Source organism: Mesorhizobium sp. M6A.T.Ce.TU.016.01.1.1, from assembly GCF_003997065.1.
In the GTDB taxonomy this organism is placed as follows: Bacteria; Pseudomonadota; Alphaproteobacteria; order Rhizobiales; family Rhizobiaceae; genus Mesorhizobium; species Mesorhizobium mediterraneum.
Genome location: NZ_RZTJ01000029.1, coordinates 1 through 44,742, shown reverse-complemented (window position 1 = coordinate 44,742; position 44,742 = coordinate 1). Strand labels below are relative to the sequence as shown.

At 59.2% G+C, this 44,742-nt stretch carries 37 protein-coding genes and 1 pseudogene; 23 read left to right on the top strand and 15 right to left on the bottom strand.

Translation table 11 applies throughout. The features are described 5' to 3' along the window. Positions 1-384: 384 nt before the first annotated feature. From EOC94_RS30325 to EOC94_RS30315, 3 genes are all read right to left on the bottom strand, one after another. The gene (locus EOC94_RS30325) at positions 385-2,445 is read right to left on the bottom strand and encodes a mechanosensitive ion channel family protein (RefSeq protein WP_127295183.1); all 2,061 of its coding nucleotides are present in this window, start codon (positions 2,443-2,445) and stop codon (positions 385-387) included. Positions 2,446-2,699: 254 nt separating this feature from the next. After that, a complete protein-coding gene (locus EOC94_RS34880; protein WP_245465687.1) occupies positions 2,700-2,987 on the bottom strand; it encodes a hypothetical protein in 288 nt (95 codons plus the stop codon). A 44-nt stretch (positions 2,988-3,031) separates the two neighbouring features. Continuing rightward, a complete protein-coding gene (locus EOC94_RS30315) occupies positions 3,032-3,838 on the bottom strand; it encodes a DUF2092 domain-containing protein (RefSeq protein WP_127295179.1) in 807 nt (268 codons plus the stop codon). A 675-nt stretch (positions 3,839-4,513) separates the two neighbouring features. Between EOC94_RS30315 and EOC94_RS30310 the strand changes: the two genes are divergently transcribed. From EOC94_RS30310 to EOC94_RS30270, 9 genes are all read left to right on the top strand, one after another. After that, positions 4,514-5,521: an HAD family hydrolase gene (locus EOC94_RS30310; RefSeq protein WP_127295177.1), complete on the top strand. Its 1,008-nt coding sequence runs from the start codon at positions 4,514-4,516 to the stop codon at positions 5,519-5,521. A 212-nt stretch (positions 5,522-5,733) separates the two neighbouring features. Then, positions 5,734-7,071 (top strand): DUF3300 domain-containing protein, encoded by a 1,338-nt coding sequence (locus tag EOC94_RS30305; protein WP_127295175.1) that lies wholly within the window; start codon positions 5,734-5,736, stop codon positions 7,069-7,071. Positions 7,072-7,091: 20 nt separating this feature from the next. Further along, entirely contained in the window at positions 7,092-8,078 is a 987-nt protein-coding gene (locus EOC94_RS30300; protein ID WP_245329951.1) for a DUF2950 domain-containing protein, read from the top strand. 260 nt (positions 8,079-8,338) lie between these two features. Continuing rightward, positions 8,339-10,705 carry an arylsulfatase gene (locus tag EOC94_RS30295; protein WP_126106616.1) on the top strand — a complete coding sequence of 789 codons (2,367 nt, stop codon included), beginning with the start codon at positions 8,339-8,341 and terminating at the stop codon, positions 10,703-10,705. An 81-nt stretch (positions 10,706-10,786) separates the two neighbouring features. After that, a complete protein-coding gene (locus EOC94_RS30290; RefSeq protein WP_095486772.1) occupies positions 10,787-11,197 on the top strand; it encodes a hypothetical protein in 411 nt (136 codons plus the stop codon). A 72-nt stretch (positions 11,198-11,269) separates the two neighbouring features. Continuing rightward, the gene (locus tag EOC94_RS30285) at positions 11,270-11,713 is read left to right on the top strand and encodes a DUF202 domain-containing protein (protein ID WP_126106617.1); all 444 of its coding nucleotides are present in this window, start codon (positions 11,270-11,272) and stop codon (positions 11,711-11,713) included. 57 nt (positions 11,714-11,770) lie between these two features. Next, positions 11,771-13,252: an arylsulfatase gene (locus tag EOC94_RS30280; RefSeq protein WP_095486770.1), complete on the top strand. Its 1,482-nt coding sequence runs from the start codon at positions 11,771-11,773 to the stop codon at positions 13,250-13,252. Between the two features lie 240 nt (positions 13,253-13,492). After that, on the top strand, positions 13,493-14,410 hold the full coding sequence (locus tag EOC94_RS30275) for a formylglycine-generating enzyme family protein (RefSeq protein WP_127295189.1): 918 nt from the start codon (positions 13,493-13,495) through the stop codon (positions 14,408-14,410). Further along, the gene (locus tag EOC94_RS30270; protein WP_127295173.1) at positions 14,410-14,751 is read left to right on the top strand and encodes a DUF1622 domain-containing protein; all 342 of its coding nucleotides are present in this window, start codon (positions 14,410-14,412) and stop codon (positions 14,749-14,751) included. The genes EOC94_RS30275 and EOC94_RS30270 overlap by 1 nt, the downstream gene beginning before the upstream one ends. A gap of 83 nt (positions 14,752-14,834) precedes the next feature. Here the strand turns inward: EOC94_RS30270 and EOC94_RS30265 are convergent, their stop codons facing one another. Continuing rightward, positions 14,835-16,016 carry a hypothetical protein gene (locus tag EOC94_RS30265; protein ID WP_127295171.1) on the bottom strand — a complete coding sequence of 394 codons (1,182 nt, stop codon included), beginning with the start codon at positions 16,014-16,016 and terminating at the stop codon, positions 14,835-14,837. 234 nt (positions 16,017-16,250) lie between these two features. After that, positions 16,251-18,584: an arylsulfatase gene (locus EOC94_RS30260; RefSeq protein ID WP_127295169.1), complete on the bottom strand. Its 2,334-nt coding sequence runs from the start codon at positions 18,582-18,584 to the stop codon at positions 16,251-16,253. 253 nt (positions 18,585-18,837) lie between these two features. Here EOC94_RS30260 and EOC94_RS30255 point away from each other — a divergent pair, with 253 nt between their 5' ends. Then, positions 18,838-19,026 (top strand): hypothetical protein, encoded by a 189-nt coding sequence (locus EOC94_RS30255; RefSeq protein ID WP_095486766.1) that lies wholly within the window; start codon positions 18,838-18,840, stop codon positions 19,024-19,026. Positions 19,027-19,868: 842 nt separating this feature from the next. On the opposite strand, the gene EOC94_RS30250 is transcribed toward EOC94_RS30255, so the two are convergent. Further along, positions 19,869-20,291, bottom strand: a complete 423-nt coding sequence (locus EOC94_RS30250; RefSeq protein ID WP_127295167.1) for a YidB family protein — start codon at positions 20,289-20,291, stop codon at positions 19,869-19,871. 277 nt (positions 20,292-20,568) lie between these two features. Between EOC94_RS30250 and EOC94_RS30245 the strand changes: the two genes are divergently transcribed. Then, positions 20,569-20,787, top strand: a complete 219-nt coding sequence (locus tag EOC94_RS30245) for a KTSC domain-containing protein (RefSeq protein WP_095486909.1) — start codon at positions 20,569-20,571, stop codon at positions 20,785-20,787. Positions 20,788-20,828: 41 nt separating this feature from the next. On the opposite strand, the gene EOC94_RS30240 is transcribed toward EOC94_RS30245, so the two are convergent. From EOC94_RS30240 to EOC94_RS30220, 5 genes are all read right to left on the bottom strand, one after another. Then, entirely contained in the window at positions 20,829-21,707 is an 879-nt protein-coding gene (locus EOC94_RS30240; RefSeq protein ID WP_127295165.1) for a hypothetical protein, read from the bottom strand. Continuing rightward, entirely contained in the window at positions 21,704-22,099 is a 396-nt protein-coding gene (locus EOC94_RS30235) for a phage holin family protein (RefSeq protein ID WP_127295163.1), read from the bottom strand. Before EOC94_RS30235 ends, EOC94_RS30240 begins: the two co-directional genes overlap by 4 nt. Continuing rightward, positions 22,096-22,764 (bottom strand): hypothetical protein, encoded by a 669-nt coding sequence (locus EOC94_RS30230; protein WP_127295161.1) that lies wholly within the window; start codon positions 22,762-22,764, stop codon positions 22,096-22,098. Before EOC94_RS30230 ends, EOC94_RS30235 begins: the two co-directional genes overlap by 4 nt. 324 nt (positions 22,765-23,088) lie before the next feature. Next, positions 23,089-23,292 (bottom strand): hypothetical protein, encoded by a 204-nt coding sequence (locus tag EOC94_RS30225; RefSeq protein ID WP_127204572.1) that lies wholly within the window; start codon positions 23,290-23,292, stop codon positions 23,089-23,091. Between the two features lie 138 nt (positions 23,293-23,430). Further along, positions 23,431-24,153: a Crp/Fnr family transcriptional regulator gene (locus tag EOC94_RS30220; protein ID WP_126106625.1), complete on the bottom strand. Its 723-nt coding sequence runs from the start codon at positions 24,151-24,153 to the stop codon at positions 23,431-23,433. A 935-nt stretch (positions 24,154-25,088) separates the two neighbouring features. Between EOC94_RS30220 and EOC94_RS30205 the strand changes: the two genes are divergently transcribed. Beyond that, a complete protein-coding gene (locus EOC94_RS30205) occupies positions 25,089-26,360 on the top strand; it encodes a YihY/virulence factor BrkB family protein (protein ID WP_245458039.1) in 1,272 nt (423 codons plus the stop codon). A gap of 151 nt (positions 26,361-26,511) precedes the next feature. On the opposite strand, the gene EOC94_RS30200 is transcribed toward EOC94_RS30205, so the two are convergent. Next, positions 26,512-27,972 carry a hypothetical protein gene (locus tag EOC94_RS30200; protein WP_206437519.1) on the bottom strand — a complete coding sequence of 487 codons (1,461 nt, stop codon included), beginning with the start codon at positions 27,970-27,972 and terminating at the stop codon, positions 26,512-26,514. Between the two features lie 1,548 nt (positions 27,973-29,520). Here EOC94_RS30200 and EOC94_RS30195 point away from each other — a divergent pair. Beyond that, a complete protein-coding gene (locus tag EOC94_RS30195) occupies positions 29,521-30,669 on the top strand; it encodes a beta-glucosidase (RefSeq protein WP_126106627.1) in 1,149 nt (382 codons plus the stop codon). Positions 30,670-30,692: 23 nt separating this feature from the next. Here the strand turns inward: EOC94_RS30195 and glf are convergent, their stop codons facing one another. Continuing rightward, positions 30,693-31,859, bottom strand: a complete 1,167-nt coding sequence (gene glf, locus EOC94_RS30190) for a UDP-galactopyranose mutase (RefSeq protein WP_127295159.1) — start codon at positions 31,857-31,859, stop codon at positions 30,693-30,695. A 2-nt stretch (positions 31,860-31,861) separates the two neighbouring features. Then, on the bottom strand, positions 31,862-33,034 hold the full coding sequence (locus EOC94_RS30185; protein WP_126106629.1) for a glycosyltransferase: 1,173 nt from the start codon (positions 33,032-33,034) through the stop codon (positions 31,862-31,864). Between the two features lie 416 nt (positions 33,035-33,450). Between EOC94_RS30185 and EOC94_RS30180 the strand changes: the two genes are divergently transcribed. The 10 genes and pseudogenes from EOC94_RS30180 to EOC94_RS30135 all read left to right on the top strand — a co-directional run bounded on the left by EOC94_RS30180 (position 33,451) and on the right by EOC94_RS30135 (position 44,522). Continuing rightward, positions 33,451-34,374: a hypothetical protein gene (locus tag EOC94_RS30180; protein WP_126106630.1), complete on the top strand. Its 924-nt coding sequence runs from the start codon at positions 33,451-33,453 to the stop codon at positions 34,372-34,374. Positions 34,375-34,877: 503 nt separating this feature from the next. After that, a complete protein-coding gene (locus EOC94_RS34240) occupies positions 34,878-35,054 on the top strand; it encodes a hypothetical protein (RefSeq protein WP_023801603.1) in 177 nt (58 codons plus the stop codon). A 545-nt stretch (positions 35,055-35,599) separates the two neighbouring features. Then, positions 35,600-36,109: a ferritin-like domain-containing protein gene (locus EOC94_RS30170; RefSeq protein ID WP_095488657.1), complete on the top strand. Its 510-nt coding sequence runs from the start codon at positions 35,600-35,602 to the stop codon at positions 36,107-36,109. A 77-nt stretch (positions 36,110-36,186) separates the two neighbouring features. After that, a pseudogene (locus tag EOC94_RS34870) lies at positions 36,187-36,444 on the top strand (DUF2924 domain-containing protein); the annotation flags it as partial. 2 nt (positions 36,445-36,446) lie between these two features. Next, entirely contained in the window at positions 36,447-37,766 is a 1,320-nt protein-coding gene (locus EOC94_RS30160; RefSeq protein WP_127295187.1) for a recombinase family protein, read from the top strand. Beyond that, complete coding sequence (locus EOC94_RS30155; protein WP_095488655.1) at positions 37,763-38,167, top strand: hypothetical protein; 405 nt, start codon at positions 37,763-37,765, stop codon at positions 38,165-38,167. The genes EOC94_RS30160 and EOC94_RS30155 overlap by 4 nt, the downstream gene beginning before the upstream one ends. A gap of 294 nt (positions 38,168-38,461) precedes the next feature. Further along, a complete protein-coding gene (locus tag EOC94_RS30150) occupies positions 38,462-40,552 on the top strand; it encodes a caspase family protein (RefSeq protein WP_127295185.1) in 2,091 nt (696 codons plus the stop codon). Positions 40,553-41,208: 656 nt separating this feature from the next. Further along, positions 41,209-41,664 carry a hypothetical protein gene (locus EOC94_RS30145; protein ID WP_127295157.1) on the top strand — a complete coding sequence of 152 codons (456 nt, stop codon included), beginning with the start codon at positions 41,209-41,211 and terminating at the stop codon, positions 41,662-41,664. 158 nt (positions 41,665-41,822) lie between these two features. Beyond that, entirely contained in the window at positions 41,823-43,877 is a 2,055-nt protein-coding gene (locus EOC94_RS30140) for a glycosyltransferase (RefSeq protein ID WP_245465686.1), read from the top strand. A 357-nt stretch (positions 43,878-44,234) separates the two neighbouring features. After that, positions 44,235-44,522 carry a hypothetical protein gene (locus EOC94_RS30135; protein ID WP_127295153.1) on the top strand — a complete coding sequence of 96 codons (288 nt, stop codon included), beginning with the start codon at positions 44,235-44,237 and terminating at the stop codon, positions 44,520-44,522. A 7-nt stretch (positions 44,523-44,529) separates the two neighbouring features. Here EOC94_RS30135 and EOC94_RS34405 read toward each other — a convergent pair. After that, a partial coding sequence (locus tag EOC94_RS34405; protein WP_210212101.1) for a hypothetical protein occupies positions 44,530-44,742 on the bottom strand: 213 nt, incomplete at its 5' end.

Below are 44,742 nucleotides of genomic sequence, written 5' to 3'. Positions count from 1 at the left end.
CGCGATGCGTGTCATGTATTTTCGCATTGCTATTCCCCTTGTGTGCAGGCTGAATTGTTCTTTGGCTACGGGCACCATTTGCTCCAGAGGCTGCTGTCCTCTTGCGGGGCGATGGGATATGACGGCTATGAGTGACCTTGGCCGATCGGCTCACGTCAGGGAACGTAACTAACTGTAACCTACGGGCTAGTATTGGCCCAGCGCACTGCGGACCGTTCAGTCCGCGACGCCATCGACAAATGGCGGTTGGCACGCATACGAACGCCGCCTAACATCTTGCCGTCCGACCATGTTCGTCAGAACGTCCGCAACGACGGTATGATGTCCGGTTTGCCCCGAGTTCGGATGACGTGGACAGGACCGCGCAGCTCTATGGCGTGTACCTCACGCCTCCAAGGGGGCCTTGCTCTTTTTCAGGGTTTGGTTTGCCTGATGAGCAGCGGCCGCAGTTTCCCCGCCACTCTCGACGTGAACGGTGGGAACCGCAATCTTGATACCGTTTTCCGCGAATGCCGCCTTGATCATCATGTATGCGCGGCGCTTGATGCCGAATTGGGTCCCGGGCTTCGTCGTCAGCTTCATCCTGAGAACGATCGCATAGTCCCCGAAATTGTCGATGCCCTGCATCTTGAGCGGCTCGATCGTGTCAGCCGCAAATTCAGGATCGGCTGCCAGTTCCTGGCCGATCTTCTTGATGAGCTTGCGCGCCAGGTCCACGTCGGAATCATAGGTCACGCCAATCGTGATCTTGTCGATCACCCAATCCCTGCTCATGTTCTGGACCGCCCCGAGCTCACCGAACGGGACGGTATAGATGGGGCCGCGATGATGACGCAGACGCACCGACCGCAGGCTGAAGGATTCGACCGTGCCTTTGTAGCTGCCGCTCTGGATGTATTCACCGACCCGGAAGGCGTCGTCCATCATGTAGAACACGCCGCTCAGCACGTCCTTGACCAGGGTCTGCGAGCCGAAGCCGATGGCGATGCCGAAGATGCCGGCACCGGCAATCAGCGGGAGTATCTGCACGCCGAGCCCAGCGAGGATCGTTAGCACGGTGACCGCGGCTATGAACACGGCAAGGGTGTTGCGGAATATCGGCAACAGCGTGCGCAGCCGGCCGCTGCGGGCCAGCTGGTCGGCGCTACTCCCATCCGCCGACGCGAGGTTCATGTGATATTCGATCAAGGCCTTCGACAGTTGCCAGAGCAGGTCGGCGATCAGCAAAATGATGATGCCGTGCAGCAGCCCGGTTATCAGGAAGCCGTCGGTTTCGCTGAAGGTGAGGCTCGCGGCCCTGATCCGCCAGATATGGGCGAGCCATGCGACCGCCGCGGCAATGACCGCCGCCCTGGCGCCCCTGACAATGAGCACGTTGAGTACGACGCCCATCGCGCCGCTGCGCTTCGATCTGCCGGCGAAGGCCTGTGCGGCGGCGCCGACGCCGCGCAATGCTGTCGGCAGCACCAGGGCGAAAATCCCAAGCCACAGGACGCCGAGCAGGCCGGCGACCCAAGCCCCCCAGAGCGCGATCAGGAACAAGGTGAGAAACGACTGCTTGACCAGAGAGCCTCGGCCGTCAGGCCGTTGCCAAACGACCTCGATTGCGGTCACCAGAATGCCAAGCCCGAACAGGAAGGCGGCGAGCTCCGCGACCTCTTGAGAGAAGCCCAGGCCAGGCATGAGGCTGTCGATCGCCCAGCCGAACAACAGGAACCCGGCCACAAGGCTGACTCGCCACCGCCAGAAACGGGTCGAAGCTTCGTTTTCGAAAAGCGGACTCGGCTTGTCCGAGGGGTCGCTCGTCGCACCGCCGAACGCAAACAGCAATCGGGCTGCCGTGCGAACGATACGGAACGCGATGAACGCAAGAAGCAGGGTCAGAATGATCCTGCGGAGTAAAGGTGGCCATCCGAGTGCCAAGAACGAACCGGCGCTGGCGAGCGCAAAAGTCAGCAGGGCGACAGTCTCGAAGAGGATCGCTTGTCCGGCGTCTTCCTGAACAACCGCGCTCCTCGTCCTGGCGAGCGCTCGTCGGACCGCCCACTCGGCTCCGAAACCGACCGCGATCAAGACCGCCAGGATGCCCATAACCAGCCCTGGCCTGCCGGTGTTCACGTCACGCGAGACGACGTCGGCGGCGCGCGACAGTTCTTCCGGCAGGCGCGGGATCGCGGCGCCGAGCGCGCCGATACGGGCACGAACACCCGCCTCCATCCTCAAGATGTCCTCGGAAATGGACAGGCCGGGCTCGTGCGTGGCCGCTGGACTCTTTCCCTCGAGCCATGCCTTTAGTTGCGGATCGGACAAAAGCTCGAGGAACTGCTTTGCCTTTTCGGGCGGAAGGTCGGGGGAAGGCTGTTGAGCTAGCGAAGTTCCCTGCAAGAGCGCTAGCAAAAGCGCGACGACAACTGGCAAGAACCCGAGCCGTAGCTTGTTCTTCATGAGTGCCTCGAGTTTTGAATGCCGCAGCTGCACATGTTGGCTCCTCGCCCTTTTATGGGCAACTGTTCTGGGTGCATGCTACGTCTCCGGGGAGAGTGGCTGCAAGCTAAGGGCGCAGTCAATTATGGTGTTCGCCGCTTACGGTCACAAGCAGAGATCGGTTGGCGTCGCAGCCCTTGCCAAAGGCCGACCGGTCGTTTCTGCCCCAGTCGTTGTACTGTCATTGGAGGCCCTCTCGCTTTGGGCGGCTACGATCAATTCACGTAGACGACGACGTAACGGCCGCCATAGGGCTGGTAGTATGTCCCGCCGCACTGCCAAACCGTAGCGCCGTTGATGCTAATCTGAGAGCAGGCGGGGGGGAGCGCCGCCACGTATATCGTCGAGCGGCGGACGACCCGGCGCGTTGTACGCCGCGCAACGCCGGCGACGCTGCCGGGCGTAAGCGGCCTGCCGACGCGCGCTTCCGCGCTGGAGACTATCGACCCTGCCGGGATGAAGTTCCCCCCCATTAGGCCATCGGTTACAAGAAATGCCGTCATAACAACGGCGACCGAGAGTTGATTACGGAGCATACGCCGCGCGTTCATTTGCTGCCCTCCAGTACAAGTTCGCCGACCTCGTCGGAGTCTATCCGCTCCAGCTTTTTCGCGTTGGCCGGAGGCTTGAACGAAAACAACTTGGCGTCGACCTCACCGGCTTTCCAGTTGCTGAACCGCAACGAATATTGCGGCGCGCCCGTCACCCATTTGGTGGTGACCACATATTTGACAGGCAGTTTCTGGTCGCCTTTGCTGATCCAGATCTGCCAGTCCACGGCGTCATTGCGAAAAGCCAGTTGATCGCATTCGACGCCGCCGACAAAGGCATCGCCGACCAGTCTCCCCGACGTAACGCCTTCGGTCAAAACGGCATAAGGATCGGTGACTAGAAAATCGGCGCCCGCGACGTCGAGCCCGGTCGACACCCTGAATTCCTCGACCGCCTCATCAATCGACGCGCCAGGACTGTCCAACTGCGCATAGACGTTCATGCCCTTGCCGTGGACAGAGATTACCTTGCCGTCAAAGGTGAGTTCCACGTCGGCAAAAGGGCCTTTGCGGGTCATGTGGAAGCCGTCGCCGCGGGACGCCTGGACGGAGCCGGAAGCGCTGTACTGCAACTTCTGGCCGGCCAGATCGACGATCTCATGATCGGTGTCATAGTCGACCGTGAACGCCTGCAAGCTTTTGAGATGGTTTGTCATGGCTACAAGGATACCGTCAGCATCGGCGTCGATGACGTTCTGACCCCACGACGGCGAAACGGAAAGTGCCAGCCCGATTGAGATTGCCGCTATTCCGATAGATCGCGGCCGCGATCTAAGGTGCGACTTCAAGATTGCCTGGTTCATGTTTCATCTCCAATCCAGTGCTCGGCGATTCTTGTTCGGGAGCGTGATCCGGGTTCGCTTCGGCCCAACAGCGTAGGCCCGCCGTCAAACTGATCGGTTGGCTACAATCATCGACGCCGAAAAGTTTGAGGCGATCGGATTCGACAGTTCTTGGCCAGTTCTCTACTGCTTATCAATTTTCGGATCGCAAAATTCGGCATGCGGAAGGCGTCGCTGAATATGCCTGCTCCCTGCCAGGAGGTTTGCCGTTTGCTGCCATAGTGCCATCACCTATGCGCTAGAATGCGCATAGTCTTTTTGATGGTGCCAGTATCACTATGTAAGTTACGTAGGCTGACTGTTGCTGGCGAAGCTGTATCCGCCCATGGCCGAGGATTGACACGCTTGTGGCAGGCGGTCCCCAACAACCCGCAACGCCTTCCCGAACCAACCAAGCTATTGCGCGATATCGCCACCGGGGCTGGACCTACCCTGCGGCTCATTGTCGTGTCGAGCTAGACCGTATCCTTGACAGCCCCGCCTTCGACGCAACCGAGCGGATTCTGCCCGTAGGTTACCGTTAATTACCTTCCGCCCCGAGCGGCAATAGGCAAACCTCACGAAAGACGATTTTGTCGAAGGCATGTTTGATGATGGCGCCCCCGAGGGGCGCTGACCTGGAGGAGACATCAAACTATGACCAATCTTGCCTACGCCGCTAAGCGCTACCTGTTGTCCATCCTCCTGTTACTGGGGGTCGCTGCCTCTGCCACCGCGCAGAACGCCGATCAGCTTCCATCTTGGAATGACCGAAAGGCCAAGCAGTCCATCGTCGCCTTCGTCGAACGCGTGACTGCGGAAGGCGCGGCAGACTTCGTGCCCGAAGCAGAGCGCGTCGCCGTCTTCGACAATGACGGCACGCTGTGGGGCGAGCAACCGCTGTACTTCCAGCTCCTGTTCGCACTCGATCGGGTCAAGGCAATGGCGCCGCAGCATCCGGAATGGAAGGACAAGGAGCCCTTTGCCTCGTTGCTGAAGGGGGACATCAAGACTGCGCTTGCCGGTGGCGAGCCGGCTATCGTGGACATCGTCATGACCACGCATTCCGGCATGACCACCGACGAATTCGACCAGATCGTCCGCGACTGGGTTGCCAGCGCCAGGCACCCGAAGACCGGCCGGCTTTATACGGAAATGGTCTACCAGCCGATGCTGGAGCTGTTGACCTATCTTCGCGCCAACGGTTTCAAGACTTTCATCGTCTCCGGCGGCGGCATCGATTTCATGCGCCCATGGACGGAGAAGGTCTATGGCATACCGCCCGAGCAGGTCGTCGGCAGCAGCGGCAAGACCAAGTTCGAGATGCGCGACGGAACGCCGGTGCTCATGCGACTGCCGGAAATCAACTTCATCGACGACAAGGCCGGCAAGCCCGTCGGGATCCACCACCACATCGGTCGGCGGCCGATCGCCGCCTTCGGCAATTCCGACGGCGATCTGCAGATGCTGCAATGGACCTGTTCCGGTCCGGGACCGCACTTCTGTCTCTACGTGCACCACACCGACGCGGATCGCGAATGGGCCTACGACAGGGATTCCTCCATCGGTCGCCTGGACAAGGGTCTCGACGAAGCCGGAATCATGAGCTGGACAATTGTCGATATGAAAGCCGACTGGAACAAGGTGTTCGCGTCCGAGCCTTGATCCTTATCGCGGCCTGAAGCGCGCTGCATTCGAAGAGGAAGCGACACGAAGCCATGACAAGCCTTGCCGAATGGCCAACACGTGGCAGGGCGAAATCCCGTGGCGGAATGTCTGCGAGGAACCGCCGCGTTGCACGCAGAACGTGACAAATATTGCCAAAAAGGCCCGGCGCAAAGCCTGCCCGGACAAAGACAGACAGGGAGGATCGAAGCATGACGGGCAATGACTTGTTGAAGGTCGGTGCGGCGGCGCTGACGCTGCTGCTTGCCGGGTTTGGTTCGGCGCACCCTGTCCTTGCACAAGAACAGGTCGCGGCGGCTGACGCTTCGGGCGATGCGACGACTTCGCCGGAGCCGCTGAGCGCCGACGAGATGGAGGTGCTGGTCGCGCGGATTGCGCTCTACCCGGACGAGCTGATCGCCGTGATCACCGCGGCTGCGCTCTATCCGCTGCAGATCATCGAGGCGGCGCGCTTCCTCGACCGTTACGAGAAGGACAAGAGCCTGAAACCCAAGGAGAGCTGGGACGGTTCCGTGGTGTCGCTGCTCAACTATCCCGACATTGTGAAGATGATGAGCGACGACCTCGAATGGACGCAGACGCTCGGCGATGCCATCGCCTACCAGCAGAAGGACGTGCTGGTTGCCATCCAGCAGCTGCGCGACGAGGCGGTCGCCAAGGGCGTCATCAAGACCGACGACAAGATCCAGGTGGTCAAGGCGAACGACAACATCGTCATCAAGTCGGCGAGCCCCGAAGTGATCTACGTCCCGCAATATCCGCCGCAGATGTTTTATGAGCCGGATTACGTGTGGGAACCGATCCGCTATTATCCCGATCCTTACCCATACTATGTGTACCCGGGGGCGACATTCTTCGCCGGGGCGGTGACCGGCGCCATCTGGGCCGCCGCCGTCGACTGGGATGATTGGGGCGTGTGGGGTGGCCGCTGGAACGGCAACGACATCAACATCGATTGCAACAACTGCTTCAACAACCGCGACTTCAACGGCAATATCAACATCAACGACGTCGACTGGAAGAATGTCGATCGCAGCAAGATCAAGATCGACCGCGATCAGTTGAACAAGTTCGACCAGAACAACATCAAGAACAGGATCGAGAAGAATGGCGACACCGCCATCCGCGACCGCGCCCGCGACATCAAGAAGAACGACAGCCTTGCCAACAGGGTGCCGGGCAAGACGGCTGCAACGAGAGACATCCGCAAGAGCACGCTCGACGGGCTGAAGGCCAAGCCCGCCCAAGTGACCCGCCCCGCCAAGCCCGCCAACATCCAGAAACCTGCGGCCAGGCCTACCGCCAATCGCCCGGCGGCGAAGCCGGCCAAGGTGAACCGCCCAGCCGGCAAGCCGAAACCCACGGCAAGGGTCGACAACCGGCCGAAGAAGCCGCCGGGGCTTGGCAACGTCGATCGCGGCAAGGCGACCAAGGTCAGCTCCAACCGCGGCCACCAATCGATGGGCGGCGGCAGCCGTGGCGGCGGCCACAAGCAAATCAAGCGCCCCAGTGGCGGACGCCGGCGTTAACGGAACGGGAGGACAAGATCATGATACAGATGTTCAGCACCACCCGTCACGCGGGACTTTTGCATACCATCCTTCTCCGCTCAGTCTGTGCCGTGGTGCTTGCAGCCGGCATCGCTGTCTCGCAGCCGGCATCCGCGCAGGAGGCGCCGCAAGCGCCGGAGATCACTGCGTTTGCGGCCGCCGCCGAGCCGCCCGTCTTCGACACGCCGGAAGCGGCGGTCGAGGCGTTCAAGAAGGCGCTGGACGACGCCGGCAACGGTGCGGTTGCGGCCCTTCTCGGCCTCGATGCGGAAAAGCTGAAGGCCGACGAGAATTCGGACGAGACGCTGGCGGCGATCAAGGAGGGTGTGGCCAAGCAGCTTGTCCTCGATGGCGAGGGCGACCGCCGCACGCTGCAGATCGGCGACAAGCTGTGGCCGCTGCCTTTTCCGATCGTCAAGGGCGAGGACGGCAAGTGGGCTTTCGACACCTATGCCGGGCTCGAAGAGATCGTGAACCGGTATGTTGGCGAGAACGAGCTCACCGCGATCGAGACGATGCGCGCCTATGTCGACGGGCAGGAGGACTATGCATCGCAGGACCGCGACGGGGACGGCGTGGAAGAGTTCGCGCAGAAACTGATAAGCTCTGAAGGCGCGACCGACGGGCTCTACTGGCCGAGCGACGGCATCAACGGCGAGAGTCCGGCCGGTGGCAATATCGATCAGGCCGAGCTCGAGGACGCGGCCAAGGGCGAAGGCTATTTCGGCTACAAGTACAAGATCCTGACCGGCCAGGGCGACCATATCGCCGGCGGCGCCTACGACTACGTCATAAACGGCAACATGATCGCCGGCTTCGGCCTCATCGCCTGGCCTGCCAAATACGGCGAAACCGGCGTGAAAACCTTCGCCGTCAACCAGCACGGCGTCGTCTACGAGACCGACCTCGGCCCAACCACCGAGCAGATCGTCAAATACATCGACCGCTTCAACCCGGACGATACCTGGCAGGTCGTGGCCGACTGAAAGAAAAGCGTTCTAGGCAAGAACACGCAGCAAGAGGTCTCGTTGCGGTTTGTCCGTTCGCAGGGTGGAGTTCTTCCTTGGCTCTTGAGGAAGGCCGGACTCACCTCAACGACCGACTGTTGCGCTGGCCGAGCAGATTCTTCCCGTAGGTTACCGTTAATTACCTTCCGCCATGAGCGGCAATAGGCAAACCTCACGAAGGAGCAACCTACCTGCACTCCGAAGATATGTGGCAAGCGCGCCGCCAAAGGGAGATCACGATGAGCGACGGCAACCGAAGCGTTCTTCCGATTCCGACACGTCCGCGAACCGGTCTCATCACCTACGACGCCAAGGATCCGGAATCGAAGTATCCGGTCATCGAGCAGCTGCGTCCGCCAAAGGGCGCCCCGAACGTCTTGGTGATCCTGCTCGACGATGTGGGCTTCGGCGCCTCAAGCGCCTTCGGCGGTCCGTGCCAGACGCCCAACGCCGAACGACTGGCTGCCGGCGGTCTCAAGTACAATCGCTTCCATACGACAGCTCTTTGCTCGCCGACGCGCCAGGCGCTGCTCACGGGTCGCAACCACCACTCGGTCGGCATGGGCGGCATTACCGAGATCGCCAGTGGCTCGCCCGGCTATTGCTCGGTCCTGCCGAACACGGCTTCTCCACTGGCAAAGACACTGAAGTTGAATGGCTATGCGACCGCACAGTTCGGCAAATGCCACGAGGTCCCGGTGTGGGAAACGAGCCCGGCAGGCCCGTTTGACGCGTGGCCCACCGGTGGCGGTGGCTTCGAATATTTCTACGGCTTCATCGGCGGCGAAGCGCATCAATGGTATCCGTCACTGTATGAGGGCACCACGCCGATTGAAGTGCATAAGACGCCGGAAGAGGGCTACCATTTCATGGCGGACATGACCGACAAGGCGATTGCCTGGGTCGGCCAGCAGAAGGCGCTTATACCAGACAAGCCCTTCTTCATGTATTTCGCGCCCGGCGCAACCCACGCTCCCCACCATGTTCCGAAAGAGTGGGCGGACAAGTATAAGGGCAAGTTCGATCAGGGCTGGGACAAGCTGCGCGAGGAGACCTTCGCCCGCCAGCTCAAGCTCGGCGTCATTCCTTCCGACTGCCAGCTGACGCCGCGTCACGAGCAGATTCCTGCCTGGGATCAAATGCCCGAGGAGATGAAGCCTGTTCTGAGGCGTCAGATGGAGGTCTACGCCGGATTCCTGGAATACGCCGACCACCACGTCGGGCGGCTCCTCGACAGCCTCGACCAGATGAAACTGACCGATGACACGCTCATCTACTACATCATCGGCGACAACGGCGCTTCGGCCGAGGGAACGCTGATCGGCTGCTATAACGAAATGGCCAATTTCAATGGCCTGGCCGCTCTTGAGACACCACAATTCCTCATGGAGCGGCTGGACAAGCTCGGCGGACCGGACTCCTACAACCACTTTGCTGTCGGCTGGGCGCACGCCATGAACACGCCTTACCAGTGGACAAAACAGGTCGCTTCGCACTGGGGCGGGACCCGAAACGGCACGATCGTGCACTGGCCAAACGGCATCGCAGGGAAGGGTGAGGTCCGCTCCCAGTTTCATCATGTCATCGACGTCGCACCGACCATACTGGAAGCAGCCGGGCTCCCCCAACCACAGGCGGTAGACGGTGTTGCTCAGATGGCGATCGAAGGCGTCAGCATGCTCTATTCGTTCAACGAAGCGAAGGCAGCGGAGCGGCACGAGACCCAATACTTCGAGATGTTTGGCAACCGTGGCATCTACCACAAGGGTTGGACCGCGGTGACGCGGCACAAGACGCCGTGGCTGCTGCACGGAGAGACGGTCCCCGCCTTCGACGACGACGTCTGGGAGCTTTACGACACCAGCAAGGACTGGAGCCAGGCCAACGATCTGGCAAAGCAGATGCCGGACAAACTGCATCAGCTTCAGCGCCTGTGGCTGATCGAGGCCGCCCGTTACAATGTGCTGCCGCTGGACGACAATGTCGCCGCTCGCTTTGACTCTGATCTGGCGGGACGGCCGGTTCTGATCAAGGGGAAATCCCAGATCCTGTTCGGAGGCATGGGTCGCCTTTCGGAGAACTCCGTCCTCAATCTCAAGAACAAGTCGCATTCGGTGACAGCCGAGATCGTGGTGCCGGAGGGAGGCGCTGAAGGCGTGATCATCTCGCAGGGCGCCAATATCGGCGGCTGGAGCCTCTACGCCAAGGGCGGCAAGCTCAAATACTGCTACAACCTGATCGGCGTACAGCATTTCTTCGCCGAATCCGCCGATGCAATCCCGCCCGGATCGCATCAGGTCCGCATGGAATTCGCATATGCGGGGGGCGGTCCCGGCAAGGGCGGCACAGTGTCCTTGTTCATCAACAGCAAGAAGGTCGGAGAAGGCGCTGTGGGCGCAACTGCGCCATCGGTCTTCTCGGCGGACGATGGCTGCGATGTCGGTTGCGACACCGGAGCGCCCGTTTCGCCGGACTACGGCCCGCGTGGAAACGCGTTCAATGGAGTCATAAAGGGCGTGCAACTCGCCATTGGCGAAGACGCCGAGCATGCCGACCACCACGTCTCGCCGGAAGAGGCGCTTCGCGTCGCACTGGCGCGGCAGTAAGGACGTCGTGTTACGGAAGGGCGGCGCCGGCAACGGCGTCGCCGTTCCAGGCAACCGTCTTCGCAAGAGGGATGAGCACGAATGGCAATCGAAGACATTCTGCAACGTTTTTGGGAAGACCTCGTCGCAAGGCCGAGTGGGCCCCTGGCGCTCAGATTCCTTCTTCAGCCGGTGATGGCGACTTTGTTCGGGATACGTGACGGCATCAAGGACGCGCGCGACGGGCGCTCGCCTTATTTCTGGACCGTCCTGTCAAAGCCTGACGAGCGCCGCGCGCGCCTTGTCGAAGGGGTCAGATCGACGGGCAAGGTTATGGTGCTCGCCGTGATCCTGGATGCCGTCTATCAAATCATGCAACTGGGCACCTTCTATCCGTTTGAAGCTGTGGTCGTGGCGATTGTTCTCGCCTTCGTTCCCTATCTCCTGATCCGGGGCCCGGCGGCGCGCATCGCGCGCTGGTGGAGCAGCGCTCGTCTCGGACCAAAATCGTGAATGATCAAAAGCCTTGGGGCCAATTTCGTACGCTGAAACAATGTCGATGAATAGGGATTCAAGGGGATCAGAATGGTGAGCCAGCCCGCGGATGAGAACCCGCCAAGATTTGAAGTCCATGTGACATCGGACAGTCATTTCTCTTGGCTGCGTACGCGTCTCAGCGTCGAGCGCACGCTGATGTCTTGGGTGCGAACGTCCGTCTCGCTTATCGGCTTCGGCTTCACGATCGTCCAGTTCTTCGAGCGTTTTCAGGACATGCAAGGCGTCGCCCCGGCGCTGCGCCCGCAGTCGCCGCGCGTTCTCGGCCTTGCGCTCATCCTCGCCGGCGTGGGTGCGCTTGCTGTCTCGCTGTGGCAATACCGATCGCTACTTCGTTATCTGTGGAGCAAACAGTTCGCTCAGCTCGCCGGAGTGGACGAGGACCCGCACAAGACGCCGCTCTTTGCCGTCACGATCGTTCTGTTGCTCATCGGCATTTTCACTTTCATCGCCGTGCTGTTCCGGTTGGTCTGAAGCCAAGGATGGCGCAGCATCCGAGCGGCAATACGAAAACATAGGGAGGAGACGAAAATGGCAGACAAGAAACCGAACGTTCTCATCATCTGGGGCGACGACATCGGCCAGTTCAATGTCAGCGCCTACAACCAGGGCATGATGGGCTACAAGACGCCCAACATCGACAGCATCGCCAAGGAGGGAGCGCTGTTCACCGACTGGTATGGGCAGCAGAGCTGCACCGCAGGTCGTGCGGCATTTATCACCGGGCAGTCGCCCATCCGCTCCGGCCTCACCAAGGTCGGCCTGCCGGGAGCGCCCGAGGGCATGAAGAAGGAAGATCCGACGATCGCCGGCCTGCTCAAGAACCACGGCTACATGACCGGGCAGTTCGGCAAGAACCACCTCGGCGACCGTGACGAGATGTTGCCTTCGAACCACGGTTTCGACGAGTTCTTCGGCAACCTCTACCACCTGAATGCAGAGGAAGAGCCGGAAAACCCCGACTATCCGAAGGAATCGGAGTTTCCGAATTTCAAGAAGAACTTTGGTCCGCGCGGCGTCATTCACAGCTTCGCCGACGGCCGCCTCACAGACACGGGTCCGCTGACCAAGAAACGCATGGAGACCTTCGACGAAGAGGTATCCGCCAAGGCGATCGACTTTATGGAGCGCGCCAAAAAAGCGGACAAGCCGTTCTTCCTCTGGTGGAATTCCACCAAGATGCATATCTTCACGCACCTCAAGAAGGAGGTGCAGGGAAGGACGGGGCTCGGCATCTATGCCGATGGCATGGTCGAGCACGACCGTCAGGTCGGCGAGATGCTGGCCAAGCTCAAGGAACTGGGTCTCGATGAGAACACCATTGTAATGTACTCCACCGACAACGGCTCGGAGTCCTTCTCCTGGCCCGACGGTGGCACGACGATGTTCCGGGGTGAAAAGAACACCAATTGGGAAGGCGGCTATCGGGTGCCGTGCGCCATTCGCTGGCCCGGCGTGATCGAACCCGGCACGGTCATCAACGATGTCGGTTCGCATGAGGACATGCTCACGACCATCCTGGCCGCGGCTGGCGAGCCTGACGTCAAGGAGAAACTCCTGAAAGGTCACAAGGCCATGGACCGGGACTACAAGGTCCACCTCGACGGCTACAACCTCATGCCCGCATTGAAGGGCGAGGCCAAATGGCCGCGCAAGGAGTTCATCTATTGGACCGATGACGGCAGCGTCGCCGCCCTGCGTTACGGCAACTGGAAGGCTACCTTCCTGCGGCAAGACGCGCACGGCCTGCACGTTTGGCAGGAACCCTTCGTGGCGCTGCGTGCACCGATGTTGACCAATCTACGGATGGACCCCTTTGAACTCGCGCATCAGATCGGCATGGACTATGGCCGCTGGTTCGCCGAGCACATGTTTATGATCGCACCCGCGGGCGCCTTCGTGGGACAATGGCTGCAGAGTTTCCGCGAGTTCCCGCCGCGCCAGAAGCCAGGAAGCTTCAATCTCGACCATGTGATGGAAGCGGTGACCGCCACAGGCGGAGGCGGACACTAGCGCCGTTGGCCGGGCGGCGGGCATCCCGCCACCCGGCATTGACTGCCGAGCGATTAGGACTGACAAAAATATACTTGCGAGAACGCGATGAAGGAGTGGCTAACCGCCATGACAGAGCGCCATGGCGCTGCCTATGATCGCCTTCGGTAGCTGGGACGACACAAAAGGTGCTATGTTGTGAATGACTCTGTTGATCTGACCACGCGTGACCGACACATCGGCGTGCCGCCTTTCGAAGGCATGCTGTGGATCCCCGGTGGCACTTTTTTGATGGGCTCGGACGAGCATTACCCGGAAGAGGCGCCGGCGCACCGCGTCAAGGTGGGTGGCTTCTGGATGGATCGCCATACCGTAACCAACCGCGAGTTCGAGCGTTTCGTAGCAGAGACCAGCTATGTGACGCTGGCTGAACGTCCGGCAGATCCCGCAGACTACCCCGGAGCGATACCGGAACTCCTGGTGCCGTCGTCCTCCATGTTCAAGAAGCCGGCTCAGAAGGTCGACATACGGAACTCCTACAACTGGTGGGTATATGTAGGCGGCGCCAATTGGCGCCATCCGCGCGGCCCAGCGAGCTCCATCAAGAAGCTGGGCGACCACCCAGTGGTCCATGTTGCGTTCGAGGATGCCGAAGCCTATGCGAAATGGGCGGGCAAGGAGCTGCCGACCGAAGCCGAATGGGAGTTCGCAGCCCGCGGTGGACTCGACGGCGCCGAATATGTCTGGGGTGACGAACTGACGCCAGGTGGCAAGCACCTGGCCAACACCTGGCAAGGCGAGTTTCCCTACGAAAATCGCAACGAGGATGGCTACGAGTGGACGGCTCCGGTCGGTTCGTTCCCGGCCAACGGTTACGGGCTCCACGATATGGCGGGAAATGTCTGGCAGTGGACTACGGACTGGTATCAGGAGCACTCGCGGATCGACAGCCCGTGCTGTACGATCGACAATCCGCGGGGTGGCCAGCGCGAAGCCAGCTTTGACCCCCACACCCCTGAGATCACGATCCCACGCAAGGTAACCAAGGGCGGCTCTTTTCTATGTGCACCCAATTACTGTCGGCGGTATCGGCCTGCAGCGCGCATGTCGCAGCCGGTTGATACTTCGACCTGCCATCTCGGCTTGCGCTGCATTGTTCGTTCACGCTCGGGGGAGTGATGGAACAGGCATTTGCCGTCGTTACCGGGTATGCCGTCCTGCTTATCGATGCAATCGCCCTCATTGCAATCGTATACGGAACAATCGAGGCATTCCTCGGCGCGCTTCGAACGATGTTAGTCCCTTCGGGAGCAACCGAGGGACGCGTTGTCTGGCTGCGCTATGCTCGCTGGCTGGTTGCCGGCCTGACCTTCCAGCTTGCGGCCGATATTATTGAAACTTCGATTGCACCGGGCTGGGATGACATTGGACGACTGGCGGCAATTGCCGTGATCCGAACGTTCCTTAACTACTTCCTCGAGCGGGATTTGGTCGAGGTGCGGACATCTCAGCCAACCTGACAGGAGCTATCGCAAGGCAAGGAGAATCTGGATGCTGAGATGCGGAATCCGTATCCACCCTGGTCGCGATTGTCATTCTAGCTCTAGAAAAGCAGTCCCTTCAGTCCTGCCAAGATTTCCGCCATGGGTAGCGCCAGGAATACGACCGGAACGAACGGGAGCAGCAATGCGATGGCGAGCATGGCGATGCTTTTGAGGTCGATCGGGACCAAGCGCAGCGCGTAGACATTTGCGACGATCGCGTACAAATCGGTAGTCGCCGAGAAGTCTGGCTTCTCGAGCGCGGACTTATCGACAGGTCTGTCGCGCCCAAGCCATTTCTCTTCGAATGCCGCCCCGACCTGGGTGGCAAGAGCGCCGTATTCGAATGAGCCGCGCTGCAACGCCCTCATCAGCATCGGCGTAAAAAAGAATAATGGCGCGGCGAACAAGCTGCCAACCGCCACCAGGAGACCGGCACTGAAGATCGTGTGGTCTCTCGGCAGCGCCCCGTCGACAAAGACAATATTCGCCGAACGGCCCGCAACGATCGCGGCAAGCGCCATCGCTAAGAGGGAAAATGCCCGCAGAGAATATCCCAGCACGGCAAGGCCCGCTGCGCCATCCGGATGGGATGCCAAGAGGCGGAGGTCGAGCCGGGCGATCCGCCACAGAAGATGCGCCCACAGAGCAAGCCTCCACGTCCAGCCAAGGAGCAAGGTCAGGAGCAAAGGGAGGCTCACCAGCACGTGCCACCAGCCGGCTGGCGAGAAGGCAGGCGCGGAGCCGCCGGTCTTGTGCCAAATCGGAATCTGATCGAACGGCAGCGAAAAAACCGCCGCAGACATGAGGAGATAGGCCAGAGCGATTGCGATAATTTCTGCGGCGCGCGAATTGAGCTGCGCTCGGGTCGATGCGACGGCAGCGTCATATGTCCCACGGTCCCGATTGGTTACAAGCCCGGCGTCAGCAAAGTGCCGTACGATCGCATTGAGCCTTGGTGCGCACAGCGCTTCGGCCAAGACGAGTAGTGGTGCGGCGATCAGGTACCGCGCGTGCATACCCGCATCCCAAAGGAGCGGCGTAATTCCGCCTGTGTGCATAGTCACATTTTGAATGCCGGCTAAAACGAGAAGGGGCGCCCAGCCTACCGCACCGACGATCATCGCCCGGCGGCCAACATTCAGTTGACTACCCCTGACGAGGCCCAGACGTCGCTGGAGCCCGACAGGCGGACCATTCTCAAACAGTACTTCGTTTGCGTGCAGAGCTTCGTTCATTTGCATGCGCACATCTGCTCCCGATCCCGACAGCTCGGCTCATCAGCATCGAGATGTTCCCGGTTGGCTTTACGGCTCCAGGAGAATTAGTTCATCGATCCCAGCGAGAGTTTAAGCTGATCTGATTTCCGTTCGTCCAATTCCTGGTCCGATCGACCTTCTCCCGCGATCTCATCGGCTCGGAAGGCGCAGGGAGAGGCCGCCGGACGGTTCCTTCGGCCTCCCTTCCCGCGGTCAACGTCAGTCAACGGCGAAGGCCGCTGCCGCCAGCTTCTCCAGATCGAGGTACTGGCCCTTTTCGACAGTGACGCCGACGAACAGGATATTGCCTCCCTTGAATTCCCCCGGGGTCTTGTAGTCTTCGCTGACCGCATCGCCGCTGTCCCGTCCGACGCAAAGCCCATCGCCGGACAGGGTGAACTTGCCGGGTTGGGTACGCATATCACCCTGCGCCTCGATCTTCTCATTGACGTAGAGCGTCGTCTTGCCGAGCGACTCCCCGTGCTTGCCGGCTTTGTCGCGGATGAACTCCATTCCGAGCGTGTACTTGCCCGGCTTGAGCTCGCTCTCCGACACGAACGCTTGCTCCGGCTTGATGCCGAGGAAATTGTAGACGTAGTGGAGCTTGCTGTCCTTGACGAAGAGTGCATGACCGCCGAAGCGCGAGCCGTGGGCGAAGATGACGCCAGAACAATCCTTGTCGACGATCTCGACGTCGGCGACGATCTTGTAGGATCGGCCACGGACGTTGGCGGCGACACCCTCCGGCACCGGCGACGTCCCGGTATAGTAGATGTAGCGCTCGCGCGGAGGTTCCTCCGTCGGCCGCTCGACGTTGAGCAACTCAGTGGCGCTGCGGTCGTCGAGCGGAAGCACCTTGTTCTTCTCGGCCTCGTCGAACCAGGTTTCAATGAGCGCCTTGAGTTTCTCGGGATGCTTCTTTGCAAGGTTGGTCGATTCGGAGCGGTCCGCGTCGACGTGGTAGAGTTCCCATTCGTCCTTGTCGAAATGACCCTTGCCGGTCAGTGGCACGTGAAGGGCAGCGGCCTTCCAGCCGTCCTCCCACATGCCGCGGGTCCCGAGCATGGCGTAGTACTGGCGTTTTTTCGTCGTCTTGCCGTCGGGCTCGGCGCTGAAGCTGTAGCGCATCGAGACGCCGGAGAGCGGGTACTGCTCGACTCCCCGGTAGGTCTTGGGCATCTCCAGTCCGCAAACGTCCAGGATCGTCGGCACGATGTCGGTCGAGTGGTGATACTGGTTGCGCACCTCTCCCTTGGCTTTGATACCCTTCGGCCAGGAGATCACCATCGGGCAGCAGGTGCCGCCGGCATATTCCGAGTAGCGCTTGAACATCTGGAATGGAGTTGACGTTGCTGCTGCCCAACCTGTCGGATAATGGCCATATGTGTCGGTGCTGCCCAGCACCTTGAGATACTTGAGGTTCTCCGACAACTCGTCTGGATAGCCGTTGAAGAACTTGTTTTCATTGACCGAGCCACTTGGGCTGCCTTCGCCCGAGGCGCCATTGTCGGAGCAGTAGAAGACGATCGTGTTCTCCAGCTGGCCGCTCTGCTCGAGATAGTCGATCAGCCTGCCGACCTGCGCGTCCGTGTATTCCGAGAAACCGGCATAGACTTCCATCATGCGGGCGAACAGCTTCTTCTCCTCGGCATTGAGCGAGTCCCACGGGCGCACGGCGTCGCCCGGATTGGCCACGTCCGCCGGCAGCGGGTTGATCGGCGTAAGCTTGGTGTCCTTAGGTAAAAGGCCCTTCGCAATCATGCGCGGCAGCACCCATTCCCGATAGGCCTCGTAGCCTTCGTCGAACTTGCCCTTGTATTTGTCGATGTACTCCTCGGGCGCATGGTGCGGCGCGTGGTTGGCGCCGGGGCAGAGCCACATGAACCACGGCTTCGACGGGTTCGAGGCCTTCTGGTCGCGGATCATATGCAATGCGTGGTCGACCAGATCCTTGGACAGGTGATAGCCGTCTTCGGGTCCATAGGGTTGGTCGATGAACTTGTTGTCCTCGATGAGGTCAGGGTACCACTGGTTGGTTTCGCCGCCGATGAAGCCGTAGTAGCGGTCGAAGCCCTTCTGCAACGGCCATTCGGAGCGGCTCGCGCCGGATGCGATATCCTGCTCAGGCACGTTGTGGTTCTTGCCCAGCCAATAGGTGCTCCAGCCGGCATCCTGAAGGACCTGGCCGATCGTCGCGCATTCCGCCGGGAGGCGGCCGCTCCACCCTGGAAAGCCCTGCGCTCCTTCCGTGATGCAGGAGCATCCGTTGAGGTGGTGGTTGCGCCCAGTTAGGAATGTCGAGCGGGTCGGCGAGCAGAGCGCCGTCGTGTGCCACTGCGAATACATCAGGCCGTTGTCGGCAAGCTTCTGGAGCGTCGGCATGTTGATGCCGCCCCCAAAGGGCGACCAAGCCGCGAGACCGGTGTCGTCGTAGAGGATGATCAGAACATTCGGGGAACCTTCCGGCGCCCTGGGCAGCGTGAATGGCCCCCAATCCGGTTTGGAATCACGAACATCGAGCTTGATGACGCCGTTGAATGGTTTCTTGGTCATGATCTTCTCCCGTTGTCAGTCGGTTGTAATCCCGCCCAGATCTTTGCCTCAGCGTCAGAGCGCTCGGAGCAGCACCGCGAAGAATGCGAAGAGCCCGTCGACGAGGCCGCGGCAATGCCGCGCGCCAGCGCTTGTCGTACGAACGTGAGGTTACCGCGTGGACGGCAGTGGGGGAATGTAAGTTACGTGGTTGGCTGGGTAAGACAGCTATGTCGATCAAAGATCGCCGGCTCGGTGCGATCCGAACCACCACGTGATTGCCGGTGACTTTTCCGGCGAAGCAGGAAGCAAGATCGAGGCTGAACGCGAGCCTGCCCAGCCGCGCAAAAATGCGCTCGATCTGGTGAAGAACAGCCGAGAGGGTTCGATGAGGATAGCTGCTTCGACGGACGTCGAGTTCTTGCTCGGCTTGCTGAAAAAGCAGGGTTCACATCGAGACTGACTTTCGAATTCTCCAATACAGTAAGTTACCTTCCGCGCAGAGAGGCTATGTCTCGACGTGACCTGAGAGCGACAAGTCGGAAGGTGACGAGGATGAGAACCCCGACGCATTCGATCTCAGTCCCGACGCGAGGAGGGAAGCACTGCGTGAAGGAAGCCCTGCACGCACACGAAGCACTGTTTGAGAATGGTCCGCCTGTCGGACTCCAGTGGCGTCTCGGCTCCGCCGAGCTATCCCAGATAATCACTTTGAGCCGGTAGCCGGAGCAAAAAGTATGGGCGCCGGCGAGAAAGACCGCAAGGATGAGTGGCCTTACGAGCTTAACCGAACGGCTTCCATCGTTGGCCGGAGTTAGGAACTAAGCTCAATCGAACCGAAAATAGTAGTAAAGCCAGGCACATAGCTATATTTCTGGCGGAGGGAGAGGACCTGAAATCCAACCTTCTCCACTGGCGATTGCCGCAATCCTCAACAGGGCGGACTGAGGGAAACCGTCTCGGTCAAAGCCGCATTAAACCACGTTCGGCAGTCTGCCCCTGATTTGACCGCATGCGACGACCATCTAATCGAGGCGATCGTTGAAGTCGCTGCTGCCCTGGGCCTGTTCGTGGCTTTCGAAAGTCGCGAGTAGCCGGTCATCAAAGCCCTCGCTGGGTGAACGCTTGATCGACCATCGCACCTGCAAGTGCGGCGGGCTCATTTGTTTCCGTGTGGAACACTGGCACCGGGCAGGACGTTCTCGTCCTGCCGCAATATTTCTGTGGTCATAGAAATGCTGCGAGATCGGATTGTCCCCTCCGATCAGCCCGCGACCTCTCCCGGAGGCGCGGGCGTTTTTCGCGCTAGGTGCGACTAGCTCCTGGTATTTCGTCGAGGAGAGTTGGACTGTTGCTCACAGGCATCTGGCCGTCGGGAGTAAGCTTGTCCACCGCGTCGGGCAGTTCTCTTGTGAGCCGGTCGAGAAGTTCGTCGCGGGACAATCCGGTTTGCTCCGCGAGATCGCTCAACGTTTGCGGGTCGATCGCTTTCTCAACCTGATCGCGCTGAACGGGGCGATTTGATCCTTTGCCGACCCAAGAATCAACCTGATCGCCCGCACCCGCATTCCTGAGACGGTCCAGTATATCGCCGAGGCCGCCGGGGGAGCCCGCGCTTTTGGGATCTGTCGAGTTCCTACCTGCGATTAACTCCCCGATCTTGTCCCTATTCTTGTAGGCAAGCAGGCCGAGTAAGGCTATGGCGACTTTTCCTATGTCAAGGCTCATTTCGCATCTCCTTCCATGAAGAAGGGACAAGGCATGCGGCTTTGAAAGGTTCCACTGTATTGCTACTGGGCTGATTTACCGTTCGGTGAGCCGAGCGATTGCGGCTTCGCGGTCGGCTTCTGGCGGGACTCCAGCACGCGCGCCCCGCGCAGACTGATGGACGATCCGTGATGCCAATCGTCTCGATCGGTTCGCGCGCTTGAGCTTGCGCCAATCCTCCCAACGAGGAACTCGACGGGTTCTCCGATCGTTGAATGCCTTTGATCGAGCCGCCGTCATGCCGTCCACCTCGATACGCAAAACGGAATACGATCCGGAGCGCAAAGTCCTTTCGGTGTGGTTCGTGGCCAGCGGTAAATGCTACCAATTTGAGGAAGTGCCGCCGGATACCTTCGCCGCGTTCAAAGCCGCCTTTGCCAAGGGCCGCTATTTCAACGACCACATCCGCAATCACTTCCGGTATCGTGTGGTTGCGACCGGCGATGATGCCGGATGACGTCCTATGGACCACGCCCGTCATTCAGGCTGGTGGCGACGCTATGAGGTGGTAGAAGACTCGTCCGACGACCCCGGCAAACGATCGCGAATGGCTTCCTCGGTTCGCTTTGCGGTCGATTCCAGAACTTTGCCGACCTTGCCTGCTAGCGTGTCGGCATCTCCACCCGAGCCTTGCCGGTCGGCCTCTTCCTTGACCGTTTCGTAGGCCTCGGCGGCAACTTGCTTTGCTTGCTCCAGGCCCGTTTCGAGAACCTCCTCCGCACTGTCGCGAATTTTGTCGCGGTAGGCGCCAAGTTGCTCGTCCTCTGTGGCTGTGTGGGGCAGCATCACCCCGATAGCAGTGCCTAGCGCAAGGCCGACTGCGGCGATAGCCAGCGGTTCGCGCTCGAAGAGGTCCTGTGCCGATTGGCGCGTCCGAGCCGCTATCTCGCTGGCGCTTGAGCCGAGCTGGCCGGCGGTTGTTGTCATCCTCTCCTTGGCACCCGTCACAGCATTTGTTGCAGCTTCGGCCGCGCCGCTTGCAGCTGATGTAACCGAACCGGCGGTATCGGAGATCATCGCCCCGATTCCGGACCCTTCGTTGCCCTGGCTGAAATCATCGCCGCTCAGGTCGGAGAAAGCGTCAGGAGCCGTTCCTGTCCGATAAGCGGCGGCAGCTGAACTAGACGCTGACGTGCCGTTGCCGAGCATCAGCCAGGCCAGGCCGGCTCCAATCAACGTCAGCGGCAACGGGTTGTCCCTGACTTGCGACTTGAGGTTGCCAAGCATGGCGGATCCTTCGCCGGCGAACATTCCGGTAAATTCGTCGATCAATTGACCCGGTGTCATCTTGCTGCGGATCGAATCGGCGGTGTCTGCTACTTTCGCCCGGGCGATGTCGGCATCGCGTTCAAGCTCGGCTGCGGATTTGTCGCTCATCTGATTTGATCCTTGATCACGCGCGCGTCGCGCTTGAGTTGGTCTTGTGTGCGATCGGGCATCAGCTCGGAAGGAGCCATGCTTTTCGTGCCAGAGCGCAAGAGAATGATTCCCAGTATCGCGACGACGATCCCGACCAGCAGCGAGGACCATCCCGCTCCCAAGCCGGCACTCGCCAGGGCGATTACGAGTGCTTGCAAAAGCACTATCAAGGCCGCGAGAAGGCATATCGCGCCGCCCAGAACCTCGGCGGCGCCTGCGCCGGCCTTGCTAATTTTTTCCGAAATTTCGGCCCGCAACAGCCTACTTTCGGTTTGAAGCAGGGTTGTGACCTGCTGTGCCAGATCGCTGACGAGGGTTGCGAGGCCGCGACTTTCCTGATTGTTGGTCATGGGTTCTGCTCCAGGCTTGCGCCAGCCCAGTCGTCGCCGGCCAAGTCATCGCCGGCCCTGTCGTCTCTTGGCTGGTTGAAACGGGGCGGCGTCGCTTCAGATGCGTCTGCCGACCGCGTTCCGTTCTCATCCGAGTTCGAAACCGTTTCTGAACCCGCGCCTGTTTGCGATCGTGTCTGTGTTTCGGTCGGGGCAGTGGGCGGCGAGCTCTTGATAAACCGTCCCAGCGCCAAGCCTGCCAATACTGAACCGGCGATCAGCGCCCCTGAGTTTTCGCGGCCGAACGACCGCATCTCGCCAAGAACATCTTCGAATGGTTTGTCCTTCAACGAAGATGAAAGGCGTTCAAGTCCGCCGGCGGCATCAAGGGTGAGCTTCGAAGCGGTCCGTTGATCATTATTGGCCAGATGCTCGCTTGCCGCTCGCAACGCTCCGCTAAAAGCTTTTAGGTTGGAGCTGATATCGCGCTGTGTTCCCTCGGCCTTGTTGAATAATTCCTGCTTCGCTTCCGAAGCGTAATCGCCCGCCTTCCTGGTGAGTTCATCGCGAGCGTCATGTAGCGCCTCTGTCGCGGTCTGCGTTTCCTGCTGGAACCGTTCGGACAGTTCGCTTTTGGCTGTTTCGAAATCGGCCGGCCTACGGCCCTGATCGTCTTCGCGCTGCATGGTATCTCCTAATGGAATCCGAGGAAGGAGAGGATCGCAAGCACGACAACGACAAGGCCGATGAGATAAATGACACTGTTCATGGTGGCAATCTCCTCCACTGGCTAACGAACTTGCCTGCGGCCAACAGGTTCCATCACTTCAGGCTAAATTAGCAACAGCGCACTAATCGGTGAACTTGGTGAACTCTCTTTGGGAAGTTCGCACACGCCGTGTGCCAAGACGCGGACCCAGGCGGCCGTGCGGACATTGGTCCGCGCCTCTGCGCATGGGCTTCAAGGGCTTATGGTCAGGCTAGTATGCTAGTATAATGAAGCACCACGCCTAGCTCGCATTAAGATCAAAGCGCACCGGAAGGTTGTAGTCTATTGCACGGTCAGCAATCATGTTCGCTAGGTCGGAATCAGAGATCGAACATGCCGGAACAATCTGTTTGAGCGCCTTAACGGCGAGCCCCGTCGATATGAAACTATGGCGCCGCCTCCGAATATTTACATACTGTTCGATGAGGTTTTCGAGGTCACGCATGTGCAATCCTTCTTGGTCGTCATCTGTGCCTATTGAACCAAGCAGTAATCGATCCGGAGCGAGGGCTCATTCACATTGTTTAATTGGCAAGAAATCTTGATGCCGCATTGGCGCGCTGGCGCGTCCCGGCCGAGGCGGTCACCGCGGTTCATGAAAGAGATTTAGGTAGGTCGCATCAAAGTCGGCCAGCAACGCCAATCGCTGGAAATCCAGGATAACAATCCTCCTGTCTTTCCAGCTAAGCAGGTCGCTCGCTCGAAGTTCCTGTAGCGTCCGATTCACGTGAACTACTGATAACCCAAGCACGTCGCCCAATTCCGCTTGCGTCAGTGGAATCGCGAACGTCTGGTCAGAGGCCAATCCAACTATTTCTAAGCGGACATACAACTCGCAAATTACATGTGCGAGATGCTGTTTGGCGGAGCGACGCCCGAGGCAGGTTATCCAAGTTCGTTGGATCGAGGCATCGATAGTGGTTGAAAGCCAGAGCATCCGGGTGAGATGTGGACTTTCACCCATTGCTGCGAGCAGGTCTTTGTGTCGAATGAAAACTACATCGCACGAGCCCAGGGCGCTCACGCTGTGATCCATCACTTTTAGCAGTAAACTATGCAGATCGACAAAGTCTCCCGGCACGTGAATTGCCGTTATTTGACGCTTATCCCGAATAGCCTGGTTTCGAACTGCGAAACCATTCGCGACAAGACAGCTTTCGGCCGGGCGGGAACCCTCCCTGACGACCTCTTCATCGGGTCTGAAAGTTACCGGCCGGACCGGAAGAGCCTCAATAAGCGCGATCTCGTCTGGCGGCAGGGTGTCGCGGCGGTCGAGCATGCGAACCAAGAGGTCTTTGCCGAACATCGCGGCCCCTTTTGACTAGATCAGGAATTGAGTTCCAGCGACTCGTGCCTCGGCTGGTCGTGCCAGATGACCTGCCGCAGGTCCCGAGCATCTACAACTTTGCCGCCTCTCGAACCCAGATAGAAATGATCGCTCTCATGCTCGACCTCTTCGCTATGTAGCTTGCCTGTAATGGGCGGCCCTAGTTGTGAAAGGTTGGTCATTGTTCGAGAATCGTTCTTTTTTTGAGTCACGGCGTTCCGAGCCTCCCAGCCTCCCGACACAGGGTCTCGCGACCATTACCGTGCTTGCCAAAAGGTCGCGGATCCTGCGGTATTGAGAGGCCGAACTTAGTGGCGAAATAGCAGAACTCATATTTTTCGTCACCCGCGACGCGTTTCCGCCCCAGAACCTCGATTGCACTTGTCGTCGGCCATTTTGATTTCCTCCCTGGCTGGCCTTCAGATCAAGCGCAACGCGGATCAGCAACATTTGTTGCCGCCTTCCATTAGAATCACGTTATGTTCCGTCTAGCTAATATATACCGCCGACCCAGACTCGATCAGGTGGGCAAACCTGTGAGTGCCGCGCCGGCCGGCTCAAGTTCATTCCGCCGATGCCTACCTGGTAGCCAAGCCGCCCCAAGGTGACGACTGGATTCACGAGGCCAAGTTCGACAGCTACCGCTCGCAGATCGTTATGAGCCGCAAGTTTTGAGTTGCGTCTGCACGAGTAATTGCCTGGGGTGAGTTCGGGTAATTAGCCATGTGCAGGGTCCGCGATGTCGCCCAGCTTCAACTGTCAGGAGGCGATGGAGCCTGGCTTTCAAGCGATGGTCGATTGCATGCTAGAGGCCGGCTGGACGCGCCGAGAGAGGCGCAGCTCGCGATCGCCCATGCCATAATCCGCGCCGGCCGGCCGCGCTAAGTTAAAACGCAGTCAGCCGACTGCCGCGAATGGCCGACATGCTGGAAAGCTGGCGTATTCTCATTGGTCGCTCGAACAAGCCATTGAGGGTCGTGGGCAGGGCAGTGTTGCTATTAAATCAACTCGTCGCATGGGAATGGCGTAGTGTTTCTGCAGTCGGCGGATGTTTATTTGTGAGCGCAGGTCTGCACCTGCATCCTTTGGCGCTATTACACGTTTGCCCCGCGAAGAAGATGCTCCGGGCCGGCAGAATGTCGAAGAAAACAACCGACGACGCTTACGAAAACCAAGTGCAACTTGAGCGGCGGGCCGAACGGGAGGGCCGCGGACGCAATGCCGAATGGCCGTCACAGATTCCCAGCCGTGGCTGGAAAGACGTGCTGTGGCGGGTCTTTGCTGAAGTAAAGGAGGACCGTGTTATGCTGATCGCGGCCGGGGCCGCATTCTATCTGCTCCTTGCCCTCTTTCCCGCGCTCGCCGCGTTCGTGTCCATCTACGGTTTTGTCGCCGATCCTCAGACCATCGCTGAGCACATTTCGTTCCTTGGCGGCGTACTTCCTTCGGGCGGTTTGGACGTTATCAGATCACAGCTTAGGTCCTTGGCCGCCCAGGACACTGGCGCGCTCAGCTTCGGCTTCATCTTCGGCCTTGCCGTCGCACTGTGGAGCGCCAGCAACGGCATCAAGACGCTATTCGAAGCCATGAACATCGCCTACGAGGAGAGTGAAAAGCGCGGCTTTATCCATCTGAATCTCCTGGCCTTGGGCTTCACACTTGGCGCCATCCTCATCGGTGTTGGGTTTATCGTCTCGGTGGGGATCGTGCCGGCCATGCTTGCGCTGCTGAACCTCGGCGGCTGGACCGAAGCCCTTGTGCGGATCTTTCGGTGGCCGATGATGCTGATCATGGTCGGCCTCGGGCTTATGCTGATCTATCGCTACGGCCCCAGCCGCGAAAGGGCAAAGTGGCAATGGGCAACATGGGGCGCCTTCCTCGCGGCTGTGGTCTGGATCGCAGTCTCGATAGGATTCTCCTATTACCTTGAAAACTTCGCCGACTACAACGCGACGTATGGAGCCCTGGGGGCAGTCATCGGCTTGATGATGTGGACCTGGATCTCCGTGATTGTCCTGATTGTGGGCGCGGAGCTGAATGCCGAGATGGAGCATCAGACCGCCAAGGACACCACCACAGGTGCGCAGCAGCCGATGGGTGCGCGAGGTGCCACGGTCGCCGACACGCTGGGCGGATCGGCCGATGCCGCCGACCAGCAGTCGCGTTCGGGCGAGCACAACACTTAGCGCGCAGATCACTTGGAATCTCCGCGCAACTTCGCTTGGCGCAATCACTGACATCAGCATTGGCGACGAGTTTGCAAGGACGGCTCATCACGGGCTATGGCAAGTCAGATCGCGAGCGTATGAATACCTTCAGGCGCAGTCCCCATCCTGCTCAGACCCCGCGGATGGCAAGCGCGACATCGGCGGAGAACGGCGGCACATCAAGCTTCAGCCAGCCGTCCGAATTCGCTTGCCATTCCGCTGTTTGCCTGCCGGCGTTGGTATCCCAGGCGATGACGCGATAGGTGCCGCGAGCCAACCCGGGCAGCTCCAAGGCGGCCGGAACCGGCACAGCGCCGGCACGAAGCATACCGTTTCGCCCGATCGTGTCGCGGCGAACCAGCCAGACCACTGCCTGGGAATCGTCGCCGCAGGCGACAGCCGCGCCGTCGGGACCGGAAACCCGCATCTGGTCGCCGAGATGGGCACGCCGGAACGAAACCCAGTCGATCAAAGGCAGGAAATCGGCCAGCGAACGCTGCGCCCGCCGCATGCCGGGGGTGAGCACGTGCGGGGTGCGGTTCGGCCACCGCATGCCGCCACCGGCGCCCCCCGCCGCCAGGTGAGCCCATTGCAAATGGCGGAAATATTCATCGTCGAAAGGTTCGGGGAGCGTGATCTTCTTGTCCTTGAACGAGTGGATCGGGCCGTGCTCGGAATCGAGAAAAGGGCGGCCGTCACGGATTTCGCCAAGCGCCTTTCCCACGATCCGCGCCATGCCGAGCGCCGGCGCCACCGTGTCACTGGGGTCGTCGATCGTGCCCTCCTCGTAGAGATGGAGGGAGGCGAAATCGAGGTCGGTGTGGCGGAAGATCGGCTCGGGCAGCGGCATGTGGGACCGCCAGCGAAGCTCAGGTCCGAACAGCGAGACGGTCTGCGGGTGATAGCGGCCGTAAAGTGACGTTTCCAGGCGGCGCACAAAATCGCTGAGATCATGGATGAAGGCGCCGAAGCCGTCCGCGCTGCCCTGAGCCTGCTCGGGATGGATCTCGTTCCAGAGGTCCCATGCGAAGAGGGCTCCGCTGCCGCTCCATCTGCGAACCACGAATTCCAGCCTCGCCTTGATCGCGCGGCGTGTATCGGTGCAGACCAGGAATCGCGACGGGTGGTCCAGCACGCCTCCGTTATTGCGGTTGTAGGGGTGGTGGCGCCAATGGCGCCAGTGCCAGAACGTATCGAAGGGGGTGAGCAGGATTCTCAAACCCTGTTTTTCGCAAAGACGGAAGAGGTCGTCCCACAGTTGCACCATCGCCGGCACGAAGCGGCCCTGCGGCTTCTCGAAATAGCGGTGGCGAACCTGGGCATATTCCAGCATCAGCCTGAGGCAGGTGACGCCGCTTTCCTTCAACCAACGGAGATGATCTTCCACGCCGGCCATATCGGCGCGCCGGAACAGGCCATTGAGTTCGGGCCAGCTTACCGCATCATTCTGCCCGATCGGTGTCCATGACTCGCCGTCCTCGGTGACGAAATAGGAACCAGCCACCTTGATCCAAGGCAGGCCCGCAGCCGATCTCGGCGCAGAGTCTTCTACTTCGCCGACCAGCGGTATCGCCAATCTAGTATCGTTCAAGGCATGCTCGAATTTTCGTCCGCGGAGCAGTATAACTGCCGCGGTGGCAAAATGTTTCGCCGGGCTTGGCAGGCCAATGGATCCTTTCGTCCCATTTTGCGGTACAAGGATGCCCTGCTGCCCTAGTCGGAGCGAAGGAATCTTAGCGGCAGCCTCGAAGGCCTGACGCACCTCCTGGTGGGATCATCCGGTCCCAAATGCATCTATGCAGGACTGGACCGCTTTCTTCCACTTAGGCACCTTCTTGGGCAGTTCATGAGTTGCTCAAAGGCTCCCTTGACGTGGTTGATCCCCTAGGGAATCCAAGTCGGTCGGTCCTGACGAAGACCGGAGGGGTGAATCAGTGGAGAGCCATGAAGGGGAACTTGGGGCAGCCGCGGGTCTCGTCAGGCAATTCCTGCTCTCGCCGCTCAAGCGGCTGCTGAAGCTCCTCGCTAACACGACAAGCTTCGGTGGCAGAGTTTGATTGCGCTCCTAACTAGTAGATCGCGCAGCTCGACATGATCAACTCTCTGAACAAACGTCTTTATCTAGCGTTGCCATAACCTTAATTATTTGATTGGATAGACGCTTCAGAGCTGGCGCTCAGAGTACGCGCTCGATTAAACGGATACTACTCGCGCTCATCGAAAGCCACGAACAGGCCCAGGGCAGTAGCCGCCTCGCCGATAGCCTCGGTTATCTCGTCGTTGGACGCGACCAAATCAGGCGCAGCCTGCCGAATTTGGTTCACTGCCGCTTTGATCCAGACGGTGTTCCCTGGTCCGCGCTACTGAGGATTGCGGCAATCGCCTGATCTAGAACTGGACTGACCCTTTGGACGATGCTCATCCACTTCCCCCCGAACGCGAGGAGGCAATGATCACATGTCCGAGACCCTTGATGCGACCCATGCACGAAACGCACCGAACTGGGCCCGGTGCGGGGCGCAACACAGGATATTTGATGGAAATTGCCGAGCGAGAAGAACCGGCCGACCAACCAATTGAAACGGGGGCGTGACCGCACGTGCGGCGCCTCTAAAGCAGTTCCTTCTGATGGGCTCTTTTGGGGTGATTCAGTGCGGGCGCCGCCTGCAATATATTATCATAGCCGTGCGTCGCTTCGTGGATAAAGAGCAGAAATGGTAAGTTAGCGGGTCGCCCGCCCAACCAGAAATATTTCAGCCGAAGGGGAACCTCACGGTCGCAGGCAAGTTCGGTACGCAATGTGGGGGAGATTGCGCCATCTCATCGGATGTATCGTTGTCTTGCTAGCGATATTCTCCTTCCTCGGATTCCATTAGGAGAGACCATGCAGCGCGACGACGATGAACGAGGCTCGGCTTGAGAGCACCAGTCTGTCATCCTGAGGTCGACCTCTGCTCACCGACAATACCTGGACTCGGCTCCGCTCACGCTCGCTTGGTCAACATTCGACGCTTGCACCCGTACCACTCAGAGGCGACGTGATGGCGGCCCGAATGAAATTGTGGTGGAGGTCGAAACTAGCAATGGCCGATCGCTTAGCGAAAGCGCTGGCGCGAGCCTTGGCCGACGGGTTGCACGTATGAGCAACGAGCCGGCGCGTCTGCCAGGCGAATATCCGTCCGAGTTTGCCAGTTTCTTCATGGCTGGCTTCGAATGTTCCTCGCATCGGCGCGGCGACGGAGTGCGCCTCGATTTGATTCGCGCAACCGCACACGACAAACATGCTCTCGGCGACTATCGCAGCTGTGCTGCCCTTGGGCTTCGCACGATCCGCGACGGCTTGCGCTGGCACCTGATTGAAACAGCGCCAGGAGTCTTCGACTGGTCGGGTTGGATCTCAATGATCGAAGCAGCCCACGCGGCGGGGGTGCAGGTCGTCTGGGATATCTTCCACTATGGCTCACCAGATCACGTAGACCAAGGCGCCCCAGACTTTACAGAAGCCTATGTCCGCTTCGCCGCTGAAGCTGTCCGGGTCCACCGCTCCGTCACGGGAGTAGCTCCCCTGGTGTGCCCGATCAATGAGATCTCATTTTTCGCATGGGCGATAGAGGTCGGCTATTTCCCACGCGTGGGGCCGAAGAAGCGGGGATGGTTCAAGCGACAGCTTGTGAGGGCAGCGGTTGCCGGCGTCAAGGCGATGCGCGATGCCGAACCTGATTGCCGGTTCATATGGGCTGAACCGCTAATTCATGTTGGGCCCCGTGACCGTAGTCGTGCCGAGCAGCGGCGCGCGGAAAATGTTCGTCAGGGCCAGTTTGAAGCCTATGACATGCTGACGGGCCGTGCCGAGCCTGAATTGGGCGGCAGCGAGGACTGTGTCGACGTCATCGGACTTAACTTTTATCCGCACAACCAATGGTACTTTCAGGGCCCAACGATACCGATGGGCCACCACGAATATCGGGCGCTTTCCGAAATGTTGGTCGAAGTCGCAGAGCGCTACAGAAAGCCCATGTTCATCGCCGAGACAGGCGCTGAAGGATCAGGCCGGCCGGCATGGCTCCATTATGTTTGCGATGAGGTCCGTGACGCAATGAGCCGTGGTGCCCCGGTTCAGGGTATATGTCTGTACCCGGTGACCGCGTATCCCGGGTGGGACAATTTGCGCCACGCGGAAGTCGGCTTGTTCTCTACGATTCATGCCGACGGTTCGCGCAGTCTTCGCCAGCCGGTTGCCGATGAATTGGCTCGCCAGCGCAGATTGTTCGCGACAGGTGTTTCGTAGCGGTCGAAGAAGGAGCGGGCCACTTAGGTGGGGAACTGCTCCGAATGTTGGCCGAGCACCGTCCGCTGCGTAAGCATCTGCACGGTGCCGGTTGCCGGCAGGCTCTGTTGAATGCGCGCGAACGTCGCCAAAGCTTGACCGACAACCTGATCCATATTGTAGTAGCGGTACGTGGCTAGGCGCCCGACGAACCACACGTCGGGGCATGCCACTGCCAGTGCTTTATAGCGTTTGTACAGCGCCTCGTTTTCCGCCCGCGGCACCGGGTAATAGGGATCGCCGATATCGGTTGGATATTCGTAAGTCAGGCTGGTCTTCGGGCTCTGCTGACCGGTCAGATGCTTGTACTCGGTAATGCGGGTATAGTTTTCCGTCTGCGGATAGTTGACAACGGCGACCGGCTGAAACTGCTCGCAATCAAGCGTCACGTGTTCGAACCGCAGTGACCGATAAGGCAGACGACCAAGGCTCCAGTCGAAATATTCATCAATCGGCCCGGTGTAGATCATCCGCTGAAAGGGGATCTTGTCGCGAATTTCGCGATAATCGGTCTGCAGCATGATCTTGATCCTTGGGTTGTCCAGCATGCGCTGGAACATGCGTGTATACCCGCCAGCCGGCATATTCTGGAAAGTGTCGCCAAAGTAGCGATCATCGCGGTTGGTCCGGGTAGGGACCCGCGCAGTCACGGACTTGCTTAGTTGGGCTGGATCGACGCCCCACTGCTTCCTTGTATAGCCGCGAAAGAATTTTTCGTAGAGTTCCCTGCCAACGGTGCTCACAACCACGTCTTCGGCGGTCCGGACTTCCTCGACCGTTTCTCGCCGGGATGCGAAGAACTCCTCCAACTGCTCGGGCGTCAATTCAAGACAGTACAGGCGATTGATCGTGTCGAGGTTGATCGGTATCGGCAGCAGTTTTCCGTCGACCGACGACAGTACGCGATGTTCGTAAAGCCTCCATTCGGTGAATTGCGAGAGGTAGTCGATGATCGATCGGGCGTTGGTGTGGAATATATGCGGCCCATAGCGGTGGACCAGAATCCCCGCTTCGTCATAGCAGTCATAAGCGTTGCCGCCGACGTGGTTTCGCCGGTCGATGAGCAGGACGCTTTCCTGCCGTTGCGATGCGATGCGTTCAGCGAGCACGCTGCCAGCGAAGCCGGCGCCGACAATCAACCAATCGAACATGGTCAGGCTCCCCGGCGCAAAGGCACAATGCTTTTCATTGCATAGGCGCGCTGAATATGGGCAGCCATTGCGTCCCACGTTCGTTCCCAGGACATGTTAGCAAGGTAAGCATCGACCTCCTTCAACAGGAAATTCCGGGGACGTGACAGAAGGGACCGAAGCTTGGTTTCGATGTCGTCGGCGTCAACAATGTCGACCAGGCCTTCGGCACCATAGGTGCGCACGACGTCCACAATCGCCGTGGAGGCCACCGGCAGTCCGGCGGCCAGGAACTCAGGAGTTTTGGTCGGGCTGATATAGCGTGTCGCCTCATTGAGCGCGAAGGGCATCCAGCCGGCGCTCCAGTGCCTGAGATAGCGAGGTAGGTCGGCGTAGGACTTGGCACCCAGCCAATGTAAGTTACTTGCGCGCGGCAGGCTTAGCGGGTCGATCTTGACCACCGGGCCGAGCATGACGAAATGCACTTCGGGCATTGCCGCGGCCGCCTGTGCGATCATTTCAACGTCGAGCCGTTCGTCGATCACCCCGAAGAAGCCTACTCTCGGGTGAGGTATGTCTGCCTGGTCTACAGGGTCATCGCCGGGCTCTCTTGCCTTGTGGAAATGCGCAACGTCTATGCTGCTGGGGAAGGGAAAAATCGACTTGTGGAGGCTTCGTTTGGCCTCGTACAGACTCTGCCCGCCCGTGAACACGACATCAGCGCGCTGGAACAGCGCTTTTTCCATCTGCTGCAACTCTGCCGGCGCGTTCTTGAAGGCGGAGAGTTCATCCATGCAGTCGTAGACGCATACATCGCAGGCTATATGGTCACTGAAACGCAGCGCCATGGGCGTGTAGTACCATATGGTCAGACGGTCATGCGGAGTTGAGTTGACGATCTGGTTGACGAACCTGCGCTGGATGGCGTCTGCCTTTGTCGCGGAGATGCCGGCCGGAAGCACCGGGGTTACGATTGTGATCATTGCAGACCGATTGTTCACCCGCATCGAAGGACAGCGTATTTCTTCGTAGATCGGCTCCTCAAAGTAAATTAGCTGCTGCTGCTTTGAGGCGTGCGTCAAAATATGCTGCGGGCGCTGATGTACGAAATCCCACCTGAGGTGAGAAAAGCAAAGTAAAATAAACGATTTTAGGGGGATATTTGATTTATTTTTTTTGCGGCCCGCTATTTTCATGTAAGAATCCCTTTAGCTATAGTTTATAATTCTTCGGATTAACAAATGTTAATCGAATAACGCTCCTGCTGAAGCGTCATCCGTACATCTAACTTTCATTTGAGTAAGTTGTTCCACGGATTTTAATTGGCTGGAGCCGCCGGGCTGGCCACTTGCGCGATTGTTCGAAGAGAAGCGGCGCTGCTACCAACACCCGACGGACACGTCGCCTCGGCCAAGGCGAAGGCCCTTGCAGCTTCAGATCTCGCCAAATGTGGCGCATTGCCACAGAACGGCTGAAAATCCGCTCAACCGTTCAACAACAATTCATGAGCGCAGGTATAAGAGTTAATGAGCTGCGCATGATTCGTTTTGGTCGCCACAGATGGCCCGACGCATGGGTCGATGCAGGCAGCACCGTGAGAGACCCGCAAGGAATGAAGTTCAACTTTGAAACCAACGTCTTTCCGTTGTTTCACCCGCGGTCCGTGGATGATCTGAAGGATCCTTGTCCGGTGTTCGACGGCACGCTTTGGCACGTCTTCGGTTCCAGCGGCACTGTCACGACCGAGAGCTGGAAAATACTACATGCCACGGCTCCGGACCTTTTGGGGCCGTGGACTGAGCATGAGGCGCTCGACTTGGCGGTAACCGGATCGGGCATAGCGGCGCCCGGCGTCATCCATGAATGCGGCGTTTTCCACATGTTCATCCAGACCGAATTCCTGAAGTCCGGCGGACGTTGCGAGCATGCGGTGTCCAACGATGGCTTTCATTGGGTGGTGCTGAATCCGGCGATATTGTCCCTGCCGGACACCGATGAGGACGGGATCTACGATCCCCATCCGGCGATCATCGGCGGCAAGCGCTACATCGTCTATTCAGGCATGCCTAAATTCACCAGGGTGCCGCAGCCTGACGTCTATCTGGCGCGCAGCCAATCCGATTCCTGGTTCGGGCCGTGGAAACGTCTCGGCAAGATATTGGACCATTTCGACGTTCCCCATCACAACGCGCGCGAGCATCCGGACTACGAATGGGGCATCGAGGGCGCCCAACTGGTCGAATTGCCCGATGGTCGCGTGCTTCTCAACGCCACCTGCTTCCTTCCCGACGTTCCGCGCGGAAGTCGTCAGCGCGTATTCTTCGCCATCGCCGACGACGTCCAGGGTCCCTACGTGTCGGTCGGCCCTGTGCTTGATCCTGGTGAGCCTGGGGAAAACGGCCATTCGACGGTGATGATCGAGGGCGGGAAACTGACTTTGTTCTACCAGAGCAGACGTGAGGCAACGAACCATCGCTGGCGTTTCGGACTGGCTAGGTGCGACCTGGATCAGCAAGTCCTTTCACGAGTCGCCTAACAGGGACGACCAGCCCACTTCAGATAATCATCTTTGTAATCGGGTTGCTGCCGCGTGCCGAGCGATCCTCAATCAATCCAGATCGGTCGACTTAGCCGAACGTCGCAGAGACTACGAGGCCGGCGGTTGGACAGGATTTGACGCCGAGGCGGAAGACTATACTCCCGACGAGATCGAGCGGGATCGGGCTCGTGACCTCAACCGCCTCTGATCGAGGAACCCCGCTGCCCGAAAGGTAGCGGGGAATTCTCACTCTCTTCATAGCCCGCTTTGAGCGTTGCGCGAAATCGCGCCCAGTGCAAAGGCGCTGCGCCATCCAGCCTTCGCTAGTCCCTTCGCTGGTGAGACTCTGCCTTGCTCTGCGCAGTGTCGATGGTCCCTCTGAGAAGCTGCACTGGGCATCAACAGCAATTCGGCCAAGTCGAATGCGACAGTATCAGATTCCGCGGAACCAAGGAGGTAGCGGGGCATTTCTGCCTACCGGTGCTTTAATGGAGGCGACCATGGGTTTCTTCAGCAAACTGCTCAAGAGTTTCAAAACAGCAAACCCTGCGAAATCGAGCAGCGGAAACATGCAGAAAGACACCGGCGCCGGGCCCGCTTTGGCGGCGCATTCCAAGGATGCCAAAGCAAGTGGGAAGGCTGGGCAGAACGCATCGGCAGCCACCAAGAAGAGGTGAGACGCCCTGGCTTTCAAAGCGTAGCGTCATCAAAGTGGATGAAGTCCGCCGACTCCATCGAGCCGTCGTCGCAAACAAGCCAGCCGCTTGGTTGGCCTTCATTATCGATGTTTGGCCAATGCCGCGTCACGAACCCAACCGGACTGCCTCCAGCAAATTGCACTCATCGGTTACTAATGTTTCGGAAAACCGCGACAATCGTCACAGCTAAGACTTCCACATCCCGGCTAAAAAGGTCGATTTATTCATCTGCGCAAACCTGATCAAAGACGCGTTCACAAACAGCCAGATCGTGAGGGCTGAGGCAGGTGCGATTGAAACGCGGGCGCGGCATTTGAAAGCCTTCGAGCCCCCCGCTGCACGTGCAAAAGAAAGCGGGCTTTCACACCCAGACCGAGGAGAGCGGCAGTCCGGTCCTCGTGCAAGAAACGCCGGTCGTTGAGTGTTTGTTCCCGGTTGGGGACCAAGCTATCGAGCGATCGGAACTAACGGTCTGTGGCGGCGTTGCGATGGCAGTAAAATTATGCTGACCAACGGAGACAGACATGACCGACTCCAAGGAACGTCTGACGCAGTGGCTTCGCGACGCTCACGCCATGGAAGAACAGGCCGAGACGATGTTGAGCGGCCAAATCGAACGTCTCGAAAACTATCCCGAGCTACGCGACCGGATGACGCTGCACCTCGAAGAAACGAGGCAACAGGCAAAACGTCTCGAACAATGCCTCGATCGCATGGGGGAAGGATCATCAACGCTTAAAGACGCCGGCGGTAAGCTAATCGCCATGGGACAGAGCATCAGCGGCCTGTTCGCAGGCGACGAGGTGATGAAAGGATCGCTGGCCAGCTACACATTCGAGCATATGGAGATCGCAAGCTACAAAATGCTCATCGCCGCAGCCGGCGAGGTCGGCGATTCCGAGACCCAAAGCGCGTGCAAGGCAAACCTGCGCGAGGAAGAGGCGATGGCTGAATGGCTGGAAAGCAAACTCGGCACCGTCACCAGTGAATTCCTCAGACGCGAGGAGCGGGATTCCGATGCCGCGAAACGGTGACGTAGGCGGACATTCTGATTGATTGCTGCCTACAGAAACCGCTCCCCTTCGGCGCGGTGCTCGAAACAGAACCAGTGCGGCGTCTGCCTCGGCCTGGCGAAGTAGCGGTGCGACGCCGCCGCGGTGAGGATCGTCCAATTGCCGGCACCCAACTGCTGCGTGAATGGCAGGGCGTAGAGCAGACCGTGACGGTCCTTGCTGATGGCTACGAATGGCAAGGCAGGCCTTACCAGTCGCTGTCCTCAGTCGCGCGCGCGATCACCGGCACGCGCTGGAACGGCTGGCTGTTTTTCGGCCTGAAGAACCATTGCAGCAAGGCGAGGGGTCGGTCATGAACATGGCGGGCCCGAAGACCATCGTCCGCAAGGTGCGCTGCGCGGTCTACACCCGCAAGTCCAGCGAGGAGGGGCTCGACATGGAGTTCAACTCGCTCGATGCGCAGCGCGAGGCCTGTGAGGCCTTTGTGGCCAGCCAGAAGGCCCTTGGTTGGGTTCTGGTGCCCGATCACTACGATGATGGCGGGATCTCTGGTGCGACGCTGGAACGCCCTGCCTTGAAGCGCCTGCTGACCGACATGGACGTGGGCCTGGTCGACGTGGTCGTGGTCTATAAGATCGACCGCCTGTCACGCTCGCTCATGGACTTCTCGCGGCTGGTCGAAGCCTTTGATGCCAACGACGTCACCTTCGTCTCGGTGACCCAGAGCTTTAACACCACCACCTCAATGGGTAGGTTTACGCTCAACATCCTCCTCTCCTTCGCGCAGTTCGAACGCGAGGTGATTGGCGAGCGCATTCGTGACAAGTTCGCCGCATCGCGAAAGCGTGGCATGTGGATGGGCGGCTGGGCGCCGCTCGGCTACGACATCAAGGACCGCAAGCTGGTCGTCAACGAGGCTGAGGCGGCAAATGTCCGCATGGTGTTCGAGCGGTTTATCTCGACCGGCTCGGCAACAACCCTTTCCAGGATTTTGACGGCCGAAGGGATTTTAACCCGTCGCGGCCGTCCATTGGACAAGGGCGTAATCTACAAGCTGCTCAACAACCCTGTCTATGTCGGCGAAGCCGTGCACAAGGGTGCCTCCTATGCTGGTGAACACCAGGCCATCATCAGCCGCGGCCTCTGGGCCAAGGTGCAGGCTATCCTGTCAGATGGATCGAGGAAACGCGCAGCCAACACTCGCGCGCAGACACCGGCGCTGCTGAAGGGTCTTCTATTTGGGCCGACGGGATGTGCGATGTCGCCAACCCATACGCGCAAGGCAGGCAAGCTCTACCGCTACTATGTTAGCCAATCGGTGCTAAAGCACGGTACTGGCGCATGCCCAGTTGGGCGCCTGCCAGCGGCCGAGGTCGAGGCAGCCGTCATTGATCAGTTGCGCGTCCTCCTCCGTGCTCCCGAGATCATCATCGCCACCTGGAAAGCAGGGCGCGAACACGATGCCGAGATCAGTGAAGACGAGGTGAGGGCGGCGCTGCTCGGACTCGATCCGCTCTGGAATGAACTCTTCCCCGCCGAGCAGGCACGCATCGTCCGGTTGCTGGTCGAACGCGTGGACGTGACAATGGACAGCCTTTCCATCCGCCTGCGCACCGAGGGATTGGTCGGTCTTGCGGCCGATCTCGCTCAACGTCAAAATGTCCCGAGCGCAACATGATAACCAACAGCGACACCGGCAGCGACACCAACATCATCACCGTCCAAGTTCCGCTGACGCTTCGCAAGCGGGGAGGGCGCAAGCTGATCGTCGCGCCGGTCGGCCAGGAGCGTTGGGCCTCTGCTCGGCCACGCGTCGACAATACACTCGTCAAGGCGATCGCACGCGCCTATCGCTGGCAGCAGATGCTGAAGCAGGGCGCCTACGCGAGCGCGGAGGATATCGCCAAGGTAGAGAAAATCAGCGCCTCATATGTCAATCGTCTCTTGCAACTGACGCTGCTTTCTCCGGCAATCGTCGAGACGGTCCTCGACGGGCACCAACCAGCCACGATGACCACCGCTGATCTACTTCAACCGGTACCGGCGCAATGGCACGCACAACGGGCGCTGCTATGTTAGGTCCGCTTTGCGCCTCACATCGGCCGTTGAATCAATCTTGCTATCGCCCGATAGCAGACGTAGCCAGCGCGAGCCGCGGACATCGTAGTTGCCCCTATTGCAGAAGCGCACCTTTCGTTATCGACCGAACCAAGCGCGCCCCGAAGCAGTGATCTAGAGCAAAAACGAGGTCCGTTGGAATTTGCCATTGTTCGGGCTATGATTGGGCGGATTTTTCCCCTTGGAAAAACGCTGAGAAGGCAGGTTGCGACGGTGCTTTCCAATCATTTGAGGCGAGGCTTCCTGTTCGCGTTCATGGCCGCGTTCAGCCTGCTTTGGCTCGCTGAGGCCCACGCCGAGAGACGCGCGGCCGTTGTCGTCGGTAACGGTGACTACGCCTTCGCTCCCCTTACAAATCCCCGCAACGATGCCAAGCTTATTGCCAATACCTTGACCGAGCTCGGCTTCAATGTGCTGCTTTTCTACGATGTCAAAAAAGCTGCCACCAAGGACTTGAAGGACGCAATTGCAGCGCATCTCGTGGGTGCAGATATGGCGATATTCTACTATGCCGGCCATGCACTGCAGTTCGATCGTCAGAACCTGCTGCTGCCGGTCGACATCGCCACGTCCTCCGCAAAGAAAATCGTTGCCGATGCGATGCGGCTCAACGATCTCATCGATATCGTCAAGGACGACCCGGTTGGGGTGAAGCTCTTCATCCTCGATGCCTGCCGAAGTAACCCTGCCGCGAAGAACAAGGGACTGGACGAGGGACTGGCATACACAGAATCGGGAAGCGGCCAGGTGCTTGTTGCCTTCGCGACAAGTGCTGGAGAAGTCGCCTATGATGGCACAGGCATAAACAGCCCATATTCCTCCGCCCTCGCCAACGCTTTGCAAACGCCGGACCTCGATGTCTACGACACGTTCAGGACGGTGCGAGGCGACGTCCGCCAGGCAACAGGTGGGTTTCAGATACCCTGGATCACCGGTTCGATTGAAACGAAATTTGTGTTCAAGCACAGTAGCGCAGCGGTCAGCGGGGGGCAGGCGCCGGTTGAGACAAGCGGCGGCCTGACCATCGACGCGGTATTGTGGGCCTTCATCAAGGATAGCCCCAACCCGGACGATTTTAGCCGTTTCGCAAAAGTCTTTCCGCAGAGCCGCTTTGCCGCAGAGGCAACGGAGAAGAGCAAGGTACAACTGGCGTCGCTTTCCCAGCGCGGCGCCTTCGTCCGCGGCCCTCTGAGATCCGCTTCAATCGAGGACGAGATTTTGGTCGTCGGTGAGAGCCAGGCGGCTAGCGCCGAGTTTGTTTTCCAACAGGCAGGAGAACGCGCCGTCAGTGAAACGTTTCGCGTATGGCCATCGGTTTTGCCCGACACTCAAAAGGGCATGAAGGCGCTCGTGACGAATTGTGACCTCTATGCGGCAGATCCCAACGACCCACAGCGTTCTGTCCCTGGCGTCACCAATGGGCTGGTCAACGTTCGCGATGCGCTCAGGGCATGCGGCTTCGACCTTGCAGCGGACATCAACAACCCGCGCCTGCAGTTTCAATTCGGGCGTGTTCTGGAAATTGCCAGGCGCTACGATTGGGCTGAACACTACTATGAGCTTGCCGGCAAGCAGCAATACAGTGCTGCGCTCATAAACATGGGCTATATGGCACGTGTCGGAATGGGGCGCGAGATCGACTACGGTCGTGCGTTCGACTTTTACGTTCGGGCCGCTGCGCTTGGCAATCTCAGAGCCAGGACCGACATCGGCTCAGCCTATATTGCCGGCCAGGGCGTGCCCAAGCTGCCGGAGGAAGGCATTCTTTGGTATCGCTTGGCTGCGTCAAGCGGCTGGGCGAATGCGATCACCGCGCTCGGCGACGCATACCGCCTCGGCACCGGCGTCAAGCAAGACTTCGTCCAGGCAGCCTCGTTGTATGCAGCAGCAGCCGACACCGGCCAGATCGATGCGATGGCGAATCTGGGACAGTCTTATGTCGCGGGGGAAGGCGTGAAAAAGGACGTGCCACGAGGGCTCGGCCTGTTGCAGCGCGCAACCGAAATGGGCAACAGGTACGCGCCCTATTTTATGGCACAGCTATATTTGAAGGGCGACCGTAAGCTGGCTGCCGATCCCCGCCGCGCCATGACCCTCCTCGAGCTTTCCGCAAACAGGGGAAATGAGTACGCCTATGTCCGTCTCGCGTGGGGGCATCGCGACGGTTTATTCACCGGGGGCAAGCCCAACCTGCAACGAGCTTATTTCAACGCCTCGCTCGCCGCGAGGCTACGGGCCGATCAGGGGGAGCAGGCAAAGGTAGAAATTGCCGAGAAAATAAACCGCGCAACGCGAGAAAAAATAGACACAGAAGTTGAACTATTTATCAAACAGAATGGACCGTAACATCTGACCAATATTACACGAAATTCGAAATTCTTGCGTCACTACCGATTGTCAGAAGCCAAAAACCCAACATTTATAACGGCACCCGGCAACGCCGCCGGAAAAAGGCGGTTGATCAATATTGAGAATTGCGGCGCTCCGACGCTGATTGGTCGCGTCGAGGCGCATTCGCCTTGGTGACCTTAGCGCACCGTCCGTCCGAGACGAAGACGCAGATAATGGGCCTCCCTGCAATCGTCCCGCAGCCGTTTAGCATGACTGAAGTGGAAACCAGAGCGGCAGCCGAAGCAATCCGTGACAGTAGCGATCTTGCCATCTGCGTCGCTCCTCAAGACTTGGCCGAAGTAGAACGGCCGCTGCCCAGCATCAGGAAGTTCCAACGGCACGCCAGAACAAGAAATACGCGAACTGCCCTACAGTCAAGGCCACGCGGGCGAATGCGCCGGCCTTGCAAATTGACGAAGCCGCCGACGGAGATTGGCGAAGGCATGTAACTGGAGTGTGCCGCCGTTGCGAGGGCTTTTCGCCCCGTTGCATATGCTGCTAGACTGGTTCGAGACAGCGAACGTTAGACACGGCGCGCCGCATAGCTTGAACGTTTGACACGCATAAATCGTCATTGGTAGGCTAAGCATCTTCAAAATGAGCGCCAATCAATGAGAAAACTCACAGAATTTTTCCTTCGAAGAGGTAAGCAAAAGCCGGAAGTTGAAAACCCAGGTAATATTTATATATACAAATCTAAAGAACAAATCTCGACTATTATTATAACAACCTTTGATGTAAATCCAGATCTTCTCGAAGAAATCATCGTCACCACCAAGCGCAGGCTTCCGAGAAAGAACGATAGGCTCGTTTATCTGACCAACAATTCGGACTTCACGATGTTCCGCCGTCATGGCGTAATTTTCGAGTATCTGCCCCCTTTAATAGAACAGCGGCTGCATGCAACCGACATGCCCTGGCAGGCTTATTTGCGGGGGCGCTGGGGGCTCATTCTTGCAAAATGGCGCCCCCGCCGTGTCCTGGCTTACGGCACGACAATCGACACTTTCCTGGAAGCGGCGCCAGCGACAACCGTCCGCAAGGCGCCGGATACTCTCAAGTCATGAAGCTGAACATTCTATTCATCGCCGATGTCCGCTTCGAAGGCGGCACGTCCACGGCGCTCGCGGTGGAAATCCAAGCGGCCGCCCGCGCGGGTCTCAAGACCGGCTTGCTGGCAGTGAAGGGACCATTGCTGGATCATCCCTACCCGATGCATCCCGACTTGCGGGCGCTGCTCGATGACGGCGCTACAGAACGGATCGACCCGGAAACGAAGGTCGAGGCCGATCTTGTCCTACTCCACCACCCGACGATAATGTCCAACTGCGTCACCAGGCGGATCAGCATCCGGGCCAAACACCTGGTCATGGTTCTCCATCATCCTATGGTCGACCGGCTAGGGAAGCTGCAGTATGACCTAGCGCGCATCATCAATAATTGTCGTTGGGCGTTTGGCGTCAATGTTTTGCTCGCCCCCGTCAGCGCCATCGTTCGCGATGCTTTGCCCCGTCGTTTGCCTACGGGCGCCGAACTCTTGTCGGAAGATTGGACCAATCTGATCGATCTCGACGACTGGCCTCGCAGGGCAAACGGCCCACCGCATAATCCAGTGGTCATTGGCCGCCATGCCCGTCCGGACAAATTGAAATGGCCAAGCAGCGTCGCCGATGCGCTGCGCATCTACCCTGCAGATCAATCACGCTACACCATTAGGATCGTGGGCGGCGATTCCTTCCTCGAAGAACTTTATGGCCAGCTGCCGGCCAACTGGGAAATACTACCCTTTGCATGGACCGGCATCCCCGAGTTTCTCCAAGGGCTCGATTTCTATGTCTATTATCATAGCGATTCCTGGTCGGAGGCTTTTGGCCGCACCATCCTCGAAGCGCTCGCGGTAGGGCTCGTCACGATTCTCCCCATACACTTCCAGCCATTATTCGGTGACGCAGCAGTCTATGCGGCGCCGAGAGATGTTGAGCGGGTCATCGACAAATTCATCAACGACGTAGAGGCCTACGCTCAGCAATCGGCCTTGGCCAAGGATTTCGTTTCTCGGCACCATTCAGCCGACCTCTTCCAGCAACGCCTTGAGAGGTTGTTCGGCATTGCCAGGCCACGAGATTCGGCAGTCGAGCGAGCGTCGATGATCCAGCCATTGCCGATACGTCACGTGCTGTTTGCATCCACCAACGGCATCGGAATGGGGCATCTTGCACAGCAGATGGCTGTCGCTCAGCGGTTGCCGGAGGGGCTGAAGCCCGTCTTTGCGACGATGTCCTACGCCATGAGAATTGCAGCCAATGAGGGTTATCACGCCCACTTCCTAACCTATCACCGCGGCATCGATGCCGCGCCCGAGGACTGGAACGACGTGCTTGCCGAGGAATTATTCGACCTAATCAGTCATCTGCGCCCCGCCGTATTTGCCTATGACGCGACAGCCGTGTTCGACGGTGTCGCCGCAGCGCTTGCCATGGACCCCAACCTTTTTTCGGTCTGGGTGCGCAGGCCGATGTGGAGGGAATCGCACCGAGGGTTCCTGGAGATGGCGAACGCTTTTGACGCCGTGATAGAGCCAGGAGAGTTGGCGGACGAGTTCGATCACGGCCCGACCAAGGAGATGCGCGACAAGGTCTTTTTGGTCCCGCCGGTCCTGTATCTGGAACCCAACGAGCGCCTGGAGCGCACTGCTGCGCGCCTATTCCTCGACCTGCCGGAAGGCATGACTGTCGTCGCCCTGCAACTCGGCTCAGGCAGCAATTTCGACATGCGCGGCGTCCGCAACGGCGTTCTTAAAGCTCTGCTCGACCGTCCGGATACGCTGGTGCTAGATATCCGCTCGCCGATCCGCGCCGATCTCGCACCCGACGAGCCGGTCGGTCCGAGGCATCGGATCGTCGAGCTGTTCCCGAGTTTCCGCTATAGTCGCGCATTCGACGCCGCGGTCGTCGCGCCTGGCTATAACACTTTCCATGAGAATATCCTTGGCGCAGTCCCGACTTTGTTTGTGCCCAACGAGGCCGACGAGATGGACCTGCAGCTCAACCGTGCACGCTGGGCCGAGCTCGGCGGTTTTGGCCTACTGATGCGGCGCGACCATGGCCTCCCACATGTTGATAGCTTCGTTGAGCGGCTGCTCGACCCTACCGAGCGCGACAGCATGGCAGCGCGCTGCAGTTCTATCATCTGGACCAACGGCGCCGACCAGATCGCGGACTTCATCGAAGACCACGCCAGGATTCTCCGAACCGACTGGGACATCACCAAAGGTGCCTGACGTCGCGGCTGAGCAAATATTCTGTTAGTGTCGTTCAACGGTGTCGTCGTCCGTCTGACCCGTCAAATTGCTGTCGCCGAGCGGCCGCTTCCGTTGCAAGGCTGCAGTCCAGCTTTGCGCCGCTTATTGGACATTGAGACCAGCGTAGCTGTGCGCTCAAAACGGACCCTCGCGAGCCAGAATCGTCAGCTGGATGGACCAGCAAGCGCGCCGAGCAGCAGACGCGCTCGGCCGAAGAGTCTAGTCTAGCATCTTGCAAGACGTTCAAATTTGAGCTTCCGCACTCATGCTTTGTCGAGAGTATCTCCGTAAGTTTTAGCCGTTCTGACGGCGACGATGACGAAATAGGAGAACGCAATGACTCGCAATCACGTTGAACGTCTTGGAGAGTTCAGGGAAATCCTGGTCACGACTCGACGCGAAGGTGTCCGTAACGTGCACCATACTCGCGACGCAATGCGGGCAAGTGGCTTTCAGATCGGGGACAGCGACGGCTCCAGCTACGGAGCCGAGTTGAAGGCGCTCCAAGAGGAAATTGAGGCAGTCGATCGCGCCATCGAAGACGAGAAGCGGTTGGCCTTGGCCCTTGAGGGCGCTGCTCAACCCCGCCGACGGACTAAACCGAGAATCGTGAAGAGAGCATAGAGTCAGGTTACGGCCTTGCCCCGTCGATCGCCTGCGACATCGTGTCGGGCTCGTCGCCGCCGTGGTGCAGCGCCCTGACAGCGGACGTTCCGTTTTCGTGAAGAGTTTCGGGCGCCGGCAGGCGTACGAAAGTCCCCGAGGAAGGAACCCGCGGGCCACAGGCGATGGCTATGGGGATTTCGGATTTCGGCAGATGTCGGCGATGGCGCGACCGCCGTCG

Coding starts and splice junctions, on each gene's coding strand:
- EOC94_RS30325 (WP_127295183.1), bottom strand. CDS start 2,445: ATGAAGAACAAGCTACGGCTCGGGTTCTTGCCAGTTGTCGTCGCGCTT.
- EOC94_RS34880 (WP_245465687.1), bottom strand. CDS start 2,987: ATGACGGCATTTCTTGTAACCGATGGCCTAATGGGGGGGAACTTCATC.
- EOC94_RS30315 (WP_127295179.1), bottom strand. CDS start 3,838: ATGAACCAGGCAATCTTGAAGTCGCACCTTAGATCGCGGCCGCGATCT.
- EOC94_RS30310 (WP_127295177.1), top strand. CDS start 4,514: ATGACCAATCTTGCCTACGCCGCTAAGCGCTACCTGTTGTCCATCCTC.
- EOC94_RS30305 (WP_127295175.1), top strand. CDS start 5,734: ATGACGGGCAATGACTTGTTGAAGGTCGGTGCGGCGGCGCTGACGCTG.
- EOC94_RS30300 (WP_245329951.1), top strand. CDS start 7,092: ATGATACAGATGTTCAGCACCACCCGTCACGCGGGACTTTTGCATACC.
- EOC94_RS30295 (WP_126106616.1), top strand. CDS start 8,339: ATGAGCGACGGCAACCGAAGCGTTCTTCCGATTCCGACACGTCCGCGA.
- EOC94_RS30290 (WP_095486772.1), top strand. CDS start 10,787: ATGGCAATCGAAGACATTCTGCAACGTTTTTGGGAAGACCTCGTCGCA.
- EOC94_RS30285 (WP_126106617.1), top strand. CDS start 11,270: ATGGTGAGCCAGCCCGCGGATGAGAACCCGCCAAGATTTGAAGTCCAT.
- EOC94_RS30280 (WP_095486770.1), top strand. CDS start 11,771: ATGGCAGACAAGAAACCGAACGTTCTCATCATCTGGGGCGACGACATC.
- EOC94_RS30275 (WP_127295189.1), top strand. CDS start 13,493: ATGCTGTGGATCCCCGGTGGCACTTTTTTGATGGGCTCGGACGAGCAT.
- EOC94_RS30270 (WP_127295173.1), top strand. CDS start 14,410: ATGGAACAGGCATTTGCCGTCGTTACCGGGTATGCCGTCCTGCTTATC.
- EOC94_RS30265 (WP_127295171.1), bottom strand. CDS start 16,016: ATGCAAATGAACGAAGCTCTGCACGCAAACGAAGTACTGTTTGAGAAT.
- EOC94_RS30260 (WP_127295169.1), bottom strand. CDS start 18,584: ATGACCAAGAAACCATTCAACGGCGTCATCAAGCTCGATGTTCGTGAT.
- EOC94_RS30250 (WP_127295167.1), bottom strand. CDS start 20,291: ATGAGCCTTGACATAGGAAAAGTCGCCATAGCCTTACTCGGCCTGCTT.
- EOC94_RS30245 (WP_095486909.1), top strand. CDS start 20,569: ATGCCGTCCACCTCGATACGCAAAACGGAATACGATCCGGAGCGCAAA.
- EOC94_RS30240 (WP_127295165.1), bottom strand. CDS start 21,707: ATGAGCGACAAATCCGCAGCCGAGCTTGAACGCGATGCCGACATCGCC.
- EOC94_RS30235 (WP_127295163.1), bottom strand. CDS start 22,099: ATGACCAACAATCAGGAAAGTCGCGGCCTCGCAACCCTCGTCAGCGAT.
- EOC94_RS30230 (WP_127295161.1), bottom strand. CDS start 22,764: ATGCAGCGCGAAGACGATCAGGGCCGTAGGCCGGCCGATTTCGAAACA.
- EOC94_RS30225 (WP_127204572.1), bottom strand. CDS start 23,292: ATGCGTGACCTCGAAAACCTCATCGAACAGTATGTAAATATTCGGAGG.
- EOC94_RS30220 (WP_126106625.1), bottom strand. CDS start 24,153: ATGTTCGGCAAAGACCTCTTGGTTCGCATGCTCGACCGCCGCGACACC.
- EOC94_RS30205 (WP_245458039.1), top strand. CDS start 25,089: ATGGCCGACATGCTGGAAAGCTGGCGTATTCTCATTGGTCGCTCGAAC.
- EOC94_RS30195 (WP_126106627.1), top strand. CDS start 29,521: ATGAGCAACGAGCCGGCGCGTCTGCCAGGCGAATATCCGTCCGAGTTT.
- glf (WP_127295159.1), bottom strand. CDS start 31,859: ATGTTCGATTGGTTGATTGTCGGCGCCGGCTTCGCTGGCAGCGTGCTC.
- EOC94_RS30185 (WP_126106629.1), bottom strand. CDS start 33,034: ATGAAAATAGCGGGCCGCAAAAAAAATAAATCAAATATCCCCCTAAAA.
- EOC94_RS30180 (WP_126106630.1), top strand. CDS start 33,451: ATGAAGTTCAACTTTGAAACCAACGTCTTTCCGTTGTTTCACCCGCGG.
- EOC94_RS34240 (WP_023801603.1), top strand. CDS start 34,878: ATGGGTTTCTTCAGCAAACTGCTCAAGAGTTTCAAAACAGCAAACCCT.
- EOC94_RS30170 (WP_095488657.1), top strand. CDS start 35,600: ATGACCGACTCCAAGGAACGTCTGACGCAGTGGCTTCGCGACGCTCAC.
- EOC94_RS30160 (WP_127295187.1), top strand. CDS start 36,447: ATGGCGGGCCCGAAGACCATCGTCCGCAAGGTGCGCTGCGCGGTCTAC.
- EOC94_RS30155 (WP_095488655.1), top strand. CDS start 37,763: ATGATAACCAACAGCGACACCGGCAGCGACACCAACATCATCACCGTC.
- EOC94_RS30150 (WP_127295185.1), top strand. CDS start 38,462: ATGGCCGCGTTCAGCCTGCTTTGGCTCGCTGAGGCCCACGCCGAGAGA.
- EOC94_RS30145 (WP_127295157.1), top strand. CDS start 41,209: ATGAGAAAACTCACAGAATTTTTCCTTCGAAGAGGTAAGCAAAAGCCG.
- EOC94_RS30135 (WP_127295153.1), top strand. CDS start 44,235: ATGACTCGCAATCACGTTGAACGTCTTGGAGAGTTCAGGGAAATCCTG.